The following is a 55,515-nucleotide window of genomic DNA, read 5'->3' as shown; positions in this document are numbered from 1 at the left end:
GGAACAGCTGCGCCAGCCGCGCCTGGCCAAGCGGCTGGTCGAGGGCATCGACACCTTTGCCTAGCCGGGGCGACCCACGATTCTTGCAACATGATCAACAACCTGCTTGTCTTCTTCAGACAAACCCTCGGTTTGGTCAACGCGTAACGCCGCGTAACGTTATTCACTCACGCACGTATCTTCGTGCCTCTTTCTAGGATTGCCTCATGAAACTGTCTGCATTGATGTTCTCGGTGGGTGCTCTGCTGGCGAGCTCGGCCTTTGCACAAAGCTCGGCACCGAGCGCAGCGCCGGCAGCACCGGCCGCCGCCTCGGGCGCGGTGCATGCGGTCTGTAAAGATGGCACGCCGTATTCGGGCGCGACGCTCAAGGGCGCCTGCCGTGGCCACGGCGGTGTCGACAAGAAGGCCAGCGCCGCAGGTGGTGCCGCACCGGCAGCCGCGCCTGCCGCAGCCGCAGCACCGGCCGCTCCCGCTGCTGCACCGGCCGCCCCCGCCGCCGCCAGCAAGCCGGCTGCCGCCCCGATGGCCGCTGCCCCCGGCGGTGGCGCCGACAAGGTCTGGGCCAACGACGACACCAAGGTCTACCACTGCATGGGCGACCGCTACTATGGCAAAACCAAGCATGGCGAATACCTGAGCGAAGCCGACGCCAAGGCCAAGGGCATGCGCGCCAGCCACGGCAAGGCCTGCACGAAGTAAGCGCACGGCAATCGCCGCCGCAGACACCGGCGCATATGCGCCGGCGCATCGCGACCTGGTTGGCCTCTAGGGTCTGTTGACACATAAAACGTACGCACGTTTTATGTGTCAACAGACCCTAAGTGCCGCCGGTCGCGATGTTTGTTTTCAGCCCCGCCGCGATGTTCGCCGTCGCGGCATAGACGCCTCACCGCCCCGCCGCTTATGGGTCTCGACTCCCGCCATCCCGCCACCGCACTCCAGCACCCCGACCACTACGCGCCGCTCGACACCCCGCCGCTGCCGCGCGGCCAGCGCATCACGCGCGACGTGCTGGCCGGCCTCTCGATCGCCGGGCTGCTGCTGCCTGAAGCGGTGGCCTACGCCGGCATCGCCAATCTGCCGCCGCAGGCCGGCCTGATCGCCCTGCTGTCGGGGCTGGTGGTCTATGCGCTGATCGGCACCAGCCGGTACGCCATCGTCTCGGCCACGTCGTCGTCGGCGGCCGTGCTGGCGGCGACCGTATTGTCCGAGCCTGGCATGAGCGCCGCCACACAGCTCACGATGGCAGCGGCGCTGATCATTGCCACCGGCGTGCTGTTCATCCTGGCGGGCACCGCGCGCCTGGGCGGCATGTCGGATTTCATCGCGCGGCCGGTGCTGCGCGGCTTCACCTTCGGGCTGGCGCTGACCATCGTCATCAAGCAGCTACCGAAGATCCTCGATCTGCACGTCCACCACAGCGATACCCCACGCATCGCGTTCGACCTGGTGCGCGAGGCGGCGCAGGCCAACCAGTACAGTACGGCGCTGGGCGGCACCGCACTCGCATTGCTGTTTGCGCTGGGGCGCTGGGGCCGCATCCCGGCCACGCTGGTGGTGATCGTGCTGGCGCTGGCCGCCGGCTACTGGATCGACTGGCATCAGTACGGCATCGCCATCGTCGGCACCATCGACCTGCAGCACATCTCGTTCGGTCCGCCCGAGCTCGATCGCGCGCAATGGATGCAGAGCGCCGAACTCGGCTTCGCACTCATGCTGATCCTGTATGCGGAGTCCTACGGCTCGATCCGCAACTTCGCGCTCAAGCACGGCGACACCATCTCCGCCAACCGCGACCTGGTCGCGCTGGGCTGCGCCAACCTGGTATCCGGCCTGCTGCACGGCATGCCGGTGGGCGCGGGATATTCGGCCACCTCGGCCAACGAGGCGGCAGGTGCGCAGTCGCGGCTGGCCAGCTTCAGTGCCGCCGCGGTGATCGCGCTGATCATCTGGCTGTTCCTGCCGCAGCTCGCGCGCATTCCCGAGCCCGTACTGGCAGCCATCGTGATCTTTGCGGTGAGCCACTCGTTGCATCCGTCCGTCTTCAAGCCGTACTGGTCATGGCGCCGGGATCGTCTGGTGGTGATCGCCGCGCTGCTGGCGGTGCTGGTGCTGGGCGTGCTGCATGGCTTGCTCGCGGCCATCGGCGTGAGCCTGCTGCTGACCTTGCGCCAACTGTCGGAGCCGAACGTGAGCGTGCTGGGCCGCCTGCGTGACAGCCACGATTTCGTCGACATCGCGTTGCATACGGATGCCCGGCAGATCGACGGCGTACTGATCGCCCGACCCGAGGTGCCGCTGTTCTTCGCCAACACCGAGCGCGTGCTGGGCAAGGTGCGCGCGCTGCTGCAGCAGGACGCGCGTCCCAACGTGCGGACCATCATGCTGAGCCTGGAGGAAACCCCCGACGTGGACGGCTCGGCCATCGAGGCCCTGCGCATCTTTGCCGCCGAATGCGCGGCACGCGGCCAGCAACTGGTGTTCGTGCGCCTCAAGCCCGCGGCCCTGGCGGTGCTGGCGCGCGCCACCGATACCACCTTGCGCGTCGACATGCTGCACGAGCTGAGCGTGGATGAGTGCGTGCAGTCGCTGGCGACCGCCCCCAGCGCACCGGCCAGCGCCTAGCGCGCTCGATGCCTCGGCAGCCGGTGTTACGTGCCGTGGATATCCCGACGCTTCACCGACCCGCCGCCACCGTATTCCAGGCACCTGTTTTGGCCGCCTCGCGCGCGTAATCGGCGAAGTCGCGCGGGGCGCGGCCCAGGGCACGCTGCACGCCATCCGCCACGTGTACGTTGCGTCCATCGAGCACCTCGGCAAACAGCCGGCCCAGGAATTCCGCAAAGTCGCGCGGCACGTAATTGGAGAGCATGTCCACGTATGCCGCCGCCTCCATCGGCTGGTAGTGGATGTCGCGGCCGAGCGCATCGCTCAGGATCTCGGCTACCTCGGCAAAGGTCAGCGCGCGCGGGCCGGTCAGCTCGTACAACTGGCCGAGATGGCGTGCATCGGTGAAGGCCGCGACGGCGGCATCGGCCAGGTCGTCCGCATCGACGAAGGGCTCGGCGACGTTGCCGGCGGGCAGCGCGATGACGCCGGCCAGCACGGGCTCGAGCAGATGGCCTTCGCTGAAGTTCTGGTTGAACCAGCTCGCACGCAGCAGTGTCCACGCGAGGCCGCTGCCCTGCACGATGGCCTCGCAGCGCTGCGCGACAGGTTCACCCCGCCCCGAGAGCAGCACGAGGTGCCGCACGCCGGCCGCCTTGGCCGCCCCGACAAACGCGGTGATGGCCGCCTCGGCACCGGGCGCGGCGAGGTCAGGCTGGTACGTGATGTACACGCCCTGCATGCCGGCCAGCGCGGCGGGCCAGGTGCGTGGGTCTTCCCAGTCGAAGGCGGGCGTGGCATGGCGCGAGCCTTCACGCACGGTCACGCCGCGCGCACGCAGTCCTTGGGCGACGCGCGTGCCGGTCTTGCCGGTGGCGCCCAGGACGAGGACGGAAGACACGGGAGACGTTTGGACGATCGGCATGGCAATACTCCTGCAGGCGTTGGGGTGGAAGACGCCTCCAGTATGGAAAGCTGGCCCGTTCCTGATGTGATCGGACGTCCGTTGTTACTGCTCGATCGTCCAGATCAGCGCACAATGGGCGCGTCATTGCGCAGGATGTCTTCATGGCTTCCACGAACACCCCTCCCCCCTGGCCCCCCATCGACCCGCTGGGCGAAGCGCTGCACTTCCTGCGCATGAGTGGCGTGTTCTATTGCCGCTCGGAGTTCTCTGCGCCATGGGGCCTGGCCCTGCCGCCCATGCCCGACTGCATGATGCTGCACGTGATTGCGAGCGGACGTGCCTGGCTGGAGCTGGACGGCGAGGCCCCACGCCCGCTCGCCCCGGGCGACCTGGCCGTCGTGCCGCGCGGCACCGGGCACCGGCTGACCAGCCAGCCGGGGGTGGCGCCCGCCGGCCTGTTCGACCTGCCGCGCGAGCTGATGAGCGAGCGCTATGAAGTGTTGCGCCACGGCGGCGGCGGCGAACCCGCGCAGATGATCTGCGCCGCCGTGCGCTTCGGCCACCCGGCGGCACAACGCCTGGCAGCACTGCTGCCATCAGCGCTGTGCATCGACGGCCGCCAATCACCGCACGCCCAATGGATCGACCAGACCCTGCGCTTCATGGCCGCCGAGGCGCGCGCCCCGCAACCCGGCGGCGAGACCATGGTGACGCGGCTGGCGGACATCCTCGTCATCCTCGCCATCCGCGATTGGATCGAACGCGATCCGGCCGCGCGCAGCGGTTGGGTGGGGGCGTTGCAGGACAAGCAGATCGGCCGCGCGATGGCGTTGATCCATCGCGAGCCCGCACGGGAATGGACTCTGGGCGCGCTGGCTGCCGAGGCCGCCATGTCGCGCTCGGCTTTTGCCGCGCGCTTCACGCGCATGGTGGGGGAGCCCGCCATGCAGTACGTCGCCCGCTGGCGCATGCAGATCGCGCTGGGCTGGCTGCAGGAAGAACGCCTGCCGCTGGCCGAGGCCGCCAGCCGGCTGGGCTACCAGTCGGAGGCGGCGTTCAGCCGGGCGTTCAAGCGGTTCAACGGGGTGACGCCTGGGGCCGCACGGCGCAGCACAGCGCCGGAAACCGGGGGTTAGCGCGGAGCGTTGGCAGGCCCGCGCGCGCCTTCCAGGATGATGCGCGCCAGCTTGGCGTAATCGCCGTCGAAGTGATGGCCGCCCGGCAGCTTCACGAGCTGCACCTGCTTCGGGTCCAGGCCCGGGCAGTTGGTGTCCTTCTCTTCGCTGCCATAGATGCACATGCCGATGCCGGCCGGCAGCTTCTGCACCTCAGGCAGGATGGGCAGGCCCGCAGCGCTGCTGGACACCCAGTTGGTCATGTGGAATTCAAAGTCCGCGCGCCTGCCCAGGCCCATCATCACCGCCAGCGCCACATGCTCGCGCGAGGCGGCCGGCAGGCGGTTGACGACAAAGGGCAGCACGTCCGCGCCCTGCGAATAGCCGATCAGCAGCGCGCGGCTCTTCTTCCAGCGCGCGGAGTAGAAGCGCACCAGACGGTCGATGTCGGCCGCGGTGGAGGCTGGCGTACGCGACGTCCAGAAGTAGCGCAGCGAATCGACGCCGACCACCGGCACGCCCGCCTTGGACAGCGCGCCGGCCACTTCCTTGTCGAGCCCGGCCCAGCCACCGTCGCCCGACAGCAGCACGGCAAACAGCTCCGACGATGTGCCCGGCTGGGCGGCCACCTCGATCACGGGCAGGTCCGACACCGCGGCGGGCGGCGGCGGGGGGAGTGGCTTGCGCTGGGCGTTGAGCTTGGCGAAGGCGGCCTTGAACGGCGCGGTTTCCGTCACCGGCACTGCGTTGGCGTTACCTGACGCGGCCGGCAGCGCCACCGACTGCGCACCGGAAATCGTGTCGATGAAGGTTTGCGTGGCACGCGCCTCGCACAGCGGGCCGGAGCGGTGCGCATACGAGGTGAGCGTGCTGGACTGCAGCGCCACCCACGGCGCCGAGAGCTTGGTGGCCGGCAGCAGCACCACGCCGGCATTGTCGGCCGGCTTGGTGCGCTTGGCAGTGGTGCGGCTCTCGCTCTTGCGGCGGCTGAAGTGCACGCCCTCGCCCTTGCACAGCGGCTTGCGCAGCTCCAGCACCGGGCAGAACTCGATCGACATGGCAGCGGCAAAGATGTTCGGGCGTGCCTGCGCAATCATCGCGTAGGCCAGCGCGCCGCCTTCGTTGTCACCGACGAGGATGGGCGGGTAGTAGCCCGGCACCTTCTCGTACGCCTGCAGGAAGCGGCTGAAGTTTTCCAGATCGCCATCGGGGAAGGCGCAATCGCCCAGGTCTGCCTCCAGGCTGGCGAACAGCGCGGGCGTCGACAGCCCGGCCACCAGCGCGCCCTGTGCCGCCAGCCCTTGCGCCATGCGCGAGGTGGCGGGGGTCCAGCCCAGGTCGCCGGAGAGCATCAGCACCACGGATTGGACCTCGCCGCGGGGCTTGTAGACCGGCACGTCGCGGAAGCGCCCGTGCGAGACGAATTCCACTGCGCCAGGCGCGGCAGCGCTCGAGGGCGGGGCCACCACGGGCAGCGCCAGCACGCCGCCGTTGAGCGCCTTGTTGGCGGTCACGGCGGGGGCGCTCATCAGCAGGCGCGGCGGTGCATCGCCTTGCGCGGGCGCCGTCGTCACGCCGCTGGCGCCGGTCATGCCGACTGGCGGCACCAGCACCGGGCCTTGCACCGGTGCGGGCTTGGGCGCCGAGGCGGCCCCCCCTGCCACCGCCGAGGCGGCGGCCGGCGCGTCAGCGGCCACGGCCCACGACGCCGCCAGCCCGCACGTAATGGTCAGGGCAATCGCGGCCAGATGCCGCCGCTTGCTGTGTGCTCCCCTGTGCCGCGCCTCTTGCGTGCGCGGTGCTTGCCAACTCATTTAGAGATCACTCCCTTCAGGCCGCCACCGATCAGGGCGGCGACATCCGTCAATGTAAACAGCGGCGCCAGCCCGCCGCGTGCGAGCAGGTAGCGGGCTTCCCACACCGGCTCGAACTTGTCCTTGAAACTGCGCAACCCACGGAAATTGTAGAAGCGCGCGCCGTGGCGGAACAGTATCCGTCCGAAGCGGTGCCAGCGTGGTGCAAGCTGGTGATCGACCATGCCCGACATGGGCGCCATGCCCAGGCCGAAGCGCTGGTAGCCGGCCGCCTGGAAATGCAGGATCAGCTTGCCGAACAGGAAATCCATGGTGCCCGGCGGCACGCTGGCGCGCTGGCGCATCAGGTCGACGCTGGCCTCGATGCGCAGTACGTCTGGGCACATCAGCGTGGCGAATGCCAGGATCTGCCCCTCGCGGCGCACCGCGGCCACCGGCTGGCTCAGCACGTAGCGGTCTTCAAAGGCGCCGAGCGAGAAACCCTTCTCGCGCGCGTTCTGGTTGCGCAGCCATTCGTCGGAAATGGCGCGCAGTTCTTCCAGCACGGCCGGCACGCCCTCCACCGGCACGATCTCGAACGACAGCCCTTCGCGCTCGCCGCGCGTCACGCCGTGGCGCAGGTTGGCGCGGCGCGAACCCTTGAGGCTGAATTCGGGCAGCGACACGTAGGCCTCTTCGCCCAGCTTGAAGGCCCGCATGCCGGCGTCCAGATACAGCGAAAGCGTCTGCGGGCGCGTCTTGTAGAACGCTGCGCGCCCGCCATGGGCATCGGCCAGTTCGATGAAGCGCCAGATCAGTTCGGGCCACTCCTGCTGCGCGCCCACGGGGTCGGACAGCGCCACCCACGAGCGGCCCTGCTTGGCATACATGATGAAGGCGTTGCCCGACGGCGAGAACAGCAGGCTCTTGTCGCCCATCAGCGCCAGCGTGGCATCGGCGGCGGGCTGCTTGCGGACGATCTCGGCGGCGCGGGCGAGGTCCAGGTTGCCGGGCGGCGCGGTCGCGCCGGCCTCGCGGCTGAACAACTGCCACAGGCCGAAGCCCAGGCCCGTCACGGCCACGGCCATCAGCGCGCGGATGGAGCGCGGCGCATCGCCGTCAAAGGTGAATTGCCACCAGAGCTGGTTGGCGTAGGCCACCTCGCGGTAGGCGAAGAAGAGAATCCACACGCAGCCAGCAAACACGCAGGCCATGGCAATCAGCCAGCCCGACTCCAGCCGCTGCGAGAACAGCGACGACGGCCGGTCGAACTGCCGGCGCGAGATGATGAGCAGCCCCGCCAGCGTCACCAGCACCGCCATCTCCGACACGGCGAAGCCCTTGGGCAGCGCCAACACGCCGGCCAGCAGCGATAGCGCCAGCGCCGCCCACCAGGCGGCGTCGAGCCGGTGCAGCAGCCCACGCGCGACGAACAGCATGATCAGGCCCGCCACGCTGCCGATCATGTGCGAGGCTTCCACCACGAACAGCGGCACGTGCATGCGCAGCAGGTCTTCGGCCTCGTCGGTGGCCGGGGTCACACCCGAGACCAGCAGCATCACGCCCGCCACCAGGGTCAGCGCCGCCAGCACCCGTGGGGACAGCCTGACCGCGGCGCGGCCAAACGGCGCGCCGGCCCCCTCGCGCAACTCGAACACCGCCAGCATGGCGGCGGCCACCAGCAGCGGCAGCAGGAAGTAGATGGCGCGGTAAAACAGCAGCGCGGCCAGCACCTGCGCGGGCGGCGCCTGGCCGCTGCAGCCGAGCAGGATCACCGCCTCGAACACCCCCAGCCCGCCCGGGCTGCGGCAGAGCACACCCAGCGTGACCGCCAGCGCGTAGAACGCCACGAAGGTCGGCAGGTCAACCACGCCGGCCGGCAGCAGCACCCACAGCGCCGCCGCTGCCGCGCTCAGGTCCGCCGCGGAAATGCCGAACTGCCGGGCCGCCAGCGCCGGCGGCGGCAGGCGGATCTCCCAGCGGCCGAGCAGCGTGACGTGGCGCTGCCGCATGCACAGCGCCAGCACCGCCACCACCCCGGCCAGCACCAGCAGTGCCACCGCCTCCAGCAAGGAGGCAGGCAGGTGCGTGAGCGCGGCAATATGCGATGCGCCCCACAGCAGCCCCACCGCGCCGAAAGCCGTGGTCGACACGCCCAGCGCGCTCGCATCGAAGGCGACTGCGGCCGTCACGCTGGCCGCATCCACGCCGGCGGCCGTGTACAGGCGCGCACGCACCGCTCCGGCCGTCAGCGAGCCCAGGCCGACGGTGTTGCCCAATGCATAGGCAATGAATGAGGTGGTGGCAACGGTGGTGGGCGGCACCTGGGCGCCGGCATAACGCAGGCCCGAGGCGTCATAGCCCATCAGGGCCACGTAGCTCAGGGCGGTGGCGCAGATGGCGAACCCGAGCTGTCTGGCCGGCGTGGCCTGCAAGGCGGCCACCATGTCGGCGTAGTGCACATGGTCGAGCAGCGCATAGAGGCTGTCGAACACGAGCGCGCCCAGGATCAGCACGACGCCGATCATGGTCCAGGCGCCCAGGCCGAGGCCTGAATCAGGCTGCGAGCTTGGCAATGAAGCGGACTGCAACACGCGTGCGGGCTCAGCCGCAGGCGAGGCGGTGGGCGCGCTCGCCGGCGGTGTAGCCGGCGCTCGCGGTGGTTTGGAACGGGCGTCGTTGGACGCAGCGTCAGGCATGGTGAAAAACAAAATCCCGCAGGCTTGGGTTACGCGCCCGGCTCATGCGCGGGCGTCGGCGGCGTGTCATCGGCAAAAGAGGCGACGTGGAAGAAGCACGCGGCGACGCGCCAGGCTACGCGAGAAGCGGCCGCGCCATGGCAGCCGGCCGACGCCGTGTGTGCGGCATCGACCTCCCATCATTGACCCCGACCGTCCGGCGCCGCCGTTGTTGTTGTCTTGGTGGCGACACCGGTTCCCCCGCGCGAGCGCGTGCTGAATCCGCACTTCTTATCCGGATGGCGTCCTGTAAACCGGTCGACCCACCCGATCCGTTGACATGCAAACCGTTATTTTACGGTTTGGGCGCACGCCCCGGCACATTTGGCGCCCGATCAGGCTTACCCGCATCGATTGACACCGGATCGCTGGCCGGGAAGGTTTCTTCCAGACCTTCGTCCAGCAAGGCTTCGTCATGGGTGTCGGCCACCGGCGGATGCGGGTTGGCCGGCACCGGTGTGGGCGAGACGCGGTCGTCAGGCATGGCGTTCTCCAGAGGGGTCCCGCCTCCAAGCATAGGCAACGGCGGCAATCCAGGCTGCCATTGCGGTGTGCCGCACATATTTCGGCCGCAATGGCAGAGGGCACCAGGCTGAATCTGCTAAGCAAATGCTCAGCCAATCACGCACCCGCGCAACGCCGGGCCACCGGAACGAACCACACGGAAAAAAGTGGAGAAGACGGGCAAATGGCCGATTACGCTAATGAATAGCGTGCCCAGTCAATAAAGTGATGCTTTTTCCACAATTCGCTCACAATGCCGTTGCATTGCGATGTGGAGTCCAGTACACAAGAAACACATCGATTTCAACAATCGCCCATGCCATTGCTGAGATTCGCCAATGCGTTCCTGAAGCGCCCCTTCATGCTGATCGTCGGTGCGGCGGTGCTGTCGCTGGCGGTGGCGGCGCTCACGGTGCTCTCGCTCTATGAGATGCGCCTGGACGCCATGGCGCGCGCACGCGATTCAGCCGACAACGTCTCGCTGATCCTGCAACGCGACATCGCGCGCAACCTCGAGGTGTACGACCTGTCGATGCAGGCGGTCATCGATGGCATGCAGGACCCGACCATCCTCGCCTTGCCGCCGCACATCCGGCAGCTGGTGCTGTTCGACCGCTCGACCAATGCGCAGGACCTGGGCTCGCTGCTGGTGTCCGACGCCGCCGGCGATGTCATCATCGATTCGCGCTCGGTGCCGCCGCGGCGCGTCCATGTGGCTGACCGCGATTACTTCAAGGTCCACAAGGACACCCCGGACGTCGGCCTGTACCTGAGCATGCCCTTCCGGCCGCGCATCAACGGCATCGAAACGTCGATCGGCCTGAGCCGGCGCCTGAACAGCCCCAACGGTGAGTTCCGCGGCATCGTGGTCGGCACGTTGCGCCTGAACTACTTCAAGCGGCTGTTCGACGGCATGAACCTGGGCGAGCACGCCGCCATCACCCTCATACGCGACGACGGCACAGTGCTGATGCGGCGCCCGTATGAGGAACAATTGATCGGCAAGACCATTGCCGGCAGCCAAGCCTTCAACCTGCGCAAAGACTTGCCGGCAGGGGCTTACATCACTACCGGGGCGCTCGATGGGGTGGAGCGGCTGTTCAGCTATCGGCGCATCGGTGAGCATCCGCTCATCCTGTCGGTCGGGCTGGCTACGGAAGACATCTACGCGGAGTGGCGGCAGCGGGCGTGGTGGATCGGCAGCATCGTGCTGATGCTCAATGCCGTATTCATCCTGCTGTCGATCCTGTTTGCACGGCAGCTGCGCGAGCGCATCGAGATGGAGCAGCAACTGCAGTGGCTGGCCAACACCGATGGCCTGACCGGCCTCGGCACCCGCCGCGCGCTGGACGCGGCCCTGGACGTGGAGTGGCGGCGCGCCAACCGGCACGGGCATCCGCTGGCGGTGCTGATGATCGACGTGGACGAATTCAAACACTTCAACGACCGCTATGGCCACGCAGCAGGCGACACCGCGCTGCGTACGGTCGCACGCTGCGTCACCGACAGCATCCGCCGCCCCGGCGACTTTGCCGGCCGCTACGGCGGCGAGGAGTTCTGCGCCCTGCTGCCCAATACCGACCTGGCCGGTGCGCAGCGCGTGGCCGAGACCATCCGCGCGGCGGTGCTCACGTTGGGCGAACCGAACGTGGGCAGCACGCACGGCAAGCTCACGATCAGCATCGGGGTGGCGGTCCATGTGGGCCCATCCGGGCACGGCGACGCGCCCGAGCGGTTGATCCAGAGCGCCGACCGCCAGCTCTACGAGGCCAAGGCCGCCGGCCGCAATATCGTCATGCCACGCCAGGAGCGGCCCCGGTTGGCGGTGGTGTAGCGGCAGCACCCGGCAGGCCAGCACGCCCCGCCCTCGCGCGGGGCGTTCGCTTTTGGGGCGTATCATCCCGGCTTTTTCCCGGGACGGAACACGATGGACAAGGCCACCGGCAGCTTCGAAGCGCTGGCCGCACGCGAAGGCGGCCTGCAGCAGCGACTCTCTTCCGCACAGCTCACCATGATCGCCATCGGCAGCGCGATCGGCACGGGCCTGTTCCTGGGCAGCGGCGCGGCCATCCAGGTGGCGGGCCCCGGCGTGCTGGTCAGCTACGCGATCGGTGCAGTGATTGCGCTGCTGCTGATGGGCTGCCTGGCCGAGATGGTGGTCGCCCACCCCACCACCGGCTCGTTCGGGGCGTATGCCGAGCACTACGTCAGCCCGCTCGCGGGCTTCCTGGTGCGCTACGCATACTGGGCGGCCGTGGTGTTCGTCATCGGTGCCGAGGTAACGGCGGTGGCGGTGTACATGGCGTACTGGTTTCCCGGCGTGCCGGCGTGGATGTGGATCGTCGGGTTCTCTGCGGTGCTGGTGTGGATCAACGCCAGCAGCGTCGACGTGTTCGGCGTGGCGGAGTACTGGTGCTCGATGATCAAGGTGGTGGCCATCGTGGTCTTCCTGGTGGTGGCGAGCTATGCCATCCACCGCGCGCCCGAGGGCGGCCCGATCGGCTTTCACAACTATGTGGACGCGGGCGGCTTCCTGCCGCACGGGGTGCCGGGGGTCTGGTATGGCGCGGTCATCAGCATCTTCAGCTTCTTCGGCATCGAGCTGATTGCCGTGGCCGCCGGCGAGGCGCGCGAGCCCGAAGCCGCCGCCACGCGCGCGTTCCGTTCCACCCTGTTCCGGCTGGTGTTCTTCTATCTGTGCACGCTGGCACTGATGCTGGCCGTGGTGCCCTGGCAGGAGGCCGGCACCGGCCAGAGCCCGTTCGTGCGCGTGATGCAGATCCTCGGCACCAGCAGCGGCGCGGGCCTGATGAACTTCGTGGTGCTGACGGCTGCGCTGTCGTCGATGAACGCGCAGCTGTACGTGTCCACGCGCATGCTGTTCAGCCTCGCGCGCGGCGGGCAGGCACCGCGCGCGCTGGGTGTCGCCAACCGGCGCGGTGTGCCGGAACGGGCGCTGGCGGTGTCCAGCTCCGGTGCCGCGCTGGCCCCCGTGATGAGCGTGGTGCTGCCCGGCCACTCGTTCCTGCTGATGATGTCGCTGGCGATGTTCGGGGCGCTGTTCACGTGGCTCGTCATCTTCGTCACGCACCTGCGGTTTCGCCGCGCGGTGGAGCGCGAAGGCCGCACCCTGCGGTTTCGCATGTGGGGGTTTCCGGTGTTCACCGTCGTCGGCGCCGTTGCCATGGCGGCCATCATCGTCACCACCGCGTGGATGCCGGATTTCCGTATGACGCTGGTGGCGGGGGTGCCGTTCCTGATCGTGCTGACCGGGGTGTACCGCTGGCTGCGCGGCCGCCAGTGATGGCCTGACCGCGCGCGCCATCAGACCTGTGCCAGCGCCTGATCCAGATCGGCCAGCAGGTCGTCGATATGCTCGATGCCGATCGACAAGCGGATGGTCTCCTGCCGCACCCCGGCCTTGGCCAGCTCCGCTTCGGAGAGCTGCCGGTGCGTGGTCGACGCCGGATGCGTGGCGAGCGATTTCGCATCGCCGATGTTCACCAGCCGCGTGAACAGCTGCAGCGCGTCCTGAAAGCGCGCGCCCGCCGCAAACCCGCCCTTCACGCCAAACGTGAGCAGGCCCGGCGCCTTGCCCGACAGGTATTTCCGCGCCAGTGCGTAGTCGGGGTGGTCGTCCAGGCTGGCGTGGTTGACCCACTCCACCTTGGGGTGACCGCGCAGATGGCGCGCAATGCGCGCGGCGTTCTGCGTGATGCGGTCGATGCGCAGGCCCAGCGTCTCGATGCCCTGCAGGATCAGGAAGGCGTTGAACGGTGACAGCGCCGCACCCGTATTGCGCAGCGGCACCACGCGCGCGCGCCCGATGTAGGCCGCCTCGCCCAGCGCTTCCGTATAGACCACGCCGTGGTAACTGACGTCCGGTTCGTTCAGGCGCCGGAAGCGCGCCTTGTGCTGCGCCCACGGAAACTTGCCCGAATCCACGATCGCCCCGCCCAGGCTCGTGCCATGTCCGCCCAGGTACTTGGTCAGCGAGTGCACGACGATGTCCGCGCCGTGCTCGATGGGGCGGACGAGGTACGGCGTCGGCACCGTGTTGTCGACGATGAGCGGCACGCCATGGCGGTGCGCGATCTCCGCCAGCGCGGCGATGTCGGTGATGTTGCCGAGCGGGTTGCCGACCGTCTCGGCAAAGATGGCCTTGGTGCGGTCGTCGATCAGTGCTTCGAACGATGCGGGATCGCGCGGATCGGCAAAGCGCGTGGTGATGCCCGACAGCGGCAGCGTATGCGCGAAGAGGTTGTAGGTGCCGCCGTACAGCGTGCTGGCCGAAACGATGTTGTCGCCGGCTTCGGCAATGGTCTGGATGGCATACGTGACCGCCGCCTGCCCCGACGCCAGCGCGAGCGCCCCGATGCCGCCTTCGAGCGCTGCCACGCGCTTCTCCAGCACGTCGTTGGTCGGGTTCATGATGCGCGAGTAGATGTTGCCCGGCACCTTGAGGTCGAACAGGTCGGCGCCGTGCTGCGTGTCGTCAAAGGCAAAGGCGACCGTCTGGTAGATCGGCACGGCCACCGCCCGCGTGGTTGGGTCGGCGCTGTAGCCGCCGTGGACGGCCAGGGTGTCGAGTTTCCAGGCGGGGGTGGACGGTTGCGTCATCGTTGTGTCTCCGGAGGGTTGGTCCGGCGAGGATATGGGGCGCCCTCCAGCGTGCAAACGATCGTTTCTGTCTATGGTTATTCAGAGTGCAAGCGCTGCGCTCTGTGGCCAAGGACGCCTTTGTGCCGATGGGTCGCCCTACCCCCGCCCGCCCTCAAGCAACCCGCGCAGCCCCACATCCCGTATCTCCAGCACGGCAAACGCCCCCAGCTTCTGCAGGGCCGGCACAGCCTCCAGCATCAGTTCCTCCGCCTTAGCGCGCTTGGCAGCGTCTGACTGGGGGTCCAGCCACACCTGTGCGTTGGCCAGGAAGGCGGCTACCGTGCCCTTGCGGATCGTCAGTCCATCAAAGTCGGCATAGTTGGCGGTATCGGGCAGGACATCTTCGGGTCGCATGGTGTGCTCCTGGGGTGATTGACCGCACCACTGTAGAGCGGGTAGCTTGGCGTGACTCCGTCATTCATGCCAATCCATACGCTTTTCAGGCCATGCCGCCCAAGCCGTTGCTTTCCTTGCCGCGCGTGCAATCGACCGAGGGCCGGTGGTTGCATGCGGTCGATCACGTCAGCGCATCGCCGCGCGCGACGGCACCGCACCGTCATGCGCGCGGGCAGTTGTTCGGAACGGACGCTGGTGTGCTGACCCTGCAGACCGGAGACGGCCGTTGGGTCGTTCCTGCCGCGCATGCGGTGTGGATTCCGCCTGGCGTGGAGCACGGTGCGCAGACGCATGGCCCCTTCGCGGGCTGGGCGGCCTACCTCGCGCCCGATGCGTGCGAAGGCTTGCCGGATGCGCCATGCACGCTGTCGATGTCTGCGCTGTTGCGTGCGGCCATTGCGCGAGCCGCCAGGTGGCCGGAACACGCGCTGGACCCGGCACAGGAGCGCCTTGCCGCCGTCATCGCCGATGAAATCCGCGCGCTCGAGCCGGTGCCGACCGCCCTGCCGATGCCCACCGACGCGCGCCTGCGCAAGATTGCCGATGCGCTCATCGCCGACCCGTCCGACACCCGGCGCCTGCAGGACTGGGCCGCCTGGGCCGCGATCGCCCCACGCACGCTGACGCGCCGGTTTGCGGCCGAGACCGGCTACGCATTCGAGACCTGGCGCCACCGCCTGCGCATGATGCGCGCGTTGGAGCAGTTGGCCGCCGGCGCACCGGTCACGGCAGTCGCGCTCGATCTGGGCTATGACAACGTCAGCGCGTTCATCGCCCGCTTTCGCGCGACCTTCGGGGTCACCCCGGGCCGGTATGCCGCGGGCGGATGCGCAGACCTGACGCTTACTTCTTCACCATCGCGCAAGCCGATTCCGCCAGCGTATTGAACGCCTGCTCGCCCGGAATCGTCTGCGCGAGCTTGTAGTAATCCCACGGCCGGGTCGACTCCGACGGCTTCTTGACCTCGAACAGGTAGATGTCGTGGATCATCATGCCGTCGGCGCGCACGTAGCCGCCCTTGGTGTACATGTCGTCGATCTTCATCGACTTGAGCTTGGCCATCACGCGGTCTGAATTGTCGGTGCCGGTGGCCTGCACGGCCTTTAGGTAGGTGAGCGTGGCGGAGTAGTCGGCGGCCTGCAGGGCGCTCGGCATCTTCTTGAACTTGGCGTAGAAGCGCTCGCCGAACTGGCGCGCGGCGTCGCTGGAGTTCCAGTACCACGGGTCGATCAGCTGCATGCCCTGCGCGGTCTGCAGGCCGAGCGCGTGGATCTCGTCGATGGTCATGACCAGGCCCACCACGCGCATCTTCTTGTCGAGCCCGAAATCCTTGGCGGCCTTGATGGCGTTGATGGTGTCGCCGCCGGCGTTGGCCAGCGCCACGGCCTGCGCGCCGGAGCTTTGCGCTTGCAGCAGGTATGACGAGAAATCCGGCGCGCCCAGCGGGTGCTTGGTGCCGCCCACCACCTTGCCGCCGCCGGCTGCGATCACGCGGCGCGATTCGGCGTCCATGTCCTTGCCGAAGGCGTAGTCGACCGACAACAGGTACCACGCGTTGACGCCCTGCTTGCGCAGCGCGCCGATGGTGCCGCGTACATGCGCGTTGGTGTCGTAGGCGTAGTGCACGGTGTAGGGCGTGCACTCCTCGTTGGTCAGGCGCGGGGTGCCGCCGCCGAGGTTGATGTAGACGCGTTTCTTCTCCGCCGCCACGCGGTTCATCGCCAGGCCGGCGGCGGAGTTGGGGCCGGCGACGAGCACGTCCACGCCATCGCGGTCGATCCACTCGCGTGCCTTGGAAGCGGCCACGTCAGCCTTGTTCTGGTGGTCGGCCGAGACGATCTCGATGGGCTTGCCAAGCACCTTGCCGCCGAAGTCCGCCACGGCCATGCGCATGGCCTCCAGCCCGCCCGGGCCATCCAGGTCGGCATAGACGCCGGACATGTCGGTGATGAAGCCGATCCTGACCTTGTCGTCCGATACCTGGGCGTGAGCGAAAGAGGCGGCGATGGCGAGGCCGATCGCGGCCGTGGCGCGGCGTGCGTGCATGTGTGTCTCCGGATGGTGTCTGTTATGCGCGCGTGCCGATGGCCGCGCGGGTTTTGGAGAACATGGTAGCGACGCCACCCGCCGCGAACAGCCCCGGCGCGCGAAACACACTGTCAAGTGAGAGTCGACAGTCGTGGATGATTGGCGAATCAGGGCGGCAGCAGCGCAGCGCGTGCGGCGGCCAGGACTTCGCGGCTCAAGCCGTCGAGCAACGCGGATGCGGCGCGCGCGCATTGCCAGTGGAGCGGCACGTCCAGCGGCGTGTCCGGCACCAGCTCCACCAATGTCCCCGCCTCCAGATGCGAGGCGATCAGCGCCTGCGGATGCAGGCCCCAGCCCATGCCCGCCACGGCCGCCGCCACAAAGGCTTGCGACGAGGGCAGCATGTGGCGGGGCAGCTCGACGTGCCGATGGCACAGGCGCCGCGCCCAGCGCGCCTGCAGCTCGTCCTTGGTGTTGAACACCAGGCTCGGCGCCCGCGCCAGGCTGCCCGCGCCCACGCCATCGGCGAAATGGCGTTGCACGTACGCCGGGCTGGCGGCCGCGAGGTAGCGCATGGCACCCAGGGGGCGGCTGTTGCAGCCTGCGGCGGGCCGGGCCGTGGCCGTAACGGCGGCCAGCACGGCGCCGCTGCGCAGCCATTCGGTGGTGTGGTCCTGATCGTCCACCGACACCTCCATCAACACCGGATGCTCTGCGCCGAAGGTGGCGAGCGCCGGGGCCAGCCACGTGGCGAGGCTGTCGGCGTTCACCGCGATCGGCAACGCCACCGGGGCAATGCCCTGCGGGGCGAGCGCCGGCAGCGCGCCTTGCAGCTCCTGCTCCAGCAGCCGCACGCGGTCGACGTGCTGGCAGAGGCGTCGCCCGGTCTCGGTGGCCCGACAAGGCTGGTCGCGCACGACGAGTGCGCAGCCCACGCGCTCTTCCAGCAGCCGGATGCGCTGCGAGATGGCGGATGGCGTGACATGGAGCGCGCGGGCTGCACGCTCGAAGCTGCCCTCTCGAACCACAGCAGCCAATGCAGAGAGCGCGGAGTAGTCCAGCATGAGATAAGAAAAACTACATTGAATTAAGGAGAGATAGTTTGTCTTCATCCGACGGCGTCGGCAAGATCGCCGCATGGAACCCTTGCTCGCCACCCCTTCGCCCCCCCTTTCCGTCTCCCTCCAGGGCCTGGCCCTGAGCCTGGGGCTCATCGTCGCCATCGGCGCACAGAACGCATTCGTGCTGCGACAGGGGCTGCGGCGCGAGCACGTGGGCAGCGTGGTGCTGTTCTGCGCCGTGATGGATGCGCTGTTGATCGCCGCCGGGGTACTCGGCATGGCCCAAGCGCTGGGGGACCGCCCCGGCCTGGCGCGCGCACTGGCGCTGGCCGGCGCCGTCTTCCTGGCGGTATATGGATGGCAGGCGCTGCAACGCGCCAGGCGCACCAGCCAGTTGAGCGCGTCTGGCGACGGCGCCGGCCTCACCAGAGGCGGCGCCTTGGCGCAGGCCGCCGCATTCACGCTGCTCAACCCCCACGTCTACCTGGATACGATGCTGCTGGTGGGCACCGTCGGCGCGCAGCAACCGGGCGCGCTGCGTGGCTGGTTCGTGGCAGGCGCAAGCTCGGCCAGCGTACTCTGGTTCGTGCTGCTGGGCTTCGGTGCACGCAAGCTGGCACCGTGGTTCGCAAGACCACGGGCGTGGCAGGTGCTGGATGGGCTGGTCGGGGTGACGATGCTGGTCTTGTCGGGGCTGCTGGTGCGTCACGCCTTCACGGGCATCTGAGAGGCTCCAGGAAAAAGCCCGCCCGGGGCATGACGCAGGGCGGGCTCGGATTGCGCAGCACTGCCGCCTACTGGCGCAAGTCCTGCACACGAACGCCCGCTACTCTTGGAGCGCTGCCCACATGTCCTTGTCGCGCTGGGCTGTCCAGATGCGTGGATGCGCGATGCCTCCCGCCTCGTCAAAGGCACGGGACACATCAAACGGCAGGCAATGCTCGTAGATGAAGACGCCGCCGAATCGCGCATCCATCAAGGTGCGCGCGTGCCGCATCGCGCCTTTCAGATCGAGACCTTGGGCGCGTGCTTCGCGGCCAGCCTTAAGCAACGTGGTGACGAATTCGTGGGTGTAACGGATGGCATCCTCTGCCTCTTTCGCGGAGTGCAAGGCGGGGCCTCGACCGGGCACGAGCTTCTCCGCCCCGAGCGCCCGCAGGGCTTCCAATGTGGCCGGCCATTGCGCAAGGTGGGCATCACCGCAGTAGCAAGCCGCGTCGTACTCGACCAGATCGCCCGAGAACAACACCTTCTGCGACGGCAGCCAGACCACGGTGTCGCCCTTGGTATGGCCCGCCCCGAGGTGCGCGATCCGGACCTCAAGGCCACCCAACCACAACGTCATCGCTTGCTCGAAGACCAGGGTCGGCCACGTCAGACCGAGAATCGTTTCCACGCCGGCGAACAGGCGCGGGAACCGCTCGATCTCGGATTGCATGTCTTGCTCGCCGCGCTCGGCAATCAAGTCGTAGGTTCCCTGGCTGGCGATGATCTGCTGGCACCCGTGTGCGAGAAAGGCTGAGGCGCCCAGCACACGCACCGCGTGATAGTGGGACAGCACGAGATGCCGGATCGGCTTGTCCGTCACCGTGCGAATCTTGGCGATCAGGTCTTGCGCCATGGCGGGGGTCGCCGTCGTGTCCACGACGAGCACGCTGTGGTCACCGATGACGACGCCGGAGTTCGGGTCGCCCTCCGCCGTGTAGGCATAGGCATTCTCGGAGAGCTGGGTGAAGGTGGTGGCCTTAACTTGCGTGTCGCCACGGGATGCGAAGGTCTTGGTCATCTGCGTTCTCTTGTGCGATCTGACTCTACCGATCACGCGGTGCGTGTCGCGGCCACGGCCTTGATTTCGATGTAGAGCGTCGGCCTGGCCAGCGCAGCCACGCCCAGGATGGTCCAGGCCGGCGCATCTGCCTTGATGTAGCGATCCTTGATCTCGCGGAATGCGGCGAGCTGCTTGTCGACATCGACGTGATAGCTGACCAGCTCGACGAGATCCGCAAAGCCGAGCCCGGCCGCCTGCAGGATCGCCCCGAGCCGCTGGAAGGCGAGATCGATCTGCTCCTCCACGCTGGTGGGCACCGTGCCATCGGCGCGGATGCCGATCTGGCCGGCGATGAACAGCAGGCCGCCCGCCGCAACGGCCGGCGCGTAGTTGAACGTCTTGAACACCTCGGTGCTGCCGAACACGGGGTGGGGATTCGGCAGAGCGACGGTCGTCTTGGAAGATTGCATGGTGAGTCCCTTGAGAAAAGAAAGAATGTCGCGCTGACCTGCCTACGAGGCGTGCAGCGATCCACGCCGAACCTGGTCCTGCTCCTGCGATTCGAACAGCGCCTTGAAATTGCCTTCGCCGAAGCCGTCCTCGCCGCGCCGCTCGATGATCTCGAAGAAGATCGGGCCGATCTGGCGGCGCGTGAAGCGTTGCAGCAGGATGCGTCCGTCGCCCTTGCCGTCGACGAGGATGCCTCGCCGCTCCATGCGGTCGAGGTTCTGCCCATGACCGGGCACCCGCGCATCGAGGTTCTGGTAGTAGGTCTTGGGCGGCGCCTCCATGAAGTCGAGCCCGGCCGCCTCCATGGCCGCGATGGTCTGCTCGATGTTCGACGACAGGAAGGCGATGTGCTGGATGCCCTCGCCGCGGTAGTCGCGGATGAACTCGTCGTTCTGGTTCAGCACGCCGGGTTGGTCGTGCGCAGCGGCCGCAATCGGGATGGAAACCTTCCCGCATGGGCTCACCATCGACCGGGCACGCATGCCCGTTTGCCGGCCTTTCACGTCCAGGTACTGCTTCAGCACGAAGGCGAAGGTGTCTTTGTAGAAGTCGGCCCAGCGGTCGAGGTTCTCCGGCTTGACGATATTCGAGGTGTGGTCGATTGCCTGAATGGCGGCATCCGCCACCGCCACGGGCTGCCCCGGCCGATACGCTGTCGAAAACACCGACTCGAAATCGTGATCGACGAAGTAGACCAGGCTGTCGCCGATCCCCACGATGGCCGGCGCGTCGACGACGAAGGCGCCAGCCTCAGCCGGCGTTGCCATGCGCGCCCCGCCCTCCAGTGCCTGGGCCAAGGCGTTCGCAGCGTTGTCCACATGGATCGCAATCGCACGCGCGGACGCCCCGTGAACCTCCCGGAACGGGTTCGGCACCGGGTTCACGATCAGGGCGGCTTCGTTCTGGCGCAACAGCACCGCTCCCGTTTGCGCGTGCTGCCCCAGCGCCTTGAACCCGAGCTTCCCGAACAGGGCAACCAGCGCCTCAGGCTCTGGACAGACAAACTCGACGAACGCGAAACCCGCCGTTGTTACGGTACCCATGCTCCACTCCACAACAAGATTAGGACTGGAGAAAGTTTGCTTCATCTTGCTGGGTTCTGAGCTTTAGAATCGAAAGTCCAGGCAGCCTTCATCTTTTGTTTTCATGGAAACACCGGACCGAAACTTTCTCGACGCCATCGATCTGAAGCTGGTGCAGATGCTGCTGCGCGATGGCAGGGCTCCCTACAAGTCACTCGCGGCAGAAGTCGGGCTGACGGCGCCAGCCTGCGCAGAGCGCGTCCGACGCCTGAAGGAGCGCGGCGTGATCAAGGGGTATCGCGCTGAAGTGGACTGGACACGGCTGGGCTTCCCGATCAACGCCATCATCCGCATCGGGGCTTCGGCGGAACGGGGCACGAGTCTTCTGAAGACGTTTCGCGAAACGCCGCATGTGGTGGAAGTCATGCGCGTCACCGGGTCGGACAGCTACATCCTCCACGTGTTGACCCGGTCGAGCGCGGAGCTGGAGGCCGTCATCGACCGAATCGGCAGCTTCGGCACGATCACCACTTCACTCGTGCTCTCGATTCCCATGCCGGCGGCGGAGCGGGTCAGCCAGGTGCTGTCGGCCAAGTCGTCCAAGTGACGGCCAGAGTGGCGGCCCGTCCGAACACACCGGCGGCTGTATTTGTAAGCTCCGAGCGCATTCTTTGGGGCGTAGGAGACCAATGAGCGTGCCAACGATCGAATAGGGATGCTCAACGAATGCTGGCGACAAACTCGTCCGTGTAGGTCCGGGCCAATTCCACGTGTCCATCGCGAACACTCGGATTGCTCACGGAGAGTATCCGTTGCACCGTAGCTGGCCCATCGGGAGGCATCCGACCGTCCCAACTGAAGGCGGGCTGCGCAATCGCCAACGCCTTGAGGTAGAGGCGAGGGTTCGGGCCCAGGTATTCAGGCGGAAGCCGTTGAGCGATTTCCTCAGCCGTGTGGCTGTGGAGAAAGCGCAGCGTCCGCACAAACGCTCTGACCAACTTGTCAGCAAGGTCGGGGTTCGCCTGCAACCACTCGGTCTGCACATACAGGCAGGCAGCTGGGTAGGTGCCGCCCAGAATCGCTCGTGTTCCGTCAACCGTTCGCAGGTCGAGTACCGGACGAGCCTGCCCGGTTGAGACTAGCAGGGACGCTGTGGGGTCGGTCGTCATGCCTGCGTCTACATGTCCGTCGCGAACCGCGCGAATGAAGGTTTCCTCCGCACCCGCCGGCACTAGCGTGTAGTCACTGGGCTTCTGCCCTTGCTGGCTCATCAGGTAGCGGGTCAAGAACCCGGAAGAAGACCCGAGGCCTGTCACACCGAGCACATATCCGCGGAGGTCGCCCATCGATTCTGCAGTTCGGGGGGTGTTTGCAGCGATCAGCCCCAACTGCCCGGGGGCGTTGCTGAGAACCACAATCGACCGTGCTTCGCGTCCTTTGGTTTGCAGGTCGACGGTGTGGTCGTAGAACCCAACGACGCCTTGGGCGTAACCGGTGAGTAACTCGTTTTCTGCGTCGACACCAGCCGGACGGGAGACGAGTTCCACGTCCAGCCCCTCATCGCGGAAATAGCCCAGACGCTGTGTCAGGATGGCTGGCAGATAGACGATCTTGGCAGCCCCGCTCACCATGATGACGAGGTGCTTTCGAGACGCCATCGACGGACGTGGAAGGTTGGCGACCACAAGCACGGCAACAATAAGCAGGATGCCCACAGACAGTCGGTACCGATTCATGCGAAAAATCGAGACAGTGGTATCGCGGTAGTCCTGCAAGCGGCGCATCCTTGCGTTGTCGCCAATAGGGGGCGGCGCGAGGAATCACCTCGCATCCGGTTGTGGCGCTCACGTCAGTAACAGGCGTTTGAGGTCACAGCCTTGGCTGTTGCGCCGGCCAATCCCACTGCCTCCACTTCAACCTCTGACGAGCGACGCCTTACGGCGCTTGTGTGAAAACCAAGCACACAGGGCTTCCGGTCTGAACCACATGCCCAGACGGGGTCAGCTTTCCGTTCGCTTCATCAATGCGGAAGCCGACCACGGTGTCACTGTTTTCATTTGCCGCGTAGAGCAGCTTACCTGCAAGGTCAACCGTGAAGAACCGCGGCCCCTTGCCCTGGGTGTACGTCCAGGAGAGTGGATTGAGCAGGCCGCTATCGGCATCCACGCTCATCGTGACAATGCTGTCGTGCCCACGGTTCGAGCCAAACACGAACTTGCCGGATCGCGCGATCTCGATCTCGGCGCCGGTATTGTCGCCGGTGAAGCTTTCGGGGATCGTCGGGACGATCTGGGCCGGTGTTAGCGCTGCTGTTTCTGCGTCGTAACGGTAGGTCGTGATGGTGGAATCCAGTTCGTTCATCACGTAGGCCAACGGCTTCGTGGGGTGAAACGTGACATGGCGCGGCCCGGCGCCTTCCCGCGCTTGGGCAAAGGGTGGATCCGCCAGCGTGATCTTGCCGTTGGCGGGATCAAGCCGGAAAGCAAAGACGCGGTCGAGCCCCTTGTCTGGCACGATGAAGAATCGGCCACTGCGATCAAACGGCACGTCATGTGGGTGGGAACTGGTCTGCTGCGTACGGTGTGGCCCTGGTTTGCCAGGAAGCTGGACCAGATCGCTAACGCACCCGAGGCTTCCGTCTGCCTGGATCGGCAAGCTGACGACTGAACCGGTCGCGTAGTTGCCGACAATCACGAATCGATTTGTGGGATCGACAGCGAGATGCGCGGGATTCTTTCCCTCCGTCGACTGCCGATTCAGGAACGTGAGCTTGCCGCTCGCGCGATCCACCGAGTATGCGCTGATGTTGCTCAGGTCTCCGTGCACGGCATAAAGGTATTTCTGGGTTCGGTCCAGCGCCAGGAACGACGGATTGTCCATTCCTTCGACCAGTTGCACGTGCTTCCAGTCACCCGTCTTGCCGTCTACGCGATAAACGTCAATACCTTTGCCGCGCGCGTTGCGCTCCTTGGTCGTGCGGCAACCAATGTAGGCGTATAGGGCAGTCCGCTCGGTTGCCATCGCGTTGACGGTCGGCAGTTCGTAGAGCGCTGTCGTCAGCGCGGCCAGGTTCTGAATCGCCTGGCGTCTTCCTGGGTTCATTCCCTTGTCTCCTGGTTTCCGTTCTAGGGGTGGAGGCTTGCGCGCGCATCACGCGCCTGTGTCCACCAGAGGTGGGCAATCACGATGACGTTAAGCCCGCCAGCAGCGGCTCATCCTTCTTGCGCTCCACCGAAATGCATTCTATGATCATAAAACGCTATACGCAAACACACAAAACCTCGGCGTAAACCCGAGGCATGTGGGCGTAGGCCTCATCACGTCAAGGAGACGGCTGTGGGAATGGCACAATCGACATCAGGAGGAGCGAGTTCTCGCGCTGCTACACGCGGCACGCTCGACTCCATGCCTCATGTCGAGCATCTGCATCCGTCCCATTCCATGCCGTTGACGCCGCTTCAGACCCGAGTCACCCGGGAAATCCTTGCTTTGGCCAGACGAGACGATCTGGCGGAAGGCGAACGCCTCGCTGAATCCATCCTGGCGGAGCGAATCGGGACATCCCGTACTCCGGTCAATGTGGCCCTGCGCCATCTGGCGGAGCTTGGCGCGGTGTTCTACGACCACAACCGTGGGTTTTTCCTGGCAAAGCCAGCACGCGAACTCAACGATCTTGCGGCGCAGCTCTTCGAAGAACCGGACGAGCCGCTATACCTGCAGATCGCCGAGGATCGCCTGGCCCGCCGGCTGCCGGATGTGGTGTCGGAAGCGGATCTGATGCGCCAGTACGGCGTGGCGCGCAGCGTGCTGCGCAAGGTTTTGTCGGTGATGCAGGAGGAAGGTTGGCTGGAGCGGCAAGTCGGCCAAGGCTGGCAATTCCTGCCCATGATCGACTCGGTCGAGGCCTACGAGGAAAGCTACCTGTTCCGCGCCGCAATTGAACCGACGGGCATTTTGTCCCCGTCGTTTCGCTGTGATCCGGTGGAATTGGCCGAGCTGCGCCGGCGACAGCAAGTCATCGTGGACGGTGGCTATCTGACCATGACCTCTGTCGAGCTGTTCGAGGCCAACAGCGAACTGCACGAGACCATCGCAAAGTGGTCAGGCAACCGCTTCATTCTCCAGTCGGTCAGGCGGATGGACCGGCTTCGGCGGCTCGTCGAGTATCGACAAGCCCGGGCGCGCAAACCGCGCCAGATCCAGTCAATGGAGCACTTGGCCATTCTGGATGCGATTGGTCATCAAGACCTGCTGAAGGCGGCGACGCTGCTGCGTGAGCACATAGAGGGCGCTCGGCGCTCCAAGGTCCATGCCGGCAATGTGTTCACGGCCGAGGCGGCAGCAACGGCAACGGCTGCCACCTGATGTTCATGTTGTTCTAGGCCACGGCGACTCCGTCGCCTTTTTTTGACCCTAACTGCGTTTTGTAGTCACAAAATACTTTAAAGGCACTCGAAGTGCCCAACAGGAGACCATGATGTCTTATCGCCGCGGCTGGATCGCCGCCTTCCTTTTCACGCTGGCCATGATCAATTACATGGACCGTATCGCGCTCTCCATCGCGGCGGCACCGATCGCGGCCGAGTTCAAGCTCTCGACGGTCAGCATGGGCTACCTCTTCTCATCGTTCATCTGGAGCTACGCGCTGTTTCTGCTGCCCATGGGGCTACTGCTCGACCGCTTCGGTACCAAGCGGATTGCGGGCTTCGGCATCTTCGTGTGGTCCGCGGCAACTGCACTGACCGGAGCCGCAACGAGCTTCGCAGCGTTGTTGACGGCCCGCCTGGTCATGGGGAGCGGGGAGTCTTGCAGCAATCCGGTTGGCGCCAAGGTCATCCGGCAATGGGTTCCTGCTGGTGAACGCGGTGTCGTGACGGCGCTGTTCAACAGTGGCTCCTATGCGGGGCCGGCCATCTGCTCTGTGCTGCTTGCCTATCTGGTTGCTCATTTTGGCTGGCGCATTTCCTTCGGGATCGCCGGTGGCATCGGCTTCGCGTGGTTGGCCGCGTGGCTCGTATTCTTTGATTCGCCCGAAAAGGCGTCCTGGCTCAGCCAGGAAGAGCGCGACAAGATCGTGCGCGAGCGCGAGGTCAAGTCGTCCGTGCCGGCTGGCCAGGAAACGCATGGTCTTCGCGCTCTGATGAAGACACCGACCCTGTGGGGTCTTGCGCTGACGCAAGGCTGCAACGTCTATACGCAGTATCTCTTCCTGACCTGGCTGCCCAGCTACCTGCAGGCGACCCGGCATCTTTCGATCTCCAAGACGGGCATGTTCGCCGCCGTGCCGTACGCGGTTTCCGTGATTCTGTGCGTGCTCGCGGGCAGGCTGAGCGACATCTACGTCAAGCGTGGTGGAGTGGCCACCGGCCGTCGTCGCAATGCTGTGGCGCTCGCCATGATGACCGGCGCGGTGATCCTTGCCGTTCCCTTCATGACCAACCTGACGGCGTTGCTCGTGGTCTTCTCAATCACGCTGACAGGCATCGCCTCTACCACGTCGCTGAACTTCGCCCTCCTGAACGACCTGCTGCCGAGCTCGCGCGATGTCGGTAAGGCCATGGCGTTTGTGGTGGTGGGCGGCAACATCTTCGGTTTGATTGCGCCGATCGCCACGGGCTACGTCATTGCGGCCACTGGCAGCTATGACTGGGCCTTCGGCATCGCGGGCATGTTGCTAGTCGCTGGTGCGGCGATCACGTTGACCATGACGCGCAGGCCAATGATTCACGTCCATACACCCCAACCGGCTGCTTCCGGCGCATGAGGCGACTCGACTCCCTGCCGTCGCACTTCTAGTCGCCAAACACCCTTACTTCTGATTGGAGATATCACATGACCACCAAGACCCCATCCGGCGCAGTCCTGCTGAAGCCCGAAGCATTGCCGACCCATGAACGCGGCGGCGGCGCGCGAACCACGCCCCTCGTTTCGCGAGAGTTGGGAACGACCAGCTTCATCACCGGCTACACGTCGTTTGACGCAGGCGTGGAGATTCCTTTCCACAGCCATAACTGCCAGGAAAGCGTTGTGCTGATGGAGGGCGAGGCGATTCTCGACATCGACGGACTGGAGTACGAACTCAAGCCGCACGACGTGACGTTCATTCCGCCGAACGTGAATCACCGCTTCCGCAACCTCTCGAAAACCAAGCCAATGAAGATCCTGTGGATCTACGCCACGGTCGACGCGACTCGCACGCTGACCGCGACGGGCGTCACCAATCCCGTGGCAGCGGAGCACGGCAAAAGCTGACGCAGCACTAACGGGGACGCCCTCCATCTCGGAGAAGCGAATTCCGGCGGATTTCAGTTATTCGGCATTTCTAGGAGATTCAAATGCCACACACCGTTCAAGCGGAACAGCTCACCCAGTTCGGAGCAGCCGTTCTTGAGTCCTTGGGCGTGCCCTCTACCGATGCGCACCTGCTGGCGGACAGCCTGGTCGTCGCAGAACTCTGGGGCCATTCATCGCACGGCATGCTTCGTCTGCCCTGGTATGTAGACCGCCTGCGCAGCGGTGTCATGACATCGGCCTCCAAACCGGAAATCGTCATGGACGGAGGGGCCATCACTGTCATGGACGGCCACCATGGAATCGGCCAGGTGTTGACTGCGAAGGCGGTTGAGCTCGGGATCCGGCGCGCACGCGAGCACGGTATCAGCGCTGTTGGCGTTCGCAATTCCAACCACTTCGGCACAGCGGCCTATTTCACGCGCATGGCGGCCAAGGAAGGGTGCATTGCACTGCTTGCGACCAATGCGAGCCCCGCCATGGCGCCGTGGGGCGGGCGGGCCAAGAGCATCGGCACGAACCCATGGTCAATTGCAGCGCCGGGCGGCCGCTGTGGTGTCGCTGTCATGGACATCGCGAACACGGCCGTGGCACGCGGGAAGATCTATCTCGCGGCTGAGCGCGGCGTAGATATCCCGAATACGTGGGCTGCCGACGAGAACGGCGTTCCGACGACCAACGCCAGGGACGCAATCCACGGGCTGATCCTGCCGATGGCCGGGCACAAAGGCTACGTCATCTCCTTCATGATGGACGTGCTCGCAGGTGTCCTGACGGGCAGCCACTTCGGTTCAAACGTCGCCGGCCCATACGAGGCGAACAAAACCAGCGGCTGTGGTCATCTCCTGATCACCATCGACGTGAAGTCGATGATGCCCCTGGCTGAATTCGAACAGCGGATGGAAGCGCTGATTGATGAAGTCAAGGCGGTTCCGACCGCTCACGGAATCGAAGAGATCTTCTTCCCTGGCGAGCTTGAGGACCGCAATACGACTCGGCTACTTGAGACTGGAATCTCGCTCGCGGACACAACGTGGGGCAGCTTGGTCAAGCTCGGCACCGAAACCGGCACGGCATTGCCGGAACTTCTTTTCGCCTAACCCCAGAGGAACGCAACATGATCGCGCTTATCGTCTCGCTGGACGTCTACCCGGAACGACTCGACGAGTTTCTCACGGCCATCAAAGAGAACGCCGAGCGGACGTTCAACGACGAGGCTGGCTGCAAGTACTTCGACGTAACGCGGGACATCAAGGATCCGCTGCACTTTGTGTTCTATGAGCTGTACGAGGACCAGGCCGCTATCGACGCCCACCGCGCCGCGCCTCACTTCGCCAAATGGCGCGCGGCAGCGGACCGGTGCGTTGTAAAAGGAAGCCAGGTCAACACGCTGAGCACCCAGCTCTTTCACCACGCTTGACGACACATTGCGCATTGCACCGCAGGCGCGCAGACAAGCATTCGAATATCCCAAGATTTGGCAGGACGCAGAGCCATGACGACATCTATCACTACCTTTAATCCGACAACCGGCGCGCCGCTGCACACCTATGAGGCGTGGTCTGCCAACCAGATCGAGCAAGCCGTCAACGATGGCTACGCCGCGGCCAAGGCATGGGGCAAGCAACCCCTATCCGCGCGCGTTGAAGTCGTTCGCCGACTGGCCGATGAGCTTCGACGTCAAAGCACCGCTTTCGCGGACTTGATCACAACCGAAATGGGAAAGGTCAAGGCGGAGGCAGCCGGCGAGCTCGAGAAATCCGCGGTCACCGCAACGTACTACGCCGACAATGCTGCTCGAATTCTGGCCGATGAGAAGGCCAGCATCGACGGAGTCGACGCATGGGTGAGCTACGAGCCGATTGGACTGGTGCTGGCGGTCATGCCTTGGAACTTTCCTGTCTGGCAAGTCATGCGGTTTGCGATTCCCGCCATTACCGCGGGCAACGGCGTGCTATTGAAGCATTCTCCCAATGTGACGGGATGCGCCTTGGCGCTGGAGCAACTGTTCATCGATGCCGGCCTGCCCAAAGGCGTGGTGACAACGATGGTGGTGGCGGAGCCGGATGTACCAGATGTCATCGACCGGCTGATCCAGGACGATCGAATCGCTGCGGTAACCCTGACGGGTTCGAACCGCGCCGGGGCTGCAGTGGGTGCCGCCGCGGGACGAGCATCGAAGAGGTCCGTGCTCGAACTCGGCGGTTCGGATGCTTTCATCATTCTTGATGACGCGGATGTTCCGGCTGCAGCGGCGGCCGCAGTAAAGGCGCGTTATCACAATGCAGGGCAGAGCTGTGTCTGTGCCAAGCGGTTCATCGTCTCCGAATCCATCGCAGCGGAATTCACTGAGCGCTTCGTCAATGGCGCTCGCGCACTTGTGGTCGGTGATCCTGGTGCAGCCGGAACGCAGATGGGGCCGCTCGCACGTGGCGACCTTCGGGATGCGCTGGATCGTCAGGTCAGGCGTTCTCTCGAGGCTGGGGCAGTACTGCTCGCCGGAGGTCAGTCTGTCGAAGGTCCGGGCAACTTCTACGAAGCGACAGTTCTGGGCGGTACCGGCCCCGGTATGGCTGCGTTTGACGAGGAGACATTCGGTCCGCTCGCAGCCATTGCGATCGCGAAGGACGACACAGATGCTATGCGCCTTGCGAATGCGACGCCTTTTGGTCTCTCGGTAAGCGTGTGGTCTTCGTCAACCGAACGGGCTCTTACCGTTGCGAAGGGGGTGACAAGCGGCGCGGCTTTCATCAACGCCGTTACTGCATCGGATGCGCGAGTCCCCTTTGGCGGCACCAAGAAATCCGGCTATGGGCGGGAGCTGGCATCGGCAGGTATTCGCGAGTTCACGAATACGCGGACCTACTGGTCTGTTTCCGCTACCTAAATTCGGTCTGAGGTCTTGTTTCCGACCCGTCGGCGCCATCCAAGTGACCGCTTCGGGTCGGCAAGCGCCTTTGTTATCCCTGCACATCGGCGATCAGCCAAGAAAAAGCCCGCCCAGGCATGGCCCCGGGGCGGGCGTCGATTGCGTGGGTCCGCCGCTTACTGCCGGAGGCCCTTCACATGATCGGCAGTGATGTCGGCCGGCTGGCCACCAAAGCCGGCGCGCAGGTAGTTGGCCAGCTGCGCCAGTTCGGCATCGCCCATCTGCGCAAAACCGGGCATCGCCTGCATCGCCTCGGTGCCGGGGAAGTGCTGCTCATCAATGCCGTCGAGCATCGAGACAATCAGGTTGCGCGCATCCGCATTGCGCACGGTGCTGTTGCCGAGCATCGGCACGGCGACGTGCGGCTTGCCCTCGCCATCGCGGCCGTGACAGCCGGCGCAGACGGCCAGGTAGTGCGCGCGGCCGGCCTTGAGCTGGTCCGCATTGTCTGCCGTGGCGGCCACGAGCTTGATCGGCTGCGGCGCGGCCGGCTTGTCGCCAAGCAAGTACGTCGACATGGCGGCCAGATCCGCCTGGCTCAGGTACTGCGTGCTCAGATGCACGACCGGGTACATCTCGCCGAAGGCCGAGCCCTGCTGCGCGATGCCGGTGCCGAGCAGGCTCTGCACGTCGGCCGCCGTCCAACCGCGCGCAGCCAGGCCGGCGGGCGTGATGTCTGGCGCGGCGATGCGGCCCAGCGTGGAGCCGCCCAGCGGCTGGCCCGAACTCAGCTGCCCGGCAAAGCTGCGCGGCGTATGGCATTCCGCGCAGTGGCCGAGCGCGTTGCTCAGATAGCGCCCACGCAGCCAAGCCGCCGAGTTGCCCACCGACGCATCGGGCAGCGCGTTCTTCAGGAAGAACACGTTCCAGCCCGCCATGGCGATGCGGATGTTGTACGGGAAGCGCAGCTCGTGTTCGCGATTGGTCACGGCGGCAGGCTTCACCTGCATCAGGTACGCATACATCGCATCGGTATCGCCGCGCGACAGGCCGCGATAGGACGTGTACGGCATCGCCGGATACAGGCGCTTGTCGGGCGTGACGCCGTCGTGCAGGGCCCTGTAGAAATCGTCGGCGCTCCACTTGCCGATGCCGTGTTCCTTGCCGGGCGTGATGTTGCTGCCGTAGAAGGTGCCGAACGGCGAGGCCAGCGGCACACCGCCCGCGAACGGCGCGCCGTCCTTGCTCGTGTGGCAGGCCGCGCAGTCAGCCGCGCGCACGAGGTAGCGGCCCCGCGCGATCAGGTCGGCGCCGGTGAGCTTGGCGGGCGGCGGTTGGTCGGCCGCAGGCGGGATGTCGGTGGAACGGTCGCCGCAGGCCGCCAGCGAGGCGGCGGCCAGCAGCGACAGCATGGCCGTGCGCGCCAGTTGGAGCAGGTTGTGTTGGACCATGGGCATCACTTGCTCTCTTTGATGAGTCCAGGCGTGCTCAGCACGACGTCCTTGACGGCCTCGAAGTAGCGCACGTAGCCGGTGCAACGGCAGATATGGTCGTTGAGCGCCTCGGTGATGGTCTCGTCGAGCTGCTCGCGCGCCACCGGCTGGCGCTTGAGGCGCTCCACCAGCACAGTCGCGCCGTTGACGAAGCCCGGCGTGCAGTAGCCGCACTGGAAGCTGAAGTGCTCCAGAAATTTCTGCTGCACGAGCGAGAGCGACACCACTTCGCCGCGCTCATTGCGCGTGGCGTGGCCTTCCACCGTGCGGACCTTCTTGCCCTGAAAGAAATGCGCGCCCGTGATGCACGTGCGCACCTCCTCGCTGGTGCCGTCCGGCTTGTCGAGGATGACCGTGCACGCGCGGCACACGCCCTGCCCGCAACCGAGGCGCGAGCCCGTGAGGCCCGCGTATTCGTGCAGGAAGTCGATCATCATCAGGCCCTCGGGCACTTGCACGGGGCCGACGTCCTTGCCGTTCAGGTGCAGGGTCAGCGGTTGGGTTGCGATGCTCATGCCAGTACCTCCTGAATCTTGTCCGCGGTCACTGGCAGGCTGGTGAAGCGGTGTCCGATGGCATGCGCGATGCCGTTCACGATGGCGCCCACCACGGGGATCATCACCACCTCGGCGATGCCCTTGGGCGGATCGGTTTCCGACAGAGGCGGCAGCACCGCCCCAGTCTGCGTCCACACGGCCACGTCCTTGGCACGCGGCAGGTGGTAGCGGTTGAAGTTCCAGGTGCCGTTACCGGGGCCGTCTTCATACAGCGGCAGGTACTCGTGCAGCGCGTGGCCGATGCCCATCGCCACGCCGCCCTGCAACTGCCCCGAGACCAGATCGGGCGAGAGCTGCGAGCCGCATTCCATGATCGAGTGGTGCGACAGCACTTCCACCTTGCCACTGGCCTCGTGCACCGACAGCTCGACCAGCGTACCGACCGCGCTGTAGTACGTGACGGTGGCGTTGTTGCGCTGGGTGGACGCGATGGTGACCTTCTTGCGATCGAGCACGTGGTAGCCGCCCGCCGTCGTCATGCGGGCCTTGTGCGCTTCGTCGGCGCCGTCGCCATAGCGTACGGACAGGCCGTCGATGGGCACGCGCGTGGCCGCGCCATTGACTTCGAAATCGGCTTCGCTCCATTGCCAGCGGTTGAACACGTGCACCACGGCGCCGGTCACCAGGCCCAGCTCGTGCGCCTTGGCGACGATCTGCTCGTAGGGCAGCGGTTGCAGGCCGTCAGCGGTGAGTTTGCCGTCCACCCAGCGTGCGTCTTCCACGCGCACCACCAGCGAGGCTGCCTGGCCGCCGCCAAAGCCCTGGCTCCAGATCGCCAAGGCTGCTGGCCACAGACCGTGCATGAAGACGATGCGCGCCGCCTCGCGCGTGCTGTGCGTGAAGTAGTACGCCGAGTTGGTCGCACTGGCCGGCGATGCATACGCCGGCGACCAGCGCGGGTTGGCCGACACCTTGTCCTGATCGGCCTGGCTCATCAGGTACGGATCGCCGCTGGTGACGACCGGCAGGTCTGGCCACTCCGTCACCGCCACGCGCACGTCCGATGCCGGCCGGCCCAGCCAGCGCGCCACCGCAATCGCCTGCGAGGTCGACATGCCGGTGCCGATCTCGGCTGCCACATGGTGCAGCGTGATCTGCCCATCCGCGCGGATCTCCACCTTGGCGAACGACGACTCGGCACCCGTGCCGAAATCCTTCTGCACGCAGGCGAAGCCCACGCCGTAGCGCTTGCCCGGGTGCGCCGCCTCAAACTCGGCCTTCTTCTTGGCGCGGTTCGCCCACAGCGGGTGCGCCTTGGCGGCCTGCAGCACCTCATCCACGCGGATGGCGCCAGCGGGAATCGCCCCCTGCGTGTTCTTCATGCCCGAGCGCAGCGCGTTCTTCAGGCGGAACTCGATCGGGTCCATCTTGAGCTGCTCGGCAAACTCGTCGGCCATCATCTCGGTGGCCGCCATGCTCTGCAGCGTGCCGTAGCCGCGCGCCGAGCCTGCGTCGATCGCGCGCGAGGCAATCGCCACGGTGGCGAGGTCGTTCTTCGGGAAGTAGTAGATCGACTGTGCAGCGGTGGCCCCCACCATCGCCACCGACGGCGAGAAGTTGGCGCGCCCGCCGCCGTTGGCCTCGAAGTCGCCCTGGAACGATTGGAACAGGCCGGTGTTCTTGTCCACCGCGATGCGGTAGCGCATCTTGAACGCGTGGCGCTTGATAGACGTCTGGAACTGCTCGTAGCGGTCGTTGGCCAGGCGCACCGGCTTGCCGTCGGCGTACAGCGCCGTCACCAGGCCGTAGAACGGGAAGTTGTAATGGTCTTTCGAGCCGTAGCCGACCGTGTAGCACGGGTGCACGATCACCTGCTTGACCGGGAACGCGCCCTTGGCCTTGGCAAGCATCTCGGCCGTGCTCTGCCCCACTTCCACCGGGCTTTGCGTGGGCACGACCATGTGCAGCGTCTGCGTGGCGGTGTCGTACCAGCAGTTGGCGTTGTCGGCTTCCAGCGCGGCGGTGTCGATCGACTGCGTGTTGTACTCGCGCTCCAGCACCAGCCAGTCGGCGGGCGGCTTGGCCAGCTCCTCGCGGATCTGGTTGGCGTAGAACATGCCCTGCTCGCCCAGCTTGCCGTGGTCGACGCCGTCGGGCCACACCGGCGCGTGCTTGCGCATCATGCTCGGGAAGATCGGCGCGTTCTTCAGGCTGGAGAATTCGTCATCGTCATACGGCGTGGGGCCGCCCACGCGCACGAAGCGGAAGGTGCCCCACGGGTCGCGCTCCAGCGCTCCGGTCTGCGCGCCGTAGCGGATGAGTTTGTCCTGGAACTTGAGCTTGTCCTTCGCGAAGCGGAAGCGCGCGAAGTCGTGGTAGATCAGGATGGCGACGGCGTGGCCGTGGTACGCGGGCGTCTTGCCAGCGGGCAGCAGCATGTCGTCGCCGTAGAAGGCGGGGAAGACGACGCCGTCGCGCGCAAGGTCATCCGCGGTGACGACGCGGTCGGGCTTCAGCTCATCGCCCAGCAGGCCCAGGTCGAAGCCCTCGTATGTGCGGTCGGCCAGCGTGGTGCGCAGGATGAACGCGTGCGATTGCTGCTGCGGCCAGTGCGGCATGTCGCGCGAGCGGATGTCGCGCGCGAAGACCTTGTCGCCCGTGACCTTGGCGATGCCGTCGATGCGGAACTTGGGGGTGCCGGACTTCGGATCCCACTGGACCGGCGTCAGGATCTTCTCTTCGAACAGGGCCGCGAAGGCGCGGCCGCCCAGCGGGGCGATATACACCGAGACGCCGGCCACGACGGTCGCCTTCAGGAACGCGCGGCGCGACGGATGGGTAACGGGCATGAATTCTTCCTCGATGGAATGCGGAACAGCGCAGCCTCGATCGGAGGATGGCGTGGGGGAGCGGTGGCGGCCCGTGCTTAGCAGGCTCCGCCTGTTCCGATTTTGGTGCGCGCTTTGATCTTGGACAAGGCAAGCCAGCGAATATTGGCTATTTGCAGTGCGTTATCTGCCTGAGCACGATCTTGTGCACCCGCAACAACCGATGCGCGCATCGGTTGGCGCGGCAGGTGTCGGCCCGCCGCTAGCGCCAATCCGACGCCAGCACCGTCACACGCTCCCGCACAAAATCGATCAGCGCACGCATCGCCGGCGAGGCATAGCGGTTGGGCAGCGTGAGGATGACCAGGTGCGCCCCGAGCCCGCCGACCTCGTACCCGGGCAGCACGCGCTCGAACGGCGTGGCCGTGGCGCGGGTCACGTAGTTGGGCAGCAGGCCGATGGCCATGCCGCGCGCCACCGCGTCCGCCAGGAAGGGAAAGTCTTCGGACTGCATGCGCGGCTCGACCGTCACGCTGTGCTGCGTGGTCTTGCCGCGCACGGTGCGCGCGAGCGCCAGCGTCAGGCGCCGCCCCGGCATCGGCGGGCAGACGATGGACTGGCCCGCCAGCGCCTCCGGTGTGGCCACGGGCCCGTGCGCCTTCAGGTAATCGCGCGTGGCGAACAGGCTCCAGCCGATCGGGCAGACCTCGCGCGCGACGGTGTCCTGCGGCGGCGCAGAGGTGATCTTGAACGCCACGTCGATCTCCGAGGCGATCAGGTCGTTGACGCGGTTGCTGAAGGTCACGCGCAGCGTCACGCTCGGGTGTTCGCGCGCGAAGTCGAGCAGCATGGCGCCGAGGAAGAAGCGGCCCAGGCCCGTCGGTACGCTCACGCGCACGTGGCCGCGCACGGTCTGGCCCAAGCCATCGATGGAGGCACGCGCGGTCTCCACTTCCTGCAGCATGCGGCGGCCGTGCTCGAACAGCGTCTCGCCGGCCTGCGTGAGCTCCAGGCTGCGCGTGGAGCGGCGCAGCAGTTGCGCGCCGGTCTCGCGCTCCAGCACCTTCAGGCGGTTGCTCAGGTTCGAGCGCGTCATGCCCAGCTTTTGCGCGGCAGCGGTAAAGCTGCGCGCTTCCACGATCTCGACAAACAGGTGGATGAGGTTGAGGTCCATGGCGCGGGCAGGTGAGCAGATGGGCGGGCAGTGTTGTTCAATGGCATTCACCAGTGTGCGCAATCGTAAGCGGATTGTTCAGTGCGACTCAATCCGGCATGCTGCGTAAATACCCGAAAAAAATCACCAGCCGGAGACACGCATGACCGCCCACCTCATCTTCGACGACCGCCCCACCGACGCCGACACCCTCATCGCACGGGGTTCCGCCCTGGCCGGCGGCCTGCGCCGCATGGGCGTGCAGGAAGGCGACGTGATCGGCGTGCTGCTGCGCAACGCGCCGGCCTATATCGACGTGATGCACGCGTGCCGCATCGCCGGCTGCCAGTTCTGCCCGATCAACTGGCATTTCACGCCGGCCGAGGTGGAATTCCTCGTACGTGATTCGGGGGCCAAGGTGCTGATCGGCGATCGCGACCTGGTGGATGCGGTCGCGCCGCAACTGCCGCCGCACGTGCAACTGCTGCGCGTGGACGCCGAAGGCACCGACCGCGCCGACGGCTACGCCAACTGGCTCGCCCTGCAGACGCCGTACGACGGGCCGCTGGTCTCGCCGCGTGGGCACATGGCCTACACGTCGGGCACCACGGGCCGGCCCAAGGGCGTGGTGCGGCGCGCGGTGCCGCTGGACCAACTCGATGCGCATCTGCAAAAGGCGCGTGCGGTGGTGGCAGCGACCTTCGGCATCGTGCCGGGTTGCCGCGCGCTGCTGCCCGCGCCGCTGTATCACAGTGCCCCGAGCCTCTTCGCCCAACAGGCCGCGCAGATGGCCGAACTGCTCGTCCTGCATCCGCGCTTCGATGCGCTGCGCGTGCTCGAGCAGATCGAGCGCTACCGCATCGACACCGTCTACCTCGTGCCGATCATGTACGTGCGCCTGCTCAAGCTGACAGAAGAGGAGCGCAACCGCTACGACCTCTCCTCGCTGCGCTTCGTGGCCTCCACCGGCGCCCCGTGCGCGCCCGAGATCAAGCGCCGCATGATCGACTGGCTCGGTCCGGTCATCTACGAGACCTATGCTTCCAGCGAGACCGGCATGATCACCGTGATGGACCCGCGCGATGCCGCCACACGCCCCGGCAGTGCCGGCCGCCCGGTGTGCGATGCGCAGGTGCGCATCCTGCGCGAAGACGGCGCGCCCTGCGCCACCGGCGAGGTCGGCCTGATCTACAGCCGCCAGCCCGCCTACCCCGACTTCACCTACCGTGGCAACGACGAAGCGCGCGCCAAGATCGACCGCGACGGCCTGGTCACGCTCGGCGACATGGGCTACCTCGATGCGGAGGGGTATCTCTACGTGTGCGACCGCGCCTCGGACATGGTCATCTCGGGCGGCGTCAACATCTACCCGGCCGAGATCGAGCACGCACTGCTGCGCCATCCCGATGTGGTGGACTGCGCCGTCTTCGGCGTGCCCGACGATGAGTACGGCGAGCGCCTCGTCGCCGTGGTGCAGACCGGGCGCGAGGGCCTGCAGGCCGAGCCCGTGATCGACTGGCTGCGCGGCCAGATTGCCGGCTTCAAGATCCCGCGCCAGATCGAGTTCACAGCAGCCTTGCCGCGCGACGACAACGGCAAGATTGCCAAGCGCCGTCTGCGCGATGCCTGGTGGGGCGATCGGCAGCGGCGCGTGTGAGCGCGACAGCTCAAGCCATCGCGGCTTCGTGCTCCGTCGACTGGGCGAACAGCGTGCGCTCGGTGTATTTGATGTTGTGCGGATCGTAGTACGGATCAGCCCAGGCGCCGGTGGGCTGCAGCAGCAACGGATGCTCGGCCGTGGCCCTCGCCTGGCTCGCGCGGAAGCGGTAGTGGTCGAACAGCCGCACCGCCTCGATCGCATACGCCGTAACAATGACCGGATCGTAGATGGCGATCAGGCTGTCGCCGTTCTGCTCCTCGCCGCCGCGTGACAGGTTGGACGATCCGCAGAACACGACCGGCTGGGCACCGTTGAAATCGCACACCACGAACTTGTGGTGGATATGCTGGCCGGTGCCGGCGTCCACCTCCTGCTTGAACGGCGCGGGCGCCTCGTCCTTCAGGTAAGCGAACGACACCGTCTGCGACGGCACATCACGACCCGGCGCAAACGCGCTCACGCCGCCCGCCTTGTCAATCACGCCCAGCGACAGCAGCCCCGCCTTCTGCGGCACCACGTGTTCGAGCGTATCGACCATCGCGCCGCCGCCATCGGTCGCCATCACGGCAAACAGCACGGACGAGGTGGCGCTCTTCACGCGGTCCGCCGCTTCGGTCAGCAGCGCATCGGTCTCGTGCGGCGAGAAGGCGAAGCGCGCGCGCGGCGCTCCGGCCGACGGCACCGGGTGCCAATCTGCGGCCAGCGCATCCTGGCGGAAACCCACGGCCACCTTGCGGCTGCCGGCGGTGCCTTCGCCGTCCTGGCCGATCAGGTCCCACAGCTCGTCGAACACGTCGGCATACAGGTGCGCGGCATTCTGCTCGAACACCAGCACGCTGTTGGCCTGCACGTACAGCCCGCGCAGCGAAAAGTTGGCCGAGCCCGCCAGCACGCGCACCGGGTTGCCCGTCTTGTCGCGCAGCAGGATCGCCTTGTGATGCTGGAAGCGTGCGAGGTGGGTGCGGCGGACCTCCGCGCCAGCCTGCTTGAACAGCGCGGTGGCCTGTGTCTCGAACGCATCCGGCGTGCCATGGCCGGTCGGGTGTGCGCCGGTGCTGACGGAGTCGTCCTGGATCACGCGCACGGTGCGGTCGTTCTGCGCCAGCCATGCAATCGCGCGGATGATGTCCGGCTCGTCCAGGTCATAGGCCAGCACGTCGATGCCGTAGCCGTCGGACGCCTTGCACTGGTTGAGCAGATCGATGATGAGCCGACGGCCCGTCGCACCCAGGTAGACGTACTTGTCGAGATACGGCTGCGTGTCGTACAACAGCGGCGACTTGGCCTGCGCGCGGTTGTCGGGCGCGAGCGCCGTGTTGCCGCCGTAGTGGTCGATGAACGCCTGCGACGACACATAGCCGCGCACCATGCCGACGGTCGCCCAATCGGTCATCGGCTGTTTGAGCGATACCGTGAGCGTGCGCGTGGCACGGGTCTCCAGTTGCACCGGATTGGTCGACGCGAAGTAGCGCGCGTGCACGGTGTAGGTGCTTTGCCCGGCGGCATGCGGTGGGAAGTGCACCCAGTGGAACGACTGGAACGGCGCGTCGATGGAATCCGCATACTTGCCCGCCTGCAGCGGCGCATCGGCATGCACGGGCGTATCGAAGGCCAACCGGTTGGGCACCCAGTACGGCGCTTGGCCCTGCGGCGTGCACTGGATGGCGAAGCCGGCCAGACCGGCGCGGTCTGCCTCCGCCACGTCAAACGCGAACAGCACGGCGCTGTCGCCTTGGTACACCTTCACCTCAAACGAATCGACCGATGCGGGCATGGGAGTCTCCTTGGGGGGAACAGCGGAGGGGCCCGGGTTTTATAGCATCGGGTTCGTGACAAGGATCTGACTCGGATGCGCCAAGCGATCGCTAACACACCGCCGCGATGCGGCCTTACGCGCTGTCCCGATCGATGATGGTGAATCCGGTGTCGACGCGCAGCGGTGTGTCGTGTGCGCCCGACTCGAAACGATCGAGCAACGCCTGGGCGGTCCGCTTGCCAATGTCGGCGCCGCCAACCTTGACGGTGGACAACGCAGGATGGAGCTGCGCCGCCATGCTCAAATCGCCGAAGCCCATCACCGCAAGATCACGCGGCACGGCGAGGCCCCGGCTGGCGGCCTCCATCAGGACGCCCTCGGCCAAGGTGTCGGAGCTGCAGACAATGACCTCGGGCCTGGCGCGCCCTAGCATACGGGCAAGTCCGCGCCGGCCACCCTCCAGCGTTGCTGGCGCGGGCAACACCTCGAATGGGCAATCGGTCAGGCCGTGCTTGGCCAGCTCAGTCCTGAGGCTCTCGCACCGTCGCAGCCCGCGCGGATCGTCAACCGACACGATGCCAAAGCGGCGATAGCCCTTTCCCACGAGATGGCGCGCCACCGCCTCGCCTACCCGCTCGTGTGAAAAGCCGATGACCATGTCGATCGGCTGCTCGGTCAGATCCCAGATCTCGACCACCGGAATCCCCGCTCTTGCCAAGCGGTCGGCGGTCGCGCCAGTGTGGTCGGTCCCAGCCAGCACGATCGCGTCGGGGCGGCGGCCCAGCAATGCCTCCACAAGCGTCTCTTCGCGGCTGGCGGAGTAGCCCGTCAGGCCGATCAGCGTCTGATAGCCCACCGTGGATAGTCCGTCCATCAAGGCTTGCACCGTCTCGGCAAAGATCGAGCTGGCAATGGTGGGGAGGAGCACGGCAACCAGCCGGCTCTTGCTGCTGGCCAGTCCGCCGGCCAGCATGTTCGGCACGTACCCTGTTGCGCGCACGGCTTCGAGCACTTTCTTCTGCGTCGCCTCCCGCACGAGTTCGGGGCGATGCAACGCGCGTGAAACCGTCATGGGGGCCACGCCGGCCACGCGTGCAACATCGATCAGGGTGACACTCCCGGCTCCGTTCGCCACCGCTTCCGGTGACCGATTCTTCAGCTTTCGCACCATGCTCGTTCTCTGGTTGTCGGCGCCACTCTAGTGGGGCAGACGTTTGTTGAGCCCTTCCCTGTTGGTCTAAGGACTAGAGGGTAAACCAGAATGATTGCGCAATCAATTTTGCTTGAATGATTGCGCAATCATCTAATAATGGGCTCCAACACCGCTGTGTTGCAATGCCCCCAGAAAAAGCCCGCCCAATCACACAAGCTGGCCGCAGAACGATTCCGGAGACCGCCATGACCGCCTCACCCAACCCAACGCGACGAACCCGCGTGCGATGGTTCATCCTGGCGATGATCTTCATCGTGACGGTGTTCAACTACGTCGATCGCGCCACCCTCTCGATTGCGGCGCCGAGCATGCGCCACGACCTGGGCTTCGATGCCCTCACCATGGGCATTGCGTTCTCGGCCTTCGGCTGGGCCTACACCGCCATGCAGATTCCGGGGGGCCTGGTCCTGGACCGGTTTGGCGCGCGCGTGGTGCTGGGGGTGAGTCTGATCGCGTGGTCGGCGCTGACCTTCCTGCAGGGCTACGTGCACCTGTTTGCCGCATCAGCGTTTTTCGTGCTGTTTGCGTTGCGCTTCCTGATGGGCGTGGCGGAATCCCCCGCCTTCCCGTGCAACAGCCGGCTCACGGTGATGTGGTTCCCTAGCCAGGAGCGCGGGCTGGCCACGTCGGTCTTCCAGTCCGCGCAGTATTTCGCGCTGGCCGTGTTCACGCCGGTCATGACCTTCACGGTCAGCAAGTGGGGATGGCACTACGTGTTCTTCACCACGGGTGCGGTCGGTGTGCTGATCGGCCTGGCGTGGCTGCATGTGGTGCGGGAGCCTTCCCAGCATGGCCGCGTAAATGCGGCAGAGCTCGACTACATCTCCGCCGGCGGCGGCTTGCCGACCCTGGCTGACGGCCCCACTCCGTTCAGTTGGCGCCAAGTCGCGGCCATCTCGGCCAACCGGATGATGGTCGGCATCTACATCGGCCAGTTCTGCCTGACCTCGATCACGTGGTTCTTCCTGACCTGGTTCCCGACCTACCTGATCGAGGCCAAGGGCATGTCGATCCTGAAGGTGGGCCTGGTCGCATCGATTCCGGCGGTGGCCGGTTGCCTGGGCGGCCTCATCGGCGGCGTGTGGTCGGACTGGATGCTCAAGCGCGGCTTCAGCCTGACGGCCGCGCGCAAGGTGCCCATCATTTCGGGGCTGGCGCTCTCCAGCAGCATCGTCGTCGCCAACTACGTGCAGTCGACTGCCGTGGTGGTGCTGGTGATGTCGATCGCGTTCTTCGCCAAGGGCATCGGCAACCTCGGCTGGTGCATCGTGGGCGATGTCTCGCCCAAGAAGGCCATGGGCATCAGCGGCGGCATCTTCAACCTGTGCGGCAATCTCGCCAGCATCGTCACGCCGCTGGCCATCGGCTGGATGATCAAGCAGACCGGCTCGTTCGAGGCGGCGCTCACCTATGTCGCCGGCCTTGCGCTGCTGGGCGCGTTCTCCTATCTCCTGATCGTGGGCAAGCTCGAACGCCTGCCGTCCGAGCCCACACCGGATGCAAGCCCCCTCCCCTCACACGCGCCGGCCAAGCCATTGTCGTAACGGCACCGCGGCGCGCATTCCATCCTTTCCGTTTCAACCAGGCACTGAACCATGAACAGCCCCGACGCTCTCCTCGCCAGCACCCTCACGCGTGACCGCATCGAGCACATCCGCATCCGCTCGGTCTTCCTGCCCCTGGCCAACCCGATCAGCGACGCCAAGGTCCTCACTGGCCGCCAGAAGCCGATGACGGAAATCGCCATCCTGTTTGTCGAGATCGGCACGGCCGACGGACACCGTGGCCTGGGTTTCAGCTATTCGAAACGCGCGGGCGGGCCGGGGCAATTTGCCCACGCCAAGGAGATCGCCCCCGTCCTCATCGGTGAAGATCCGAACGACATCGCGCGCCTGTGGGACAAGCTCGCATGGGCGGGCGCATCGGTCGGGCGCAGCGGCCTGGCCGTGCAGGCGATCGGCGCGTTCGACGTGGCGCTGTGGGACATGAAGGCCAAGCGCGCCAACCTCTCATTGGCCAAGCTGCTGGGCGCGCAGCGCGACTCCGTGCGCTGCTACAACACGTCCGGCGGCTTCCTGCACACGCCGCTCGACCAGTTGCTGACCAACACCGATGCCTCGCGCGCCAAGGGCATCGGCGGTATCAAACTCAAGGTCGGCCAGCCCGATCGCGCGCTCGACGTGCACCGTGTAGCCACGGTGCGCGAGCACCTGGGCGACGACTTCCCGCTCATGGTCGATGCCAACCAGCAATGGGACCGCCCGACCGCGCAGCGCATGTGCCGCACCTTCGAAGCGTTCAATCTGGTCTGGATCGAAGAGCCGCTCGATTGCTACGACGCCGAAGGGCACGCCGCGCTTGCCGCGCAGTTCGACACCCCCATCGCCACCGGCGAGATGCTCACCAGCGTATCGGAGCATTGGGAGTTCATCCGACAGCGCGGCGCGGATTACCTCATGCCGGATGGCCCGCGCGTGGGCGGCATCACGCCGTTCCTCAAGATCGCCGCGCTGGCCGATCACGCGGGGCTTATGCTCGCGCCGCACTTTGCCATGGAGCTGCACGTGCACTTGGCGGCTGCCTATTCGCGCGAACCATGGGTCGAACATTTCGAATGGCTGGAACCCCTGTTCAATGAAAAGCTGGAAACCCGCGACGGGCGGATGATCGTTCCGACCCGCACGGGCCTGGGCCTGTCGCTCAGCGAGCGGGTGGCCGGGTGGACAGCTCAGGAGGTGGAGATCACCAAGGCGAGCTAAGGACAACTCAGGGGCAATGACTCGCGCCGCATGTTCATACTGTGCAAGTATCCTGAGGGACGGCACGCTCCGTGCCGCCTCCCTCATCCCTCGCACAGGACCATGCGGCCCATTCGCCTATCCACCACGGACACCCCGCCCCCGGACGCCGTCGCCCTGATCTCCAGCGGGCTCGACCATTTCAACATCGACACCACCGGCATCAACGACAGACGGGCGCTGGCGGTGCTGGTGCACGACAAGGCATCCGGCAAGGTGCTGGGCGGCCTGACGGGGCGCACGTCGCTCGGCCTGTTGTTTATCGACCTGGTCTATCTGCCCGCAAACCTGCGCGGAGTGGGGCTGGGTGCGGACCTGCTGCAAATGGCCGAAGACGAAGCCCGCCAGCGCGGCTGCAAGGCCGGCGTGCTCTACACCATCAGCTTCCAGGCGCCAGGCTTCTATGAGAAATTCGGCTGGCAGCGCTTTGGCGAGATCCCATGCAACCCACCCGGCGCCAGCCGGGTGTTCATGACGAAGACGCTGTGAGCGCTGCCGCTTCGGCATCCAGCCGCAGCACCATGTGCTCCTCGGCGTAGAAGCGGCCGCCGACGCGCACGGCGCGGTGCTCAACGCCAAAGGTCTCGAACCCTGCGTTGCGATAGAGCGCCTGGGCGCGCGGGTTCTCCGCATTGACGCAGAGCTGGATCTGCAGGACCTGCGCCGCGCGGGCATGCGCGATGGCAACCTCCAGCAAACGGCTGGCCAAACCAGCGCGCCGATGCGCCGGGTCAACGAACACGCCCCACAGCACCGCCTTGTGCGCGACCTGCGCCAGCACCTCACGCCGCAAGCCAGCAATGCCGGCCAGTTCGTCGCCGGCAAACGCACCGAAGACGATCTGGTGATCCGTCGCGCGGATGCGGTTGCGCGTGTCCTCCAACGTGCGCACGGCCTCCTCGTCGTAGGTGGGCCAGAGGGCGGTGGGGGCGTCCAGCGTGGCCTTCAGGCGCAGCGCCTTGAAGGCCGCGGCATCGTCTTCGGCCAGCGGGCGGATGGTGATGGCATCGCTCATGACTTGGCCTCCACCACAAACTCATCCCCAGTCTCGAAAAACGCGCCGCCCGACAGGTAATGCACGGTCTTGTGCTGCGCATCCGGAAAGTGCCAGCGCCCGTGGCTGAACACCGTGGGGTCGGCCCAGGCGGCCGTCACTTCGCCGATGAAGAGGTCATAGCGCTTCTGGTTGTGCGGCTCGGCAATGACGCGGCACTCCAGCCAGCCCGCGCAGCCGGCCACCAGCGGCACGTCGATGGTGCGGGCCGGCACAGAGGCGAGGCCGAGCGCATCGAACTTGTCGCCCTCACGGCCGGACAGCGTACCGACGGCGAGCGTGGTGTCGGCAATCGCGCGCGTGGGGATGTTGAGCGCGAACACGCCGGAGGCTTCAACCAACTCGCGCGTGAGCGTGCGGCTGTCGATCACCACCAGCACCTTGGGCGGGTCAACGTCCAGCGGCATCGCCCACGCGGCGGCCATGACGTTGCGCACGCCGTTGTGTGCGCTGGTAACCAGCGTAGTGGGGCCGTGATTGAGCAGGCGGTATGACTTGGCAAGCTCGACGGGCGCGAGCGTAATGGCATCGGACATGGCGGCAGTGGTCAGTCGGATCAGCGAGCCGCCATCATAGGGCAGCGGCTGTCAGTTTGCCGGCCGCACCGTCGTCATCACCTGCTGGAACAGCGTCTCGGATTGCTTCCAGATGGTGCGCTGGTTGTAGTCGCCAGCGGTGGCGACCACCACCATGTCCAGCCCCGGCACGATCCACAGGCGTTGCCCGCCCCTGCCGATGCCGCCGATCCACGCCTGCTCGCCGCCGGCCGCGCTCACCTTGCCGAGCCACCATTGATAGCCGTACTGCAAGCCCATGCCGGTATCGATATGCGGCCGCGTCGATTCGGCAATCCACTCGGCGGGCACGATCTGGCGGCCTTGCCACTGGCCGTGCTGTAGTACCAGTTGCCCGATGCGGGCAAGATCGCGCGGGCGCAACCGCAGCCCGGCATAGGCGATGGGGCGGCCACGGAAATCGTCCACCCACTCCCAATGGGTAATGCCCAGCGGCTCGAAGAGGTTCTGGCGCGCATACTCAGGCAGCGACATGCCGACTCGCTCCGCCAGCAACTGCCCCAGGACTGCCGTGTTACCGCCGTTGTAATTGAACTGCGTCGCGGCCGGCGCGGCCATCGGCCGATCGAACACGTAGTGCGCCTGCGAGGTGTGCCACATCAGGCCGAACTCATCGCCGTTCAGCAGGCTGGTGGCGTTCCATTCGTTCCAGGCCAGGCCGCTGCTCATCGACAGCATCTGCCCAAGCGTGATCGCCTCGCGCCCGTCGCGGTTCAGATCGGCCAGCTCCGGAAACAGCGACAGCGCCGGCGTATCCAGCGCCGGCGTCTTGCCCTGCGCCTGCGCGATGCCCCACAGCAGGCTCGTCACCGATTTGCTGATCGAGCGGACGTCGTGAATGGAGGTTGCATCGAACGTGCGCGTGCTGCGGAAGAGATCCTTGATGCGTTCATCCTTGCCGGGCCGGTAGACCTCGGCCACCAGCTGGCCGTGGCGCACGACGAGCAGGCTGTGGAAATTGAGGTCGCCGTCGGCCATATCGCGTAGGACGCCACACAGGCGCGTCGCATCAAAGCCGGCAGCCTGCGGGCTGGCTTCGATCTGCCAGCCGTCATTCATTTGGGTGGGTGCGTCACAAGGCGCAGCAGCGGAGGCGTCTTGCATGCCCACAGACAGTGCCAGTGCGATGCCAGCGCCAACCAACCATCGACTACTGCGTTGCAGGTGCGCCATCTTCGCTTCTTCCTTGAGGTCGTGCCCGGCAGTATGGTGCTCTGCCACCGCAACACCAAAAGCATTGCGACGAACGGCCGGTGCGGGTCGCGACCAGCAAGGCGCGCGGCTGAAATGCCGCCCAGGTTGCCCGCGACCAGAACCGAAGCCGGCCGCGCAACTGTAGGCCGATCATCTGGCATCGCCGTTGACTGCCGCCTGACACCACAAGACGCCACGGCGTTTGCGCAAAAAATGCCGGCTTCCCCGTGCGCATCCATGGCGGTTGAGTGGATATCCGCTGGGAGCTTTCTTATATCTGACGAAAAGCAAACTCACTTGGCATGCCAGGACTGGCGAAGCGTACTATCGATCGTTTCTATTGAAATCCCTCACCAAATATTATGGCAACGAAACATAACCACGCGCATCGCCCAGTCAAGCGTGCCAAGCATGAATGGCAGGCCAAATCGCCGGACATTGTTCCTGCAAATGTCCAATTCGCGCTGAGGGAGGCCATGCGGCAGGAGAAAGTACCTGCGACCGACTTCAATGACCTGCTGTGGATCATGGCGCAAGAGTCCAGTGGCGTTGTTGGCGTTCGCAATGCCAGTTCAACCGCACGAGGCTTATTCCAACTCCTCCAGGCCCAATATGCACTGAACCCCAACGGGGAAAAATCATTTGGTAATGCCGTGGAGGAGTGCCAAGGCGGCATCCACTACATTTACGGCCGGTACCATACGGCTGGCAGCGCGAAAACCTTCTGGAAGACGCACCACTGGTATTAATCATGCGGACAGCCACACAGCTCATTTGCCTTGCCCTGGCGATCTATTCCGCCCCGATTCTGGCGGATGCCGGCACACCGTCTTTTGAAGATTGCCAAGTGGCCGTTTCCACCCCAAAGAAGCCGGTGCATGTGAAGCTATCCACGGCGGAGAGCCGTCGATTTGCCTCCCGGCTCAGAGATGCGGCAAGGCAGCCCATCAATTTCGCGGGGCAGTATGTTTTGGCCTCTTGGGGGTGTGGTGCCGGGTGTGTCATGGGCGGCGCCGTCGACACCAAGAGCGGCAATGTCGTCATGCTGCCCTTTACCATTTCCGATTGGCCGCTGGAAGTCACCGAGCCCCTCTCCTTCAGAAAGGATAGCTGCCTGCTGGTTGCGCAAGGCAGCCGGAATGAGCAAGGCCATGGAACCTATTACTACAAGTTCAATGGCAGGCAATTCGATCTGGTGAAAGCCGTCGACAAATAGCGTGACGAACGCGTAGGCGAGGTGGAAGCCCAGCTGCGAACGCCAGCGCTTCCCCGCCCGGCCCGCCGCAGTCGACGCGCGCAGACGCTGCAAATGCCGCAGATGCGACATTCGCTGGCGTTGGGTTCCGATCCTCTTCGGGTTTTCGACGCCCGACCACCGCGACGCGGCAGCCCGGCGCTGATACGGGCCGGAACCCTGCCCTTGGTACCATGTCGGATTCTTCTGATTCTGACGTTACGTCACAGGCACCTATGGTCACGCGTCGCACCCTGCTTGCCTCTGCTTCCCTCACCGCTACCCTGGCCGCGCTCGGCATCACGCCCGAGGCTTTGGCCGCCAGCCGCGTCAAGCTCGGCAACGCCACACCGTTCAATTTCGACACGCTGGTCGAGCGCGCCCGCGCCATGGCCGCGCAGCCGTACGCGCCGCCCGCCACCGCGCCGGCCGACATCCTCGCCAAGATCGACTACGAGGCCCACGGCAAGATCAAGTTCGACACCGCCCACGCGCTGTTTGCCGACGGCCCGGGCCAGTTTCCGGTGACGTTCTTCCACCTCGGCACCTTCTTCCGCACACCGGTGCGCATGCATGTGGTGGAGAAGGGCGAAGCGCGCGAGATCGTCTACGACGCGTCGTACTTCGACATGCCCGCCGACAGCCCCGCGCGCAAGCTGCCGAGCGGCGCGGGCTTCGCGGGCTTCCGCTTCCAGGAAAGCCGCCTGGGCGACCAGAAAAAGCTCGACTGGAAGAAGAACGACTGGGTCGCCTTCCTGGGCGCGTCGTACTTCCGCGCCATCGGCGAGCTGTATCAGTACGGGCTATCCGCGCGCGGCATCGCGCTGGACGTGGCGCAGGCCGGCAAGGCCGAGGAGTTCCCCAACTTCACGCACGTATGGTTCGACACGCCCGCCAATGACCGTGCTGACTCCGTGACGATCTACGCGCTGCTCGACGGCCCGAGCATCTGCGGCGCCTACCGCTTCGTCATGCATCGCGGCAAGGGCGTGACGATGGACATCGACACCGCCCTCTTCCTGCGCCGTGACATCGACCGCTTCGGCATCGCGCCGGCCTCGTCGATGTACTGGTTCTCCGAGACGGCCAAGGGCACCGCCACCGACTGGCGCCCCGAGGTGCACGACTCCGACGGCCTGGCCATGTGGGCCGGCAATGGCGAGCGCATCTGGCGCCCGCTCAACGATCCGCCGCGCGTGATGACCTCGGCGTTTGGCGACAACAACCCGCGCGGCTTCGGCCTGCTGCAGCGTGATCGTGATTTCAACAACTACATGGACGGCGTGCACTACGAGCGCCGCCCGAGCCTGTGGGTCGAGCCGCTCGAAGGCTGGGGCGAAGGCGCAGTGCAACTGATCGAGATCCCGACCGACGACGAGATCCACGACAACATCGTCGCCATGTGGGTGCCCAAGGCGCCGGCACGCGCGGGCAACCAGTACCGCCTGCGCTATCGCCTGCACTGGCTGGCCGACGAGCCGTATCCGACGCCGCTGGCGCGCTGCGTGGCCACGCGCATGGGCAACGGCGGCCAGCCGGGCCAGCCGCGTCCGCGCGGGGTGCGCAAGTTCATGGTGGAGTTCAAGGGCGGGCCGCTGGAAAAGCTGCCCTTTGGCGTCAAGCCGGAGGCGGTGCTGAGCAGCTCGCGCGGCACGTTCTCGTATGTGTTTACAGAAGCCGTGCCCAACGGTGTGCCGGGCCATTGGCGTGCACAGTTCGACCTGACGGTCGATGGCAAGGAGCCGGTGGAGTTGCGTCTGTTCCTGCGCGTGGATGGCAAGCCGCTGTCGGAGACGTGGCTGTATCAGTACCACCCGTTCCAATCGCCGACCGGGCCGGTGGCAAGCTGAGGCGGGCCATGCTGCAATGAAAAAAGGGCGGGCGCACAGCCCGCCTTTTTTTTGTCGCCTAGCGATAGGCAATCATCACGACCGCCAGCGCCGGCTCGGTGCCGGCCGGCCGCGACACGGTGAGCGTGCCGCGCGCGCCCATCAGCAGATTGGACCCACCGGCCTGCGTGGCACGAAAGCCGTTGTAGGCCACATGCACGTCAGCGCCGCTGCGCGCATCGCCCACGCGCAACGGCGCGGGCGACGACACGGTACGCGCCTCCACCGACACCTCCGCCGGCACCGGCTTGTTGGCCTGCGAGCTGAAGCCCAGCACGATGCGGCCATCCGACGTGGCTGCCTGCGTCTGCAGGCCCGCCGCCCCGCCCTGGCCAGGCGCGGCGCCCGGCGCCATTTGCACGGCGTACCCACCCTCGACAATCCTGCCGACAAAGTGAATCGTGCCGCCCAACACACGCGGCGCCGTCTGGGCGTGGCCCGCACCCACCACCGCCGCCATGACGACGGCACCCCCGATCCAATGCTTCAACATAAGAACCCCCGACGCCCGCCCCTTGGGCATTGCGTCGCGTCCAGCCTCCCCCCGGAGGCCCTTGGCGCGACTACTCTGGATGACTCAATCGTTGTATAGGACAAATCCGAACGTAAGGTCAGGGTTTCCCTGATAGCGGATCAGAGCGATGCCTCACTGCGCGGGCAGCACGCCGAGCGCGCGCATCAACGCCTTGGCCAGCGGGATGCGCTTGTTGGCATCGGCCATGGTCGGCATGTCGATGTTCAGCGCGAACGCGTAGACGTGCCCCTCGCGCTCCACCCAGCCCACCCACCAGCCGACCGCTGGCTTGTGATCGGTGGCCCAGCCGGTCTTGCCGTAGATGACGGCGTCACCGTCCTGGGGCTCGGGGTCCAGACGCAGCATGCGGCGCACCATCTCCCACGTGCGCGGCTGCACCGGCAGTTGCTGGAGCGCCATGCGGCTGGTGAAGCGCGCCTCTTCCAGCGCAGAGATCTCCAGCGGCCCGCGCAGCCAGAACTGGTCGATCTCGCTGCCGATCTGGCGGTTGCCGTAGTCGAAGGCATCCACGTAGGCCTGCATGCGCGCCGGGCCAATGCGCCGCGCCACCTCTTGGTAGATCGGCACGGCGGATAGGCGGATGGCCTCGGGCAGCGGCATGTCGTGCTCCCATTGCTTGAGCGGCTGCGGCTTGCCGCCGTAGGGCAGCACTTCCTGGTCGTCGCGCACCGCGCCGGTGTCGAAGGCGATCAGGCTGTTGGGGATCTTGAAGGTCGACGCCGGGCGAAAGCGCTGCGCCGCGCGCGCCGGGTCCACGAGGGTGGTGCGATCCGCACTGAGGTCCATCAGCACGAAGGTGCCGGTGGTGCCGGCCTCGTCGAAGAGGCGTTTGAGGTCATCGCGTACCACCACATCGGCGTGCGCCTGCGCGGCGCTGACCACCAGCGCGCACGCCGCCACGGCGCGCGCGAGGGCTGTCGAGACCATCGACCATCGAGAATGCATGAGAAGCTCCCTGGGTTGTGTTGTGCAAGCCGCCACGGTGTCCGGCAGCGCTACGCATCGTAAGGACGGTGCGGCACCGCGACCAGCGTGGCCGACACGCCGCACGTCACCCGCGTAACGCCTGTAACGCGCGGGGTGGCGCACAATGCGGGCACCCTCGTTTTTCGCTGTCCGCTGTCCTGCATGACGCTGCCGCCCCTGCGCATCGAGTTGACCACGCCGCAAACCGTCGACGGACGCCGCGCGCCGTTCCAGAGCCTGTGGCTGCTGGTGCGCCTGGCCTACGCGCATCGCATTGCACCGGAGCAACCGGTGGTGCGCCTGGCTGACCTGCGCGGTGCCGTGTCGGACGCCACCACGCTGCGCATGACTATCAGCCGCGCCTTTCGCGACTGGCACAACTGGGGTGTGCAGGCCGGCTGGGGCGAGGCGCTCGAGCGCGAGCCGCGCTTCCTCAATGCCGACAAGCGCAGCCAGGGGCCGTTCTGGCTGACCGCCGAAGACGCCGCGCGCGTAGCCTGCATGGTCGACGGCCGAGCTGCGACGGATGCGGAGATTCGCGCATTCCTCGGCATCTCGGCCGCCTCGGCGGATGCTGCGCCGGCGGAGGCCCCTGGCGACGCGGCATCGGCCAGTGCCCTATCCGGCCCCGCTGCGGGCACGCCCAACCCCGCCTTCTGGCACGCCTTCCTGACTGCCCGCCACACCATGCGCGAAGGCCGGCTGCTGCACGCACTCGGCGCGGGCGCCAGTGCGTCGGATGCCGAACGCGGCGGCGCCCTGCTCGCCCTGCGCCACGCGGCCGATGCCGCGGACAACGACTTCCAGCGCGCCCTCGTCACGCTGGGTGAGGCCATGGCCGCGCGCCGACTGGGCGACTCCACGCGGGCCAGCGCGCTGCTGTCGCAACTGCGCGCACATCGCCGCCAGCGCCACGTGCTCGGCAACGATTACCTGGCGGCCATGGAGCGCATCGTCACCGCATGGTGCGCGTATGACCGGCGCGACCTCGACCTTGCCGCCGGCCTGCTCGCACGCCTGCCCGACGCCGAGCCCGGCCGCAGCCTGCTGCGCTATCACCCGCAGATCCGCTTCGAGTGGAACAACCTGAGCGCGCTGATCGAGCGTGCGCGGTTGCTGTATGCCGATCCGGCCAGCATCGAGCCCACCGCACGGGCACAGGCCGCGCAGCGCATCGTCGCGCAGTTCGAAACGGCCCTCGCCGCCGCGCTGGAAAGCCAGGCGGCCGATGCCGTGCAGCAGGTGGCCGCCAACCTGGGCATGACCTGCTGGCTGCTGCGCGATGCCCTCGCCGCAGCCGACCCGACTGCCGGCACCATCGACGCGGTCCGCTGGCTGGCCATGAGCGAATGGCTGGCGCAGCGCAACGGCAGTCCGCTGCAATCGGCCTGGAATGCCGTGGCGCTGATGCGCATGGCGCGGGCAGACACGCGCCGGCCACCGCTCACGCTGGCCGACATCCGCGCACAGGCCGGCCCCTTTGCTGAGGCCTTCGACGCACGCTACTGGCCCGAACGCTGGACCGATGTCGCCACGCTGCGCCTGCGCGAGCACGACAGCGGGCGCCACCGCTACGGCCACGTGCAGGTATGTGGCCTGCTGCTGGAGCACGCGTGGTTTGCCCGCGCCGATGGGGGTACCGCCGCCGGCGCATCAATCGATCGCCTGTCGCGCGCACTGCAGGACCTGCCGCCGCACGATCGCGCGTATTTCCAGCAGGCATTGCGGCAATTGACGCAAGCGGACGTCACGCCCGCGCCGACGCGTTAGCCGCCCAGCAAAATTCGTTGCATCCCTAACGATCTGGCGCTAGACTCGGCGCCATGTTCGATCATTGCCTGTACTTCAACACCACGGCGCTGGCCCGCGCTGTGGAGCGCGAGTGGACGGCCGCGTACGCGCCGTTCAGCCTCACGCCGCCGCAGGGCTTTGTGCTGCGCGTGGTGCTCAAGCAGCCCGGCGTGCTCAACCGCGAGCTGGCCGACGTGCTGGGCATCGCGCGCCCGACCGCCACTCGGCTGGTCGATGGGCTCATCGCCAAGGGGCTGGTCGAGCGCCGCCCCTCTGCGGAAGACGGCCGTGAATGGAACCTGTTCCCCACCAGCGCCGCGCTGGCGATCGGCAGCGCCTTGCAGAACGCCAGCGCCAAGGTCGCGCGCAAGCTGCGCGAGCAGATCGGGGCCGAGGCGTTTGATGGCACCGTCAAGGCCATCCGCGAAGTCCGCACCACGCTCAACGATTGACACGCGCCGGGCGGCACTGCCGTCCGTTTTTCTTGCCCAGATAGTTGCATCCCTATCGATCTCACCACCGCGAGGCACCGCATGACCATCATCCTGATCACCGGCATCGAACCGTTCGAATCGGACCCAACCAACCCGTCCTGGGACATTGCGCAGGCACTGGATGGCACGCAGATCGACGGCGCAACCGTCGTGGCGCGGCAGCTGCCGTGCGTGTTCGGCGTGGCCAACCGGGTGCTGGTGGAGGCCATCGAGGCGACGCAGCCCGCGCTGGTGCTGGCGCTCGGGCTGGCCAGCGGGCGCAGCGAGATCTCGGTCGAGCGCGTGGCCATCAACCTGATCGACGCGCGCATTCCAGACAACGCCGGCAACCAGCCGGTCGATGTGCCGGTGGTGGCCGGCGGGCCGGCAGCCTACTTCTCCAGCTTGCCGATCAAGGCCATCGTGCACGCGCTGCGCGAGGCCGGCGTGCCCGCCGCGGTATCGCACAGCGCGGGCACCTACAACTGCAATCATCTGTTCTATGGCCTGATGCACCACCTCGCCACGCGCGCGCCGCATGTGCCGCACGTGCGTGGGGGTTTCATCCACGTGCCGACCACACCCGCGCTGGCGGCGCACCATCCGGGCCGGCCAAGCCTGTCGCTCGATACGCAGATCGCAGGTATCCACCTGGCGGCGCGCACCGCGCTGGCCACGCAGGCTGACCTCAAGGTGAGCGGCGGCGCCGTGCACTGACGCCGCCAGACACACGCAGGCTCACGCCATCATCGGCATCAGCAACATCCGATCGGCGAGTTCACGCCCGAACGCTTCGAACGCGTGGGCGACCTGCTCCGGCCCACGCCCCAGGTTCTGCAGCCGCAGCCCGTCGACATGGTGGATGCCGACGGTGGCGAACACGTGACGCAAGTAGGGCATCAGGAAATCCGTCTGCGCATGCGGGCTGCCGTCGAAGGCGCCGCCTGAGGCGGCCACCACCAGCACGGCGCGGTCGGGCAACATGCCCACCTTGCCCGACGGCGTGCGCCCGAAGGTGCGCTCGGGCCGCACCACCATGTCGATCCACGCCTTCAGCACCGACGGTGCCGTGAAGTTATGCACCGGCGTGGAGATCAACACGGCATCCGCCGCCTCCAGCTCCGCAATCAGCGCCTCCGACAGCGCGAGCGTGGCGCGATGGGTGCCGGTGCGGTTGGCGTCGGGCATCAGGCTGGCCTCGACGAACGGCGCGTCCGGGTGCGGTAGCGGCGCGGCGGCAAGATCGCGCTCGATCACGCGCAGGCCGGGCGAGGCTGCGCGCAAACGGTCCAGCACCAGTTGCGCGGCGCGGCGGCTGTGCGAAGCTTCCGCGCGCGGGCTGACGGCAACGTGCAACAGCGTCGTCATGGGGTGTCCTCAGAGTTCGGTAAAGAAGCGGATCGAGCGCGCCAGCAAGCCGTTGCGGTAGTAGAAGCGATGGCCGAGCACGTTAGCGAGCGGTGTGTCCAGCACCAGCCTGCCGCAGCCCAGGCGCCGGCCCTCCTCCTTCAGGCGCGCCATCAGCGCGTGGCCAAAGCCGCCGCTGCGCAGGGTTTCGTCGGTGACCAGGTCGTCGACATAGAAAAACTGGCCGTAGACGAGGTTTTCCTGCACGCGGAAGCCGGTGAGCGCCACCGGGCGGCCGTCCTGCCAATACGCCATCAGCCGATAGCCCGCCGCCGTTTGGCGACGCCAGCGCACGACGAACTCCTCGGCGCTGGCCAGATGCGGCCGCAGCTGCTGCATGAGTGGGAAGCACGCGACGACATCGGCCTCGTCGTCGACCATGCGGATGGCGTCGGTCATGCTGCCGGCACCTGAGGCGCAAAGCGCAGCGCCACCGCAATCCGGTTCCACGCCTGGATGTTGGCAATGGCCGCTGTCAGGAAGGCCACTTCCGCCGCCGAGAACTGCTCGCGCACGGCATCGTATTCATGATCTTCCACGCCATGGCCGGTGGCGCGCGCGAGGCCGGTCAACGCTTCAGTCCAGGCCAGCGCGGCACGCTCGCGCGGCGTGAACACCGGCGCATCGCGCCACACCGCCGCCAGGTCGAGCTTGACCGGCGCCACCCCCAACTTGCGCGCCAGGTTCAGGTGGAACTGCACGCAGAACGCGCAGCCGTTGATTTGC

At 66.3% G+C, this 55,515-nt stretch carries 52 protein-coding genes (1 of these 52 only partly in view); 25 read left to right on the top strand and 27 right to left on the bottom strand.

Annotation, left to right across the window (positions count from 1 at the left end):
* The 3 genes from QZ609_RS02860 to QZ609_RS02850 all read left to right on the top strand — a co-directional run.
* Window positions 1–64, top strand: partial view of a LysR family transcriptional regulator gene (locus QZ609_RS02860; protein WP_295490819.1) — the 3' portion only. 857 nt of this gene lie to the left of the window's left edge; the window shows 64 of its 921 coding nt (coding positions 858–921); the start codon falls outside the window, past its left edge; it ends in the stop codon at window positions 62–64.
* 142 nt (window positions 65–206) lie between these two features.
* Window positions 207–701 (top strand): signal peptide protein, encoded by a 495-nt coding sequence (locus QZ609_RS02855; protein WP_295490816.1) that lies wholly within the window; start codon window positions 207–209, stop codon window positions 699–701.
* 204 nt (window positions 702–905) lie between these two features.
* Complete coding sequence (locus tag QZ609_RS02850) at window positions 906–2,627, top strand: SulP family inorganic anion transporter (protein ID WP_295490814.1); 1,722 nt, start codon at window positions 906–908, stop codon at window positions 2,625–2,627.
* 52 nt (window positions 2,628–2,679) lie between these two features.
* Here the strand turns inward: QZ609_RS02850 and QZ609_RS02845 are convergent, their stop codons facing one another.
* Window positions 2,680–3,534: an NmrA family NAD(P)-binding protein gene (locus QZ609_RS02845; RefSeq protein WP_295490812.1), complete on the bottom strand. Its 855-nt coding sequence runs from the start codon at window positions 3,532–3,534 to the stop codon at window positions 2,680–2,682.
* Between the two features lie 143 nt (window positions 3,535–3,677).
* Here QZ609_RS02845 and QZ609_RS02840 point away from each other — a divergent pair, with 143 nt between their 5' ends.
* Entirely contained in the window at window positions 3,678–4,652 is a 975-nt protein-coding gene (locus QZ609_RS02840; RefSeq protein ID WP_295490809.1) for an AraC family transcriptional regulator, read from the top strand.
* On the opposite strand, the gene QZ609_RS02835 is transcribed toward QZ609_RS02840, so the two are convergent.
* The 3 genes from QZ609_RS02835 to QZ609_RS02825 all read right to left on the bottom strand — a co-directional run bounded on the left by QZ609_RS02835 (window position 4,649) and on the right by QZ609_RS02825 (window position 9,646).
* Window positions 4,649–6,445: an AcvB/VirJ family lysyl-phosphatidylglycerol hydrolase gene (locus QZ609_RS02835; RefSeq protein WP_295490806.1), complete on the bottom strand. Its 1,797-nt coding sequence runs from the start codon at window positions 6,443–6,445 to the stop codon at window positions 4,649–4,651. The genes QZ609_RS02840 and QZ609_RS02835 overlap by 4 nt on opposite strands.
* Window positions 6,442–9,123 carry a bifunctional lysylphosphatidylglycerol flippase/synthetase MprF gene (mprF, locus tag QZ609_RS02830; RefSeq protein ID WP_365900804.1) on the bottom strand — a complete coding sequence of 894 codons (2,682 nt, stop codon included), beginning with the start codon at window positions 9,121–9,123 and terminating at the stop codon, window positions 6,442–6,444. Before mprF ends, QZ609_RS02835 begins: the two co-directional genes overlap by 4 nt.
* A 334-nt stretch (window positions 9,124–9,457) precedes the next feature.
* The gene (locus tag QZ609_RS02825; RefSeq protein ID WP_295490800.1) at window positions 9,458–9,646 is read right to left on the bottom strand and encodes a hypothetical protein; all 189 of its coding nucleotides are present in this window, start codon (window positions 9,644–9,646) and stop codon (window positions 9,458–9,460) included.
* 336 nt (window positions 9,647–9,982) lie between these two features.
* Here QZ609_RS02825 and QZ609_RS02820 point away from each other — a divergent pair, with 336 nt between their 5' ends.
* Window positions 9,983–11,500 carry a sensor domain-containing diguanylate cyclase gene (locus tag QZ609_RS02820; RefSeq protein ID WP_295490796.1) on the top strand — a complete coding sequence of 506 codons (1,518 nt, stop codon included), beginning with the start codon at window positions 9,983–9,985 and terminating at the stop codon, window positions 11,498–11,500.
* A 93-nt stretch (window positions 11,501–11,593) separates the two neighbouring features.
* Window positions 11,594–12,970, top strand: coding sequence for an amino acid permease (locus QZ609_RS02815; protein ID WP_295490793.1), 1,377 nt, complete (start codon window positions 11,594–11,596; stop codon window positions 12,968–12,970).
* Window positions 12,971–12,990: 20 nt separating this feature from the next.
* Here the strand turns inward: QZ609_RS02815 and QZ609_RS02810 are convergent, their stop codons facing one another.
* Window positions 12,991–14,286, bottom strand: a complete 1,296-nt coding sequence (locus QZ609_RS02810; protein ID WP_295490790.1) for an aminotransferase class I/II-fold pyridoxal phosphate-dependent enzyme — start codon at window positions 14,284–14,286, stop codon at window positions 12,991–12,993.
* Window positions 14,287–14,424: 138 nt separating this feature from the next.
* Window positions 14,425–14,682 (bottom strand): hypothetical protein, encoded by a 258-nt coding sequence (locus tag QZ609_RS02805; protein ID WP_295490787.1) that lies wholly within the window; start codon window positions 14,680–14,682, stop codon window positions 14,425–14,427.
* 92 nt (window positions 14,683–14,774) lie between these two features.
* Between QZ609_RS02805 and QZ609_RS02800 the strand changes: the two genes are divergently transcribed.
* Complete coding sequence (locus QZ609_RS02800; RefSeq protein WP_295490784.1) at window positions 14,775–15,611, top strand: helix-turn-helix transcriptional regulator; 837 nt, start codon at window positions 14,775–14,777, stop codon at window positions 15,609–15,611.
* On the opposite strand, the gene QZ609_RS02795 is transcribed toward QZ609_RS02800, so the two are convergent.
* Window positions 15,568–16,770, bottom strand: coding sequence for an ABC transporter substrate-binding protein (locus tag QZ609_RS02795; protein ID WP_295490781.1), 1,203 nt, complete (start codon window positions 16,768–16,770; stop codon window positions 15,568–15,570). The genes QZ609_RS02800 and QZ609_RS02795 overlap by 44 nt on opposite strands.
* Window positions 16,771–16,919: 149 nt before the next feature.
* Entirely contained in the window at window positions 16,920–17,816 is an 897-nt protein-coding gene (locus QZ609_RS02790; RefSeq protein WP_295490779.1) for a LysR family transcriptional regulator ArgP, read from the bottom strand.
* A gap of 73 nt (window positions 17,817–17,889) precedes the next feature.
* On the opposite strand from QZ609_RS02790, the gene QZ609_RS02785 reads away from it, so the two are divergent.
* Entirely contained in the window at window positions 17,890–18,540 is a 651-nt protein-coding gene (locus QZ609_RS02785) for a LysE/ArgO family amino acid transporter (protein ID WP_295490775.1), read from the top strand.
* 99 nt (window positions 18,541–18,639) lie between these two features.
* Here the strand turns inward: QZ609_RS02785 and QZ609_RS02780 are convergent, their stop codons facing one another.
* Genes QZ609_RS02780 through hppD form a run of 3 tightly spaced genes read right to left on the bottom strand, consistent with a single transcriptional unit; the run spans window position 18,640 to window position 21,134 of the window.
* Window positions 18,640–19,599 (bottom strand): MBL fold metallo-hydrolase, encoded by a 960-nt coding sequence (locus QZ609_RS02780; protein ID WP_295490770.1) that lies wholly within the window; start codon window positions 19,597–19,599, stop codon window positions 18,640–18,642.
* Window positions 19,600–19,631: 32 nt separating this feature from the next.
* On the bottom strand, window positions 19,632–20,051 hold the full coding sequence (locus tag QZ609_RS02775) for a RidA family protein (protein WP_295490768.1): 420 nt from the start codon (window positions 20,049–20,051) through the stop codon (window positions 19,632–19,634).
* A gap of 42 nt (window positions 20,052–20,093) precedes the next feature.
* Window positions 20,094–21,134, bottom strand: coding sequence for a 4-hydroxyphenylpyruvate dioxygenase (hppD, locus tag QZ609_RS02770; protein ID WP_295490766.1), 1,041 nt, complete (start codon window positions 21,132–21,134; stop codon window positions 20,094–20,096).
* A 103-nt stretch (window positions 21,135–21,237) separates the two neighbouring features.
* On the opposite strand from hppD, the gene QZ609_RS02765 reads away from it, so the two are divergent.
* Entirely contained in the window at window positions 21,238–21,720 is a 483-nt protein-coding gene (locus tag QZ609_RS02765) for an Lrp/AsnC family transcriptional regulator (RefSeq protein ID WP_295490764.1), read from the top strand.
* Window positions 21,721–21,832: 112 nt separating this feature from the next.
* Here the strand turns inward: QZ609_RS02765 and QZ609_RS02760 are convergent, their stop codons facing one another.
* A complete protein-coding gene (locus QZ609_RS02760) occupies window positions 21,833–22,771 on the bottom strand; it encodes an ABC transporter substrate-binding protein (protein ID WP_295490864.1) in 939 nt (312 codons plus the stop codon).
* Between the two features lie 277 nt (window positions 22,772–23,048).
* A complete protein-coding gene (locus tag QZ609_RS02755) occupies window positions 23,049–24,215 on the bottom strand; it encodes a lactonase family protein (RefSeq protein WP_295490761.1) in 1,167 nt (388 codons plus the stop codon).
* 303 nt (window positions 24,216–24,518) lie between these two features.
* On the opposite strand from QZ609_RS02755, the gene QZ609_RS02750 reads away from it, so the two are divergent.
* The 6 genes from QZ609_RS02750 (at window position 24,519) to QZ609_RS02725 (ending at window position 30,291) form a co-directional block, all read left to right on the top strand.
* Window positions 24,519–25,478 (top strand): GntR family transcriptional regulator, encoded by a 960-nt coding sequence (locus tag QZ609_RS02750; RefSeq protein WP_295490758.1) that lies wholly within the window; start codon window positions 24,519–24,521, stop codon window positions 25,476–25,478.
* A 112-nt stretch (window positions 25,479–25,590) separates the two neighbouring features.
* Window positions 25,591–26,877 carry an MFS transporter gene (locus QZ609_RS02745; RefSeq protein ID WP_295490756.1) on the top strand — a complete coding sequence of 429 codons (1,287 nt, stop codon included), beginning with the start codon at window positions 25,591–25,593 and terminating at the stop codon, window positions 26,875–26,877.
* Window positions 26,878–26,945: 68 nt separating this feature from the next.
* Window positions 26,946–27,365 carry a cupin domain-containing protein gene (locus QZ609_RS02740; RefSeq protein ID WP_295490753.1) on the top strand — a complete coding sequence of 140 codons (420 nt, stop codon included), beginning with the start codon at window positions 26,946–26,948 and terminating at the stop codon, window positions 27,363–27,365.
* 83 nt (window positions 27,366–27,448) lie between these two features.
* Complete coding sequence (locus tag QZ609_RS02735) at window positions 27,449–28,504, top strand: Ldh family oxidoreductase (protein WP_295490751.1); 1,056 nt, start codon at window positions 27,449–27,451, stop codon at window positions 28,502–28,504.
* 17 nt (window positions 28,505–28,521) lie between these two features.
* Window positions 28,522–28,824, top strand: coding sequence for a putative quinol monooxygenase (locus tag QZ609_RS02730; RefSeq protein WP_295490749.1), 303 nt, complete (start codon window positions 28,522–28,524; stop codon window positions 28,822–28,824).
* A gap of 75 nt (window positions 28,825–28,899) precedes the next feature.
* Entirely contained in the window at window positions 28,900–30,291 is a 1,392-nt protein-coding gene (locus tag QZ609_RS02725) for an aldehyde dehydrogenase family protein (RefSeq protein ID WP_295490746.1), read from the top strand.
* Between the two features lie 158 nt (window positions 30,292–30,449).
* On the opposite strand, the gene QZ609_RS02720 is transcribed toward QZ609_RS02725, so the two are convergent.
* The 4 genes from QZ609_RS02720 to QZ609_RS02705 all read right to left on the bottom strand — a co-directional run bounded on the left by QZ609_RS02720 (window position 30,450) and on the right by QZ609_RS02705 (window position 36,265).
* On the bottom strand, window positions 30,450–31,724 hold the full coding sequence (locus tag QZ609_RS02720) for a cytochrome c (RefSeq protein ID WP_295490860.1): 1,275 nt from the start codon (window positions 31,722–31,724) through the stop codon (window positions 30,450–30,452).
* Between the two features lie 5 nt (window positions 31,725–31,729).
* Entirely contained in the window at window positions 31,730–32,281 is a 552-nt protein-coding gene (locus QZ609_RS02715) for a (2Fe-2S)-binding protein (RefSeq protein ID WP_295490743.1), read from the bottom strand.
* Window positions 32,278–35,112: a molybdopterin cofactor-binding domain-containing protein gene (locus QZ609_RS02710; protein WP_295490741.1), complete on the bottom strand. Its 2,835-nt coding sequence runs from the start codon at window positions 35,110–35,112 to the stop codon at window positions 32,278–32,280. The genes QZ609_RS02715 and QZ609_RS02710 overlap by 4 nt, the downstream gene beginning before the upstream one ends.
* Before the next feature lie 241 nt (window positions 35,113–35,353).
* Window positions 35,354–36,265, bottom strand: coding sequence for a LysR family transcriptional regulator (locus QZ609_RS02705; protein WP_295490739.1), 912 nt, complete (start codon window positions 36,263–36,265; stop codon window positions 35,354–35,356).
* Window positions 36,266–36,407: 142 nt separating this feature from the next.
* Here QZ609_RS02705 and QZ609_RS02700 point away from each other — a divergent pair, with 142 nt between their 5' ends.
* Complete coding sequence (locus QZ609_RS02700; RefSeq protein WP_295490737.1) at window positions 36,408–37,901, top strand: acyl-CoA synthetase; 1,494 nt, start codon at window positions 36,408–36,410, stop codon at window positions 37,899–37,901.
* A 10-nt stretch (window positions 37,902–37,911) separates the two neighbouring features.
* Here QZ609_RS02700 and QZ609_RS02695 read toward each other — a convergent pair whose 3' ends face one another.
* Together QZ609_RS02695 and QZ609_RS02690 are read right to left on the bottom strand one after the other, a co-directional pair.
* Complete coding sequence (locus tag QZ609_RS02695) at window positions 37,912–39,678, bottom strand: phospholipase D-like domain-containing protein (protein ID WP_295490735.1); 1,767 nt, start codon at window positions 39,676–39,678, stop codon at window positions 37,912–37,914.
* Window positions 39,679–39,793: 115 nt separating this feature from the next.
* A complete protein-coding gene (locus tag QZ609_RS02690) occupies window positions 39,794–40,831 on the bottom strand; it encodes a LacI family DNA-binding transcriptional regulator (protein ID WP_295490732.1) in 1,038 nt (345 codons plus the stop codon).
* A gap of 227 nt (window positions 40,832–41,058) precedes the next feature.
* Between QZ609_RS02690 and QZ609_RS02685 the strand changes: the two genes are divergently transcribed.
* The 3 genes from QZ609_RS02685 to QZ609_RS02675 all read left to right on the top strand — a co-directional run bounded on the left by QZ609_RS02685 (window position 41,059) and on the right by QZ609_RS02675 (window position 44,160).
* Window positions 41,059–42,417, top strand: a complete 1,359-nt coding sequence (locus QZ609_RS02685) for an MFS transporter (protein ID WP_295490730.1) — start codon at window positions 41,059–41,061, stop codon at window positions 42,415–42,417.
* 51 nt (window positions 42,418–42,468) lie between these two features.
* On the top strand, window positions 42,469–43,632 hold the full coding sequence (locus tag QZ609_RS02680) for a mandelate racemase/muconate lactonizing enzyme family protein (protein ID WP_295490729.1): 1,164 nt from the start codon (window positions 42,469–42,471) through the stop codon (window positions 43,630–43,632).
* A 102-nt stretch (window positions 43,633–43,734) separates the two neighbouring features.
* A complete protein-coding gene (locus QZ609_RS02675; protein WP_295490726.1) occupies window positions 43,735–44,160 on the top strand; it encodes a GNAT family N-acetyltransferase in 426 nt (141 codons plus the stop codon).
* On the opposite strand, the gene QZ609_RS02670 is transcribed toward QZ609_RS02675, so the two are convergent.
* The 3 genes from QZ609_RS02670 to QZ609_RS02660 are packed head-to-tail and all read right to left on the bottom strand — an operon-like array spanning window position 44,141 to window position 46,359.
* Window positions 44,141–44,686, bottom strand: coding sequence for a GNAT family N-acetyltransferase (locus QZ609_RS02670; protein WP_295490722.1), 546 nt, complete (start codon window positions 44,684–44,686; stop codon window positions 44,141–44,143). The genes QZ609_RS02675 and QZ609_RS02670 overlap by 20 nt on opposite strands.
* Window positions 44,683–45,261 (bottom strand): flavin reductase family protein, encoded by a 579-nt coding sequence (locus QZ609_RS02665; RefSeq protein ID WP_295490717.1) that lies wholly within the window; start codon window positions 45,259–45,261, stop codon window positions 44,683–44,685. The genes QZ609_RS02670 and QZ609_RS02665 overlap by 4 nt, the downstream gene beginning before the upstream one ends.
* 51 nt (window positions 45,262–45,312) lie before the next feature.
* Window positions 45,313–46,359, bottom strand: a complete 1,047-nt coding sequence (locus QZ609_RS02660; protein ID WP_295490714.1) for a serine hydrolase — start codon at window positions 46,357–46,359, stop codon at window positions 45,313–45,315.
* 497 nt (window positions 46,360–46,856) lie between these two features.
* On the opposite strand from QZ609_RS02660, the gene QZ609_RS02655 reads away from it, so the two are divergent.
* From QZ609_RS02655 to QZ609_RS02645, 3 genes are all read left to right on the top strand, one after another.
* Entirely contained in the window at window positions 46,857–47,243 is a 387-nt protein-coding gene (locus tag QZ609_RS02655; protein ID WP_295490711.1) for a hypothetical protein, read from the top strand.
* A 2-nt stretch (window positions 47,244–47,245) separates the two neighbouring features.
* The gene (locus QZ609_RS02650) at window positions 47,246–47,710 is read left to right on the top strand and encodes a hypothetical protein (protein ID WP_295490709.1); all 465 of its coding nucleotides are present in this window, start codon (window positions 47,246–47,248) and stop codon (window positions 47,708–47,710) included.
* A 254-nt stretch (window positions 47,711–47,964) separates the two neighbouring features.
* On the top strand, window positions 47,965–49,578 hold the full coding sequence (locus tag QZ609_RS02645) for a glucan biosynthesis protein (RefSeq protein WP_295490706.1): 1,614 nt from the start codon (window positions 47,965–47,967) through the stop codon (window positions 49,576–49,578).
* Between the two features lie 58 nt (window positions 49,579–49,636).
* Here the strand turns inward: QZ609_RS02645 and QZ609_RS02640 are convergent, their stop codons facing one another.
* Window positions 49,637–50,110 (bottom strand): hypothetical protein, encoded by a 474-nt coding sequence (locus QZ609_RS02640; protein WP_295490703.1) that lies wholly within the window; start codon window positions 50,108–50,110, stop codon window positions 49,637–49,639.
* Between the two features lie 153 nt (window positions 50,111–50,263).
* The gene (gene blaOXA, locus QZ609_RS02635) at window positions 50,264–51,097 is read right to left on the bottom strand and encodes a class D beta-lactamase (protein ID WP_295490701.1); all 834 of its coding nucleotides are present in this window, start codon (window positions 51,095–51,097) and stop codon (window positions 50,264–50,266) included.
* Window positions 51,098–51,280: 183 nt separating this feature from the next.
* Between blaOXA and QZ609_RS02630 the strand changes: the two genes are divergently transcribed.
* The 3 genes from QZ609_RS02630 (at window position 51,281) to pcp (ending at window position 54,099) form a co-directional block, all read left to right on the top strand.
* Window positions 51,281–52,888, top strand: coding sequence for a hypothetical protein (locus QZ609_RS02630; protein ID WP_295490698.1), 1,608 nt, complete (start codon window positions 51,281–51,283; stop codon window positions 52,886–52,888).
* Between the two features lie 53 nt (window positions 52,889–52,941).
* Window positions 52,942–53,361 (top strand): MarR family winged helix-turn-helix transcriptional regulator, encoded by a 420-nt coding sequence (locus tag QZ609_RS02625; RefSeq protein ID WP_295490696.1) that lies wholly within the window; start codon window positions 52,942–52,944, stop codon window positions 53,359–53,361.
* A gap of 81 nt (window positions 53,362–53,442) precedes the next feature.
* A complete protein-coding gene (pcp, locus tag QZ609_RS02620) occupies window positions 53,443–54,099 on the top strand; it encodes a pyroglutamyl-peptidase I (RefSeq protein ID WP_295490694.1) in 657 nt (218 codons plus the stop codon).
* 21 nt (window positions 54,100–54,120) lie between these two features.
* Here pcp and QZ609_RS02615 read toward each other — a convergent pair whose 3' ends face one another.
* The 3 genes from QZ609_RS02615 to QZ609_RS02605 all read right to left on the bottom strand — a co-directional run.
* Entirely contained in the window at window positions 54,121–54,750 is a 630-nt protein-coding gene (locus tag QZ609_RS02615) for an NAD(P)H-dependent oxidoreductase (protein WP_295490690.1), read from the bottom strand.
* A gap of 9 nt (window positions 54,751–54,759) precedes the next feature.
* The gene (locus QZ609_RS02610; RefSeq protein WP_295490687.1) at window positions 54,760–55,188 is read right to left on the bottom strand and encodes a GNAT family N-acetyltransferase; all 429 of its coding nucleotides are present in this window, start codon (window positions 55,186–55,188) and stop codon (window positions 54,760–54,762) included.
* Window positions 55,185–55,515, bottom strand: a 331-nt coding sequence (locus QZ609_RS02605) for a carboxymuconolactone decarboxylase family protein (protein ID WP_295490684.1), incomplete at its 5' end; no start/stop codon positions are given. The genes QZ609_RS02605 and QZ609_RS02610, both read right to left, overlap by 4 nt.

This window comes from uncultured Ralstonia sp., assembly GCA_913056305.1.
In the GTDB taxonomy this organism is placed as follows: Bacteria; Pseudomonadota; Gammaproteobacteria; order Burkholderiales; family Burkholderiaceae; genus Ralstonia.
This window is presented reverse-complemented; position numbering and strand designations above follow the sequence as displayed.

Excerpts from the sequence above, each read along its gene's own strand:
- QZ609_RS02615 (WP_295490690.1), bottom strand. The coding sequence starts at position 54,750 with ATGACGACGCTGTTGCACGTTGCCGTCAGCCCGCGCGCGGAAGCTTCG.
- QZ609_RS02675 (WP_295490726.1), top strand. The coding sequence starts at position 43,735 with ATGCGGCCCATTCGCCTATCCACCACGGACACCCCGCCCCCGGACGCC.
- QZ609_RS02745 (WP_295490756.1), top strand. The coding sequence starts at position 25,591 with ATGTCTTATCGCCGCGGCTGGATCGCCGCCTTCCTTTTCACGCTGGCC.
- QZ609_RS02855 (WP_295490816.1), top strand. The coding sequence starts at position 207 with ATGAAACTGTCTGCATTGATGTTCTCGGTGGGTGCTCTGCTGGCGAGC.
- QZ609_RS02775 (WP_295490768.1), bottom strand. The coding sequence starts at position 20,051 with ATGCAATCTTCCAAGACGACCGTCGCTCTGCCGAATCCCCACCCCGTG.
- QZ609_RS02625 (WP_295490696.1), top strand. The coding sequence starts at position 52,942 with ATGTTCGATCATTGCCTGTACTTCAACACCACGGCGCTGGCCCGCGCT.
- QZ609_RS02700 (WP_295490737.1), top strand. The coding sequence starts at position 36,408 with ATGACCGCCCACCTCATCTTCGACGACCGCCCCACCGACGCCGACACC.
- QZ609_RS02680 (WP_295490729.1), top strand. The coding sequence starts at position 42,469 with ATGAACAGCCCCGACGCTCTCCTCGCCAGCACCCTCACGCGTGACCGC.
- QZ609_RS02755 (WP_295490761.1), bottom strand. The coding sequence starts at position 24,215 with ATGAACCCAGGAAGACGCCAGGCGATTCAGAACCTGGCCGCGCTGACG.
- QZ609_RS02810 (WP_295490790.1), bottom strand. The coding sequence starts at position 14,286 with ATGACGCAACCGTCCACCCCCGCCTGGAAACTCGACACCCTGGCCGTC.
- QZ609_RS02845 (WP_295490812.1), bottom strand. The coding sequence starts at position 3,534 with ATGCCGATCGTCCAAACGTCTCCCGTGTCTTCCGTCCTCGTCCTGGGC.
- QZ609_RS02660 (WP_295490714.1), bottom strand. The coding sequence starts at position 46,359 with ATGAATGACGGCTGGCAGATCGAAGCCAGCCCGCAGGCTGCCGGCTTT.
- QZ609_RS02685 (WP_295490730.1), top strand. The coding sequence starts at position 41,059 with ATGACCGCCTCACCCAACCCAACGCGACGAACCCGCGTGCGATGGTTC.
- QZ609_RS02800 (WP_295490784.1), top strand. The coding sequence starts at position 14,775 with ATGCCGCCCAAGCCGTTGCTTTCCTTGCCGCGCGTGCAATCGACCGAG.
- QZ609_RS02725 (WP_295490746.1), top strand. The coding sequence starts at position 28,900 with ATGACGACATCTATCACTACCTTTAATCCGACAACCGGCGCGCCGCTG.
- QZ609_RS02815 (WP_295490793.1), top strand. The coding sequence starts at position 11,594 with ATGGACAAGGCCACCGGCAGCTTCGAAGCGCTGGCCGCACGCGAAGGC.
- mprF (WP_365900804.1), bottom strand. The coding sequence starts at position 9,123 with ATGCCTGACGCTGCGTCCAACGACGCCCGTTCCAAACCACCGCGAGCG.
- QZ609_RS02640 (WP_295490703.1), bottom strand. The coding sequence starts at position 50,110 with ATGTTGAAGCATTGGATCGGGGGTGCCGTCGTCATGGCGGCGGTGGTG.
- QZ609_RS02730 (WP_295490749.1), top strand. The coding sequence starts at position 28,522 with ATGATCGCGCTTATCGTCTCGCTGGACGTCTACCCGGAACGACTCGAC.
- QZ609_RS02610 (WP_295490687.1), bottom strand. The coding sequence starts at position 55,188 with ATGACCGACGCCATCCGCATGGTCGACGACGAGGCCGATGTCGTCGCG.
- QZ609_RS02780 (WP_295490770.1), bottom strand. The coding sequence starts at position 19,599 with ATGACCAAGACCTTCGCATCCCGTGGCGACACGCAAGTTAAGGCCACC.
- QZ609_RS02840 (WP_295490809.1), top strand. The coding sequence starts at position 3,678 with ATGGCTTCCACGAACACCCCTCCCCCCTGGCCCCCCATCGACCCGCTG.
- QZ609_RS02710 (WP_295490741.1), bottom strand. The coding sequence starts at position 35,112 with ATGCCCGTTACCCATCCGTCGCGCCGCGCGTTCCTGAAGGCGACCGTC.
- QZ609_RS02735 (WP_295490751.1), top strand. The coding sequence starts at position 27,449 with ATGCCACACACCGTTCAAGCGGAACAGCTCACCCAGTTCGGAGCAGCC.
- QZ609_RS02715 (WP_295490743.1), bottom strand. The coding sequence starts at position 32,281 with ATGAGCATCGCAACCCAACCGCTGACCCTGCACCTGAACGGCAAGGAC.
- QZ609_RS02850 (WP_295490814.1), top strand. The coding sequence starts at position 906 with ATGGGTCTCGACTCCCGCCATCCCGCCACCGCACTCCAGCACCCCGAC.
- QZ609_RS02670 (WP_295490722.1), bottom strand. The coding sequence starts at position 44,686 with ATGAGCGATGCCATCACCATCCGCCCGCTGGCCGAAGACGATGCCGCG.
- QZ609_RS02655 (WP_295490711.1), top strand. The coding sequence starts at position 46,857 with ATGGCAACGAAACATAACCACGCGCATCGCCCAGTCAAGCGTGCCAAG.
- QZ609_RS02805 (WP_295490787.1), bottom strand. The coding sequence starts at position 14,682 with ATGCGACCCGAAGATGTCCTGCCCGATACCGCCAACTATGCCGACTTT.
- QZ609_RS02835 (WP_295490806.1), bottom strand. The coding sequence starts at position 6,445 with ATGAGTTGGCAAGCACCGCGCACGCAAGAGGCGCGGCACAGGGGAGCA.
- blaOXA (WP_295490701.1), bottom strand. The coding sequence starts at position 51,097 with ATGCATTCTCGATGGTCGATGGTCTCGACAGCCCTCGCGCGCGCCGTG.
- QZ609_RS02645 (WP_295490706.1), top strand. The coding sequence starts at position 47,965 with ATGGTCACGCGTCGCACCCTGCTTGCCTCTGCTTCCCTCACCGCTACC.
- QZ609_RS02690 (WP_295490732.1), bottom strand. The coding sequence starts at position 40,831 with ATGGTGCGAAAGCTGAAGAATCGGTCACCGGAAGCGGTGGCGAACGGA.
- QZ609_RS02740 (WP_295490753.1), top strand. The coding sequence starts at position 26,946 with ATGACCACCAAGACCCCATCCGGCGCAGTCCTGCTGAAGCCCGAAGCA.
- QZ609_RS02795 (WP_295490781.1), bottom strand. The coding sequence starts at position 16,770 with ATGCACGCACGCCGCGCCACGGCCGCGATCGGCCTCGCCATCGCCGCC.
- hppD (WP_295490766.1), bottom strand. The coding sequence starts at position 21,134 with ATGGGTACCGTAACAACGGCGGGTTTCGCGTTCGTCGAGTTTGTCTGT.
- QZ609_RS02695 (WP_295490735.1), bottom strand. The coding sequence starts at position 39,678 with ATGCCCGCATCGGTCGATTCGTTTGAGGTGAAGGTGTACCAAGGCGAC.
- QZ609_RS02760 (WP_295490864.1), bottom strand. The coding sequence starts at position 22,771 with ATGGCGTCTCGAAAGCACCTCGTCATCATGGTGAGCGGGGCTGCCAAG.
- pcp (WP_295490694.1), top strand. The coding sequence starts at position 53,443 with ATGACCATCATCCTGATCACCGGCATCGAACCGTTCGAATCGGACCCA.
- QZ609_RS02720 (WP_295490860.1), bottom strand. The coding sequence starts at position 31,724 with ATGGTCCAACACAACCTGCTCCAACTGGCGCGCACGGCCATGCTGTCG.
- QZ609_RS02790 (WP_295490779.1), bottom strand. The coding sequence starts at position 17,816 with ATGCTGGACTACTCCGCGCTCTCTGCATTGGCTGCTGTGGTTCGAGAG.
- QZ609_RS02765 (WP_295490764.1), top strand. The coding sequence starts at position 21,238 with ATGGAAACACCGGACCGAAACTTTCTCGACGCCATCGATCTGAAGCTG.
- QZ609_RS02630 (WP_295490698.1), top strand. The coding sequence starts at position 51,281 with ATGACGCTGCCGCCCCTGCGCATCGAGTTGACCACGCCGCAAACCGTC.
- QZ609_RS02785 (WP_295490775.1), top strand. The coding sequence starts at position 17,890 with ATGGAACCCTTGCTCGCCACCCCTTCGCCCCCCCTTTCCGTCTCCCTC.
- QZ609_RS02825 (WP_295490800.1), bottom strand. The coding sequence starts at position 9,646 with ATGCCTGACGACCGCGTCTCGCCCACACCGGTGCCGGCCAACCCGCAT.
- QZ609_RS02650 (WP_295490709.1), top strand. The coding sequence starts at position 47,246 with ATGCGGACAGCCACACAGCTCATTTGCCTTGCCCTGGCGATCTATTCC.
- QZ609_RS02665 (WP_295490717.1), bottom strand. The coding sequence starts at position 45,261 with ATGTCCGATGCCATTACGCTCGCGCCCGTCGAGCTTGCCAAGTCATAC.
- QZ609_RS02820 (WP_295490796.1), top strand. The coding sequence starts at position 9,983 with ATGCCATTGCTGAGATTCGCCAATGCGTTCCTGAAGCGCCCCTTCATG.
- QZ609_RS02705 (WP_295490739.1), bottom strand. The coding sequence starts at position 36,265 with ATGGACCTCAACCTCATCCACCTGTTTGTCGAGATCGTGGAAGCGCGC.
- QZ609_RS02750 (WP_295490758.1), top strand. The coding sequence starts at position 24,519 with ATGCCTCATGTCGAGCATCTGCATCCGTCCCATTCCATGCCGTTGACG.